51 protein-coding genes and 2 pseudogenes (1 of these 53 only partly in view) are annotated in these 56,357 nt (G+C 69.1%); 23 read left to right on the top strand and 30 right to left on the bottom strand.

Translation table 11 applies throughout. The features are described from left to right. Positions 1-169 precede the first annotated feature (169 nt). The 4 genes from OG884_RS00425 (at position 170) to OG884_RS00410 (ending at position 3,588) form a co-directional block, all read left to right on the top strand. On the top strand, positions 170-451 hold the full coding sequence (locus OG884_RS00425; RefSeq protein ID WP_326640975.1) for a hypothetical protein: 282 nt from the start codon (positions 170-172) through the stop codon (positions 449-451). Between the two features lie 84 nt (positions 452-535). Further along, the gene (locus tag OG884_RS00420; RefSeq protein ID WP_326640973.1) at positions 536-1,258 is read left to right on the top strand and encodes an MgtC/SapB family protein; all 723 of its coding nucleotides are present in this window, start codon (positions 536-538) and stop codon (positions 1,256-1,258) included. A 267-nt stretch (positions 1,259-1,525) separates the two neighbouring features. After that, positions 1,526-2,953 carry an AAA family ATPase gene (locus tag OG884_RS00415; RefSeq protein WP_326640971.1) on the top strand — a complete coding sequence of 476 codons (1,428 nt, stop codon included), beginning with the start codon at positions 1,526-1,528 and terminating at the stop codon, positions 2,951-2,953. Next, positions 2,950-3,588 carry a hypothetical protein gene (locus OG884_RS00410; protein WP_326640969.1) on the top strand — a complete coding sequence of 213 codons (639 nt, stop codon included), beginning with the start codon at positions 2,950-2,952 and terminating at the stop codon, positions 3,586-3,588. The genes OG884_RS00415 and OG884_RS00410 overlap by 4 nt, the downstream gene beginning before the upstream one ends. 18 nt (positions 3,589-3,606) lie before the next feature. On the opposite strand, the gene OG884_RS00405 is transcribed toward OG884_RS00410, so the two are convergent. The 3 genes and pseudogenes from OG884_RS00405 to OG884_RS00395 form a co-directional block, all read right to left on the bottom strand. Next, complete coding sequence (locus OG884_RS00405; protein ID WP_326640967.1) at positions 3,607-4,185, bottom strand: alpha-amylase family glycosyl hydrolase; 579 nt, start codon at positions 4,183-4,185, stop codon at positions 3,607-3,609. A gap of 92 nt (positions 4,186-4,277) precedes the next feature. After that, positions 4,278-6,980, bottom strand: coding sequence for a pullulanase-type alpha-1,6-glucosidase (pulA, locus tag OG884_RS00400; RefSeq protein ID WP_326647112.1), 2,703 nt, complete (start codon positions 6,978-6,980; stop codon positions 4,278-4,280). 33 nt (positions 6,981-7,013) lie between these two features. Then, positions 7,014-7,655, bottom strand: a pseudogene (locus OG884_RS00395) (pullulanase-associated domain-containing protein); the annotation flags it as partial. Positions 7,656-8,322: 667 nt separating this feature from the next. On the opposite strand from OG884_RS00395, the gene OG884_RS00390 reads away from it, so the two are divergent. From OG884_RS00390 to OG884_RS00370, 5 genes are all read left to right on the top strand, one after another. Then, on the top strand, positions 8,323-9,939 hold the full coding sequence (locus tag OG884_RS00390; RefSeq protein WP_326640966.1) for a glycoside hydrolase family 13 protein: 1,617 nt from the start codon (positions 8,323-8,325) through the stop codon (positions 9,937-9,939). Further along, positions 9,929-10,981, top strand: a complete 1,053-nt coding sequence (locus tag OG884_RS00385; RefSeq protein ID WP_326640964.1) for a LacI family DNA-binding transcriptional regulator — start codon at positions 9,929-9,931, stop codon at positions 10,979-10,981. The genes OG884_RS00390 and OG884_RS00385 overlap by 11 nt, the downstream gene beginning before the upstream one ends. Before the next feature lie 328 nt (positions 10,982-11,309). After that, on the top strand, positions 11,310-12,548 hold the full coding sequence (locus tag OG884_RS00380) for a right-handed parallel beta-helix repeat-containing protein (RefSeq protein ID WP_326640962.1): 1,239 nt from the start codon (positions 11,310-11,312) through the stop codon (positions 12,546-12,548). A gap of 95 nt (positions 12,549-12,643) precedes the next feature. Then, positions 12,644-13,288, top strand: coding sequence for an amino acid-binding protein (locus OG884_RS00375; RefSeq protein WP_326640960.1), 645 nt, complete (start codon positions 12,644-12,646; stop codon positions 13,286-13,288). A gap of 225 nt (positions 13,289-13,513) precedes the next feature. Then, complete coding sequence (locus OG884_RS00370) at positions 13,514-14,287, top strand: hypothetical protein (RefSeq protein ID WP_326640958.1); 774 nt, start codon at positions 13,514-13,516, stop codon at positions 14,285-14,287. Between the two features lie 279 nt (positions 14,288-14,566). Here the strand turns inward: OG884_RS00370 and OG884_RS00365 are convergent, their stop codons facing one another. After that, the gene (locus OG884_RS00365) at positions 14,567-15,073 is read right to left on the bottom strand and encodes an ABC transporter ATP-binding protein (protein ID WP_326640956.1); all 507 of its coding nucleotides are present in this window, start codon (positions 15,071-15,073) and stop codon (positions 14,567-14,569) included. A 297-nt stretch (positions 15,074-15,370) separates the two neighbouring features. Here OG884_RS00365 and OG884_RS00360 point away from each other — a divergent pair, with 297 nt between their 5' ends. After that, entirely contained in the window at positions 15,371-16,435 is a 1,065-nt protein-coding gene (locus OG884_RS00360; protein WP_326640954.1) for a LacI family DNA-binding transcriptional regulator, read from the top strand. Positions 16,436-16,667: 232 nt separating this feature from the next. On the opposite strand, the gene OG884_RS00355 is transcribed toward OG884_RS00360, so the two are convergent. The 6 genes and pseudogenes from OG884_RS00355 to OG884_RS00330 form a co-directional block, all read right to left on the bottom strand. Beyond that, the gene (locus OG884_RS00355) at positions 16,668-16,994 is read right to left on the bottom strand and encodes a cupin (RefSeq protein WP_326640952.1); all 327 of its coding nucleotides are present in this window, start codon (positions 16,992-16,994) and stop codon (positions 16,668-16,670) included. Between the two features lie 66 nt (positions 16,995-17,060). Beyond that, a complete protein-coding gene (locus tag OG884_RS00350) occupies positions 17,061-17,681 on the bottom strand; it encodes an AAA family ATPase (RefSeq protein WP_326640951.1) in 621 nt (206 codons plus the stop codon). Between the two features lie 375 nt (positions 17,682-18,056). Beyond that, complete coding sequence (gene eda, locus OG884_RS00345) at positions 18,057-18,674, bottom strand: bifunctional 4-hydroxy-2-oxoglutarate aldolase/2-dehydro-3-deoxy-phosphogluconate aldolase (RefSeq protein WP_326640948.1); 618 nt, start codon at positions 18,672-18,674, stop codon at positions 18,057-18,059. Continuing rightward, a complete protein-coding gene (locus OG884_RS00340; RefSeq protein ID WP_326640946.1) occupies positions 18,671-19,627 on the bottom strand; it encodes a glucokinase in 957 nt (318 codons plus the stop codon). Before OG884_RS00340 ends, eda begins: the two co-directional genes overlap by 4 nt. A gap of 43 nt (positions 19,628-19,670) precedes the next feature. Next, the gene (edd, locus tag OG884_RS00335) at positions 19,671-21,539 is read right to left on the bottom strand and encodes a phosphogluconate dehydratase (RefSeq protein ID WP_326640944.1); all 1,869 of its coding nucleotides are present in this window, start codon (positions 21,537-21,539) and stop codon (positions 19,671-19,673) included. Between the two features lie 50 nt (positions 21,540-21,589). After that, positions 21,590-21,811 (bottom strand): annotated as a pseudogene (locus OG884_RS00330) (glucose-6-phosphate dehydrogenase); the annotation flags it as partial. Positions 21,812-22,111: 300 nt separating this feature from the next. On the opposite strand from OG884_RS00330, the gene OG884_RS00325 reads away from it, so the two are divergent. Next, positions 22,112-23,314: an ROK family transcriptional regulator gene (locus OG884_RS00325; protein WP_326640942.1), complete on the top strand. Its 1,203-nt coding sequence runs from the start codon at positions 22,112-22,114 to the stop codon at positions 23,312-23,314. A 49-nt stretch (positions 23,315-23,363) separates the two neighbouring features. Here OG884_RS00325 and egtD read toward each other — a convergent pair whose 3' ends face one another. The 5 genes from egtD to OG884_RS00300 all read right to left on the bottom strand — a co-directional run bounded on the left by egtD (position 23,364) and on the right by OG884_RS00300 (position 30,046). Then, complete coding sequence (gene egtD, locus OG884_RS00320; protein ID WP_326640940.1) at positions 23,364-24,344, bottom strand: L-histidine N(alpha)-methyltransferase; 981 nt, start codon at positions 24,342-24,344, stop codon at positions 23,364-23,366. A gap of 89 nt (positions 24,345-24,433) precedes the next feature. Further along, positions 24,434-25,150, bottom strand: a complete 717-nt coding sequence (gene egtC, locus OG884_RS00315; RefSeq protein ID WP_326640938.1) for an ergothioneine biosynthesis protein EgtC — start codon at positions 25,148-25,150, stop codon at positions 24,434-24,436. Further along, positions 25,151-26,488: an ergothioneine biosynthesis protein EgtB gene (gene egtB, locus OG884_RS00310; RefSeq protein WP_326640937.1), complete on the bottom strand. Its 1,338-nt coding sequence runs from the start codon at positions 26,486-26,488 to the stop codon at positions 25,151-25,153. It abuts the gene before it with no gap. 70 nt (positions 26,489-26,558) lie between these two features. Then, positions 26,559-27,845, bottom strand: a complete 1,287-nt coding sequence (gene egtA, locus OG884_RS00305) for an ergothioneine biosynthesis glutamate--cysteine ligase EgtA (protein WP_326640936.1) — start codon at positions 27,843-27,845, stop codon at positions 26,559-26,561. A 668-nt stretch (positions 27,846-28,513) separates the two neighbouring features. Then, on the bottom strand, positions 28,514-30,046 hold the full coding sequence (locus OG884_RS00300; RefSeq protein WP_326640934.1) for a S1 family peptidase: 1,533 nt from the start codon (positions 30,044-30,046) through the stop codon (positions 28,514-28,516). A 629-nt stretch (positions 30,047-30,675) separates the two neighbouring features. Here OG884_RS00300 and OG884_RS00295 point away from each other — a divergent pair. Next, on the top strand, positions 30,676-31,254 hold the full coding sequence (locus OG884_RS00295; protein WP_326640932.1) for a ClpP family protease: 579 nt from the start codon (positions 30,676-30,678) through the stop codon (positions 31,252-31,254). 222 nt (positions 31,255-31,476) lie between these two features. Here OG884_RS00295 and OG884_RS00290 read toward each other — a convergent pair whose 3' ends face one another. Further along, positions 31,477-32,202, bottom strand: a complete 726-nt coding sequence (locus OG884_RS00290; RefSeq protein ID WP_326640930.1) for a DUF2470 domain-containing protein — start codon at positions 32,200-32,202, stop codon at positions 31,477-31,479. An 88-nt stretch (positions 32,203-32,290) separates the two neighbouring features. Here OG884_RS00290 and rpsD point away from each other — a divergent pair, with 88 nt between their 5' ends. Continuing rightward, positions 32,291-32,905, top strand: coding sequence for a 30S ribosomal protein S4 (rpsD, locus tag OG884_RS00285; RefSeq protein WP_326640928.1), 615 nt, complete (start codon positions 32,291-32,293; stop codon positions 32,903-32,905). A 97-nt stretch (positions 32,906-33,002) separates the two neighbouring features. On the opposite strand, the gene OG884_RS00280 is transcribed toward rpsD, so the two are convergent. Genes OG884_RS00280 through OG884_RS00270 form a run of 3 tightly spaced genes read right to left on the bottom strand, consistent with a single transcriptional unit; the run spans position 33,003 to position 33,800 of the window. Then, a complete protein-coding gene (locus tag OG884_RS00280) occupies positions 33,003-33,137 on the bottom strand; it encodes a hypothetical protein (protein ID WP_326640926.1) in 135 nt (44 codons plus the stop codon). Between the two features lie 26 nt (positions 33,138-33,163). After that, positions 33,164-33,472, bottom strand: a complete 309-nt coding sequence (locus tag OG884_RS00275; protein ID WP_326640924.1) for an acyl-CoA-like ligand-binding transcription factor — start codon at positions 33,470-33,472, stop codon at positions 33,164-33,166. Between the two features lie 13 nt (positions 33,473-33,485). Next, complete coding sequence (locus OG884_RS00270) at positions 33,486-33,800, bottom strand: TetR/AcrR family transcriptional regulator (RefSeq protein ID WP_326640923.1); 315 nt, start codon at positions 33,798-33,800, stop codon at positions 33,486-33,488. Positions 33,801-33,963: 163 nt separating this feature from the next. Between OG884_RS00270 and OG884_RS00265 the strand changes: the two genes are divergently transcribed. Further along, positions 33,964-34,455, top strand: a complete 492-nt coding sequence (locus OG884_RS00265; protein ID WP_326640922.1) for a TetR/AcrR family transcriptional regulator — start codon at positions 33,964-33,966, stop codon at positions 34,453-34,455. A gap of 261 nt (positions 34,456-34,716) precedes the next feature. Here the strand turns inward: OG884_RS00265 and OG884_RS00260 are convergent, their stop codons facing one another. Both OG884_RS00260 and OG884_RS00255 read right to left on the bottom strand, forming a co-directional pair. Beyond that, a complete protein-coding gene (locus tag OG884_RS00260; protein ID WP_326640920.1) occupies positions 34,717-34,950 on the bottom strand; it encodes a hypothetical protein in 234 nt (77 codons plus the stop codon). A 4-nt stretch (positions 34,951-34,954) separates the two neighbouring features. After that, positions 34,955-35,512, bottom strand: a complete 558-nt coding sequence (locus OG884_RS00255) for a S8 family serine peptidase (RefSeq protein ID WP_326640919.1) — start codon at positions 35,510-35,512, stop codon at positions 34,955-34,957. 71 nt (positions 35,513-35,583) lie between these two features. On the opposite strand from OG884_RS00255, the gene OG884_RS00250 reads away from it, so the two are divergent. Continuing rightward, positions 35,584-36,111 carry a hypothetical protein gene (locus OG884_RS00250; RefSeq protein WP_326640917.1) on the top strand — a complete coding sequence of 176 codons (528 nt, stop codon included), beginning with the start codon at positions 35,584-35,586 and terminating at the stop codon, positions 36,109-36,111. A gap of 188 nt (positions 36,112-36,299) precedes the next feature. After that, the gene (locus OG884_RS00245; protein ID WP_326635019.1) at positions 36,300-37,706 is read left to right on the top strand and encodes an IS1380 family transposase; all 1,407 of its coding nucleotides are present in this window, start codon (positions 36,300-36,302) and stop codon (positions 37,704-37,706) included. Positions 37,707-39,119: 1,413 nt separating this feature from the next. Here OG884_RS00245 and OG884_RS00240 read toward each other — a convergent pair. Together OG884_RS00240 and OG884_RS00235 are read right to left on the bottom strand one after the other, a co-directional pair. Beyond that, complete coding sequence (locus OG884_RS00240) at positions 39,120-40,532, bottom strand: recombinase family protein (RefSeq protein ID WP_326640915.1); 1,413 nt, start codon at positions 40,530-40,532, stop codon at positions 39,120-39,122. Beyond that, positions 40,522-41,517 (bottom strand): hypothetical protein, encoded by a 996-nt coding sequence (locus OG884_RS00235; protein ID WP_326640913.1) that lies wholly within the window; start codon positions 41,515-41,517, stop codon positions 40,522-40,524. The genes OG884_RS00240 and OG884_RS00235 overlap by 11 nt, the downstream gene beginning before the upstream one ends. 171 nt (positions 41,518-41,688) lie before the next feature. On the opposite strand from OG884_RS00235, the gene OG884_RS00230 reads away from it, so the two are divergent. Then, entirely contained in the window at positions 41,689-43,743 is a 2,055-nt protein-coding gene (locus OG884_RS00230; protein WP_326640912.1) for a spermidine synthase, read from the top strand. A 104-nt stretch (positions 43,744-43,847) separates the two neighbouring features. Here the strand turns inward: OG884_RS00230 and OG884_RS00225 are convergent, their stop codons facing one another. Continuing rightward, a complete protein-coding gene (locus tag OG884_RS00225; protein ID WP_326640911.1) occupies positions 43,848-45,464 on the bottom strand; it encodes an LCP family protein in 1,617 nt (538 codons plus the stop codon). A gap of 757 nt (positions 45,465-46,221) precedes the next feature. On the opposite strand from OG884_RS00225, the gene OG884_RS00220 reads away from it, so the two are divergent. Next, the gene (locus OG884_RS00220; RefSeq protein ID WP_326640910.1) at positions 46,222-47,091 is read left to right on the top strand and encodes a LysR family transcriptional regulator; all 870 of its coding nucleotides are present in this window, start codon (positions 46,222-46,224) and stop codon (positions 47,089-47,091) included. A 97-nt stretch (positions 47,092-47,188) separates the two neighbouring features. Continuing rightward, a complete protein-coding gene (folP, locus tag OG884_RS00215) occupies positions 47,189-48,022 on the top strand; it encodes a dihydropteroate synthase (protein WP_326640909.1) in 834 nt (277 codons plus the stop codon). A gap of 10 nt (positions 48,023-48,032) precedes the next feature. Here the strand turns inward: folP and OG884_RS00210 are convergent, their stop codons facing one another. Genes OG884_RS00210 through OG884_RS00200 form a run of 3 tightly spaced genes read right to left on the bottom strand, consistent with a single transcriptional unit; the run spans position 48,033 to position 50,531 of the window. Then, positions 48,033-48,347 carry a TetR family transcriptional regulator gene (locus tag OG884_RS00210; protein WP_326640907.1) on the bottom strand — a complete coding sequence of 105 codons (315 nt, stop codon included), beginning with the start codon at positions 48,345-48,347 and terminating at the stop codon, positions 48,033-48,035. A 59-nt stretch (positions 48,348-48,406) separates the two neighbouring features. After that, complete coding sequence (locus OG884_RS00205) at positions 48,407-49,843, bottom strand: sensor histidine kinase (protein ID WP_326640905.1); 1,437 nt, start codon at positions 49,841-49,843, stop codon at positions 48,407-48,409. A 13-nt stretch (positions 49,844-49,856) separates the two neighbouring features. Continuing rightward, complete coding sequence (locus OG884_RS00200) at positions 49,857-50,531, bottom strand: response regulator transcription factor (protein WP_326640903.1); 675 nt, start codon at positions 50,529-50,531, stop codon at positions 49,857-49,859. A gap of 193 nt (positions 50,532-50,724) precedes the next feature. Here OG884_RS00200 and OG884_RS00195 point away from each other — a divergent pair, with 193 nt between their 5' ends. From OG884_RS00195 to OG884_RS00185, 3 genes are read left to right on the top strand one after another with little or no spacing between them, the layout of a single operon-like run. Continuing rightward, entirely contained in the window at positions 50,725-51,885 is a 1,161-nt protein-coding gene (locus OG884_RS00195; protein ID WP_326640902.1) for a LolA family protein, read from the top strand. Then, a complete protein-coding gene (locus tag OG884_RS00190) occupies positions 51,882-52,910 on the top strand; it encodes an ABC transporter ATP-binding protein (RefSeq protein ID WP_326640900.1) in 1,029 nt (342 codons plus the stop codon). The genes OG884_RS00195 and OG884_RS00190 overlap by 4 nt, the downstream gene beginning before the upstream one ends. After that, positions 52,897-53,904, top strand: coding sequence for an ABC transporter permease (locus OG884_RS00185; RefSeq protein WP_326640898.1), 1,008 nt, complete (start codon positions 52,897-52,899; stop codon positions 53,902-53,904). The genes OG884_RS00190 and OG884_RS00185 overlap by 14 nt, the downstream gene beginning before the upstream one ends. Before the next feature lie 91 nt (positions 53,905-53,995). Here the strand turns inward: OG884_RS00185 and OG884_RS00180 are convergent, their stop codons facing one another. Then, positions 53,996-54,736: a YcnI family copper-binding membrane protein gene (locus OG884_RS00180; protein ID WP_326640896.1), complete on the bottom strand. Its 741-nt coding sequence runs from the start codon at positions 54,734-54,736 to the stop codon at positions 53,996-53,998. A gap of 43 nt (positions 54,737-54,779) precedes the next feature. Continuing rightward, the gene (locus OG884_RS00175; protein ID WP_326640894.1) at positions 54,780-55,334 is read right to left on the bottom strand and encodes an MFS transporter; all 555 of its coding nucleotides are present in this window, start codon (positions 55,332-55,334) and stop codon (positions 54,780-54,782) included. A 140-nt stretch (positions 55,335-55,474) separates the two neighbouring features. On the opposite strand from OG884_RS00175, the gene OG884_RS00170 reads away from it, so the two are divergent. After that, on the top strand, positions 55,475-55,882 hold the full coding sequence (locus OG884_RS00170; protein ID WP_326640892.1) for a hypothetical protein: 408 nt from the start codon (positions 55,475-55,477) through the stop codon (positions 55,880-55,882). Positions 55,883-55,961: 79 nt separating this feature from the next. Here the strand turns inward: OG884_RS00170 and OG884_RS00165 are convergent, their stop codons facing one another. Next, positions 55,962-56,357, bottom strand: partial view of an ABC transporter ATP-binding protein gene (locus OG884_RS00165; protein ID WP_326640890.1) — the 3' portion only. The gene runs 354 nt beyond the window's last position; the window shows 396 of its 750 coding nt (coding positions 355-750); its start codon lies off the right edge, out of view — the gene reads right to left on this strand; its stop codon occupies positions 55,962-55,964.

The raw sequence follows: 56,357 nt of genomic DNA, 5'->3' as shown, positions 1-56,357 counted from the left end.
CAAAGTTCCCGCCGCACCGTCACACTGCCCGCCGACGGCCCGGCCTTCCACATCCGGCGCCTGGCCCGGAGCTGAGGATCCGGGACGGGGCAAAGTTCTCACCAAACGGCGTTACAGGCCTCGTGGGCCGGGGATTTGCGACAGTACGTCGTGATTCACGGAGGCTGTCATGGTCAAGGGAACCGTCGCCGCACTGGATGGCAGAGCGGGTGACCAGGCGGGCGGGACGGTGGACGGGACAGAGAGACCGCACATCAGCCTGCCGCTGATCGGCACGTTGACCGTGCCGCCACCGGATCGACTGGTCTTCTACGGCGTGCTGGGCGCGCTGGGCGCGTTGGGAGTCGTCGAATGGCCCCTCGTGCTCGTCGTCGGGATCGGTCACTATCTGACCGAACAGCGGTTCTCGCCCCTTTTACGGGAAGCCGGACAGGCTGCGGAGACGGCGTAGCGAGGAAAGAGATGCCGAGCGGCGGCCCGGCCCTTCCCGGCGGACAGGGGCCGGGAGCGGACCTGCCGGTCCGACCTGGGGGTGGTGGCGCTGGCACCTCTCGGTGACCTGGCAGGACAGGGCTGGACGCAGATCGGTGAGCTGGTCCTGGCCTTCGTGCTTTCGGCCGCGATCGGCCTTGAGCGGGAGATCCGCCAGAAGAGCGCGGGACTGCGCACCCACACCCTGGTCGGCTTCGCCGCCGCCCTGATCATGCTGGTGTCGAAATACGGCTTCGCCGACGTGCTGGGAGCGAACGTCTCTTTGGACCCGTCCCGGGTGGCCGCCCAGATCGTGTCCGGCATCGGCTTCATCGGGGCCGGCCTGATATTCGTCCGCGGTGACGCGGTCCGCGGTCTCACCACCGCCGCGGCGATCTGGCTCACCGCGGCGGTGGGCATGGCGGCGGGGGCGGGACTGTGGCTGCTGGCGGTAGCCGTGACCGTGGGACATTTCATGACGGTTTTCGTTCTCACCCCGTTGGCGGACCGGCTTCCCCGGTCCAGGTACGCACCCTCGCGGCTCCATCTGACCTACCTCGACCGGCGGGGCGTGCTCCGGCTGGCGCTGGCCGAATGCACGCGCAGGGGATTCGGCGTGGACGAGCTCTCCATTGACCAGCGCAGCGAGCACCGCGCCCCGGCGACCGTCTCACTTTGGCTCACCGTGCACGGCACCGGCCTGATAACCGAGCTGACCACGGCACTCTCCGAGATCGACGGAGTGCTCGCCGTGGTGAGCCAGGACGCCAACGCGCCCACGCTCTGACGGTCGCCGCCCGTGACATCACGGTCGATCTCCTATGACCCGACTCCAGGGCCCGGCTGCTTTCGATACTGGCCGAGACCGTCTCCGTACCGGACTTCGATCAGCACCTCTGAGTTCGGTGAAGGAACGCTACTGTGAAGCAGCGGCAAGCCGAGACGCGTTCGGCTCGGCTCGGATGTGCGTCGCTGCGGCTTGTGAAGACGCGAAGCCGAGGATGATGCAGATGAGTGGCCGTAACGGTGCGGTACTGATCGGTGGTGATGTCACGTGTTGACCCGGCTTGAGGTGCGGGGATTCAAGAACCTGCTGGACGTTCAGGTGGATTTCGGCCCGTTCACCTGTATCGCTGGTGCGAACGGCATAGGCAAGTCGAATGTGTTCGACGCTGTCGAATTCCTGTCCTATTTGGCCACGGACACTCTGATCGAGGCCTCACAAAGGGTTCGTGGAGCGTCGGGGATCCGTGGCGGGGATCCGAGGGACCTCTTCTGGGACGGATACAGGGACCATCCGCGACACATCTCGCTGGCTGCGGAGATGATCGTCCCCGCAGAGGTGGAGGACGACCTCGGGGCATCGGCCAAACCGACGACGACGTTTCTGCGCTATGAGCTTGAGCTGGAATACGCGTCTCCTGAGGGGGAGAGCAGCGTAGGCCGGCTGGTTCTGGCCCGGGAGGAACTTCGCCACATCAACAGGGGAGAGGCGGCCAGGCATCTTCGCTTCGCACACAGCGCGAAGAACTTCAGGAACGCCGTGGTCATGGGCCAGCGCCGAGGCGGGGCTTTTCTCTCCACAGAGAAACGGGAGAGTGGCACCGTTATCAATGTCCACGGCGATGGCGGAAGCTTCGGCAAGCCGCAGCCGCGAGCCGCGGTTCGAGCCGGTCGGACAGTTCTCAGTACGGTGACCACGAACGACTACCCGACGATTCTGGCGGCACGCCGTGAAATGCAGAGCTGGCGTCGGCTGGCCCTGGAACCGTCAGCGCTGCGTGCCCCGGACAGTTTCGGAGACCCAAGATCACTCGGCGCGGACGGCCGCCACCTGGCCGCCACTCTTTTCCGCATCGCCACTGAGAGCCGACGCCCGGACGGAACCTCGGATGCCGAAGCCGTCTACGCGCAGGTCGCCGATCGCCTGTCCGACCTCGCCGCCGTCGGGGTGGAAAGCCTCCGCGTCCAACCCGACCCGGTCCGCGAGGTCTTCACGCTCTTCCTGCAAGAGAGAGGCGGTCTCCAACTGCCGGCGAGGGCGCTCTCCGAAGGAACTCTGCGCTTCCTGGCGCTCTGTGTGCTGCTTGAGGATCCGACGGTTACCGGGCTTATTTGCATGGAGGAGCCCGAGAACGGCATTCACCCCGCTAATCTTCCGGCCATGGTGGATCTGGTGCGGGATCTGGCGGTGGATCCGAGGGAAACTCCCGACGCTGCGAATCCCTTCCGACAAGTGATCATCAACACGCACGCTCCAGGCGTCGTGCAGCTGTGTGATCCGGCGGACCTGCTCCTTGCCGAAGGGCGTTTGCTGCGCAATCCGGACGGGGTGGTCACCTCTGCGCTCTCCCTCACCCCCTTCAGCGGGTCATGGAGAGCGGTAGCGGGCGAACCATCCTTCTCCGAGGCCGATGTGGTCGCCTATCTTGTCGCGCCTCCCGGGGCTCAACTGCGCCTGCCACTGGACATCGCCGGATGAACGCGCGGTCCTTCGCCGGCCTTTTCATAGCTGAGGGAAGCTCCGATCTGCCACTGGCCGACCTTGTGGAGGCACTGTTCGTTGACAGAGGCGTGACGCTCAGGTTGAGCAAACCGGACTTCTCGCTTCTCGGCAAGATTCCCAAAGATGTCAGGTCACGGGTCACCGCAGGTATGAAGCTGCTGCGAGATCCCGTTGATCTTGTTGTCGTGCATCGTGATTCCGACAACGTCGGACATGAGATCCGCCGGACCGAGATCGAAAAGGCGGTTCGGGAAGCGGGGGTGGTCTCCTCGGTTGTTCCGGTGATACCGGTGCGTATGACCGAGGCATGGTTGCTTCTGGATGAGGATGGGATACGCCAGGTGGCGGGTAACCCGCGAGGACGGCATGATCTCCGGCTTCCCCGGGTTCATGAGGTTGAAGGAGTGGCCGACCCCAAGCAGATGCTCCAACAGTGCCTCATCACGGCAGCAGATGTGGTGGGGCGGCGCCATGACCGTGTCACGAAGCGGTTCTTCCAGCACCGCCGTCAACTCCTGGAGCGGTTGGACTGCGCGGGACCGGTCTCCAGGTTGCCGAGCTGGAAGCGGTTGGTGGCGGATGTCGACGCGGTTGTCGAGCAGTGGAAGTGAAGCCGCCCGGTACGGGTCTCATGGCATGATCCCGCGAAGAGAGCACCCCGGGATCACCCGGCTCCCAGCAGGGCGATGACGGACAGGGGCACCAGGGGTGTAGTCGGAGTTGTTGATCCCGCAGACGGGGGAGTGGAAGTCGGCGGAGGAGTAGAGCCCCGGGTAGTCGTACGTGCCGAAGCCGTAGCCGCCGTAGCTGCTGCTGCCCTGGCCGGTCATGTGGTTGACGACGGCGTCGGCGTGGACCTTGACGCCCGCCGCGTGACAGGCGTTCACCATGTTCCTGAACGCGTTCTCGTCACCGAACTTGCTGGTGAGGGTGTGGCGGGCGGGCTGGTAGATGTCCCACCAGACCGAGCAGCCCTTGGACGTCGAGTCGCTCGGCGGGGAGACCTGCACGGCGGCGTATCCGGCGGGGCCGAGGACGTCGGTGCACTCCCTGGCGACGGAGTTCCAGTTCCAGTTCCACAGCTTGACGATCGGGCCGGGGGTGGGCGGTGCCGCCTGGGCGGGGGTGCTCAGCGCGACGGGCACCACGACCGCGGCGCCTGCCAGCGCGCTTAACGTGGTGGCAACGACGGCTCTGTAGGGTTTCATGGGTGGGGGCCTCCAGGATCGATGGACGGGTTCCTTGGCCGGGCCGGGTGCTGCAACACCTGGCCCGGCCGTCTTTCCGGGGTATGCGGGGGTCAGGGCTGGACGAAGACGGCGACGGTGCGTGCCGGGACCGTCAGCGTGCCCGTGGCGGGATCGAACGTCGACTGCTTCACGACGGCGTCGTCGCCGGCCGTCTGGACGGGGTGGAGCGTCACCTGGGTGCCCTTCAGCGCGGCGACGGTCTGCGGCCGAGCCTCGGGGGTCGCGTTGAAGACGACGGTGATCGACTTCCAACGCGGGTCGATCCCCGAGGCGTCCAGGTGCATGGTCACGACACCCGGGGTCTCCGAGGTGCCGCTGGTCGGGAAGGTCAGGCGCTTCTGCACCTCGGCCAGGCTGCCCAGGCCGAACACCGGTGAGGACGATCGGATCTTCAGCAGCTCGCCGTAGCGGGCGCGGGCCGCGCCGATCGCCGCGCAGTCCGGCTTCAACGCCGGGTCGGCGAGCAGCGGCCTCGCGTACTGCCACTTGTCCTCGTTGTCGGCCTTCGGGGGGAGCCCGGCGCCGAAGCCGTTACCCGCGGAGCAGTCCCACAGCAGCCGGTTGAACCAGTCGCCGGAGTCGTAGGAGTTGCGATCCAGCGACTTGGAGCGGAGCCGCTCGCTGCCGGCGTGCACGAACGAGGTGCCCTGCCCGAGCACGGCCGTGGCCAGCGAGAGCGACTGCATGCGCACCCGGTCGGCCATGGTCGTGGCCTGTGGCAGCTTGTAGGCCAGCGCGTCGAACAGTGTCTCGTTGTCGTGGGCGTCGATGTAGGTGACGACCTCACCCGGCGAGGCGGTGTATCCGGCGGGGGAGCCGTTGTAGCCGACCTGTGAGCCCTTGACCTCCTTGCCGCTGGAGGCGGTGAAGGTGTAGTCGCGGAGGTTGCCGGCCAGCCCGACCTTGATCAGATCCTGGTAGCAGAGCAGCCGGGCCCGCTGCTGGGCCTCGTCGCCGTTGGCCGGTGACCCGTTGGGCGCCCCGGCCAGCCCGGAACCGAAGCCCTGGACCCGCGGGTCGGGGTCGAACGGGCTGCCGCCGCGCACCGCGTCACGGAGCCGGTCGCTGAAGGTGCCTATCCCGGTGCCCGCCATGTTGGCCTGGGTGGCCTGCTCGAAGCGGGCGTCGTCGGCGACCTCGCCGAAGTTCCAGCCCTCCCCGTACAGGATGATCGACTTCCCGTCCACGCCGTCGCGGGCCACGGTCAGCCTGTCCAGTGCGGCGCGGACCGCGAGCATGTTCGCCTTGGGGTGGTGGCCCATCAGGTCGAACCTGAAGCCGTCCACCTTGTACTCGCGGGCCCAGGTGACGACGGAGTCGACGACGAGTTTGCCCATCATGGCGTGCTCGGGCGCGGTGTTGGCGCAGCAGGTGGAGCTGGCCACGGTGCCGTCGTCGAGCAGCCGGTGGTAGTAGCCGGGCACGATCCGGTCGAGCACCGAGGTCGGATCCTGGCCGGCGGCGTGGGTGTGGTTGTAGACCACGTCCATCACCACCCGCAGCCCCGCCCCGTTCAGCCCGCCGACCATGCTCCGGAACTCCCTGATCCGCGACGACCCCTCGGGGTCGGTGGCGTAGGAGCCCTCGGGCACCGTGTAGTGCAGCGGGTCGTATCCCCAGTTGAAGGAGTCCCCTGCCGCGGTGCGCGCGACGCAGGCCTGCTGCTCCTCGGAGTCGGGGGGCATCGAGGCCAGGTCGCAGCCGGGTTCGGTCCGCTCCGCCCTGCGCTCGGGGACCGTCGCGATGTCGAAGACGGGCAGCAGGTGCACGTGGGTCAGGCCGTCCTTGGCCAGCCCGCGCAGCTCCTTCATTCCCGCCGAGTCGCCGGTGAACGCGGAGTAGGTACCGCGCCTGGAAGCGGGGACCGTCGTGTCGGAGGCGGAGAAGTCGCGTACGTGCAGCTCGTAGATCGACGACTTCTCCTGCGGCACCGCCTTGGGCTTGGCCAGTGACGACCAGCCGTCGGGCCGCAGGGAGCGGTCGGACAGGTCGACCAGCTGGCTGCGGCCCGAGCCGGCGGCCAGCGACAGGCTGTAGGGGTCGGTCACCTCGTTGGTGACGACCTTGCCCTCGGCGGGCACGTAGACCGTGACCAGGAAGGTGTAGTAGCGGTCCTTCCAGCCCTGCTGCCCGCTGACCGACCAGACGCCGGTGCCGTTGTCGCGCCGCATGGCGTGGACGGTGCGGGTCCCGCCGGAGGGGGCGCGGTGGAGCGCCAGCTCGACCTTGCACGCCGTCGGCGCCCAGACCGACAGCCTGGGCGTGCCGCCGCTCCACGAGGGGCCGAGGTCGGCGGTCACCGCCTTGGCGTGCAGGTCGTCGAGCACGCCGGGCAGCTGCACGCCGGTGGCGGCCAGCAGCGCGCCCGAGGCGTCGCGCTCGACGGCCACGACCTGGCCGCGCGACGCCTTCCCGGCGAGGTCGGCGTCGCGCGGGTCGATCGTGAACGCGGCGTGCCCGGCCAGGTGCGGCCACTTCGCCTTCTGCGCCTCGGTGAGCGCTCCCGGAAGGAGGCGAATGATCCGGATGTCGCCGGTTAGGTCGCCCTTGGCGTAGGTGATGTCACCCTTCTTGGAGAAGGCCAGGGAGTGACGGAGCGAGGAGGACGGCTCGACCTTCCAGGCGACGGTGCCACGGTCGATCCAGTGCGCCGAGGACTTCGACAGGTCGGCGTCCGCGCCGCGTGCCGCCGGCTGTGGCAGCAGGTGGCCCTCGGTGGCCGCGGTCCGCCAGGCCTCGTGGCCGGTCGCCACCAGGTCCAGCGCCTGGTTGTCGGGCAGGTCCTTCTCGTCGCCCTTGTGGATGATGTAGCTCACGTTCTTGGCCCCCTCGGTCAGGGGGACGCGGAAGTGAACGCCGAAGGCGTCTTCGCCCGCGGGCTGGAGCGGGGTGGCCCACTCGGTGGGCTGGGCCACGTCACCCCAAAGGTGCAGTCCCCAGCCTTCATATTTCCCGTCGGGACGGTTGTAGTGCAGGATCGCCACATTCTCGGCTGAGGCCCGGCTCGGGTGGACCTTCGCCACACCCGAGACGACGGCGGCCTCCGGCTGGAGCGCCGGGGTGAACGACTGGTCGGGACCGAGGTCCTTGGTGTCGCCCTTGTGGGCGATGATCCCGACGTTGGACGCTCCGGGCTTGAGCTTGATCCAGGCGAACCGGCCGTAGGCGTCCTCGCCGGTGAGCTTGAGCGGCTCGGCTCACTCGGTGGGGTTCTCGACATCGCCCCAGACGTGCAGGCCCCAGCCGTCGTAGTCCTCGCGCTGGTAGTGCACGACCAGCCAGTCGCGCCTGACCGCGCCCGGCTCCTCGGGGGCCGGCTCGGCGCCGACGGTCGCCGCCGCGCCCGCCGTGCCGCCGCTGAAGGAGCGGGCGGCCTCCTGGAACTCGCGCGCCGTGGGGGGAGTGGCCAGACCACGGGGGGCCTCCACGGGATTTGTTTCGAGGGTGTTGCCCGGAAGTTACTCACTGGGAATGCTCTATGCAATCCCTTGCGACAATTTTCTGAATCCAGGCAATCCGAGATGGGGCAGCAGGGGGTCGACGAAAGGATAAAAGCATACAAATAGTATTTTTCGCCCTCCGAGAGACAGTGGCGCCCCTGCCGCGACTTCTGATCGAAGGTCCTTTGGTTCTCGGTTTTGGGCTGATTTGTAACAAGTTTGCAGACTCTTGCAGAAAGTTCTTCCAATGGGGTTCACGTCGGCGTAACGTCCGGCGTACTCCAGACCCGGCCGGACGGCTCCCCGACGCCGGCCGCCCCCCTTGAACCTGAGGAGAAACACATGCGGGAAAGTCGATCCTGCTGCACGCGACCCTGCTGGCCGCGGTCGCCGTCTCGCTGTTCCCGATCGTCTGGCTGGTCCTGACCTCGCTCAAGCCGCGCGACGGCTGGCTCTCCAGCGAGCTGGAGATCTTCAGCCAGCCGTCGCTGGACAACTACATCCGGGTGCTGACCGAGACGCAGTTCCCGACCTGGCTGCTCAACTCGGTGATCGTCGCCGGGCTGACCGTTGCCGGGCTTACCGCCGGTGCCACAAAGTCGTAACACCGCCGTGCTATTACATCCTGACATGTCACCTGATCGGGGGATTTAACATGACCGAGCTTGTCTATGCGGACCGTGCTGCCGGGACCGCCACCCGATGGTGGCGCGACGCGGTGATCTACCAGGTCTACGTGCGCAGCTTCGCCGACGGCAACGGCGACGGTGTGGGCGATCTGCTCGGCGCGCGCGGCAGGCTCCCGTACCTGGCGGACCTCGGGGTCGACGCGATCTGGCTCACCCCGTTCTTCACCTCACCGATGGCCGACTTCGGCTACGACGTGGCCGACTACCGGGACGTGGACCCGATCTTCGGCTCGCTGGACGACGCCAGGGCGCTGATCGACGACGCGCACGGGCATGGCCTGCGGATCATCATGGACGTGGTGCCCAACCACACCTCCGACCAGCACGCCTGGTTCGCGGAGGCGGTGGCGGCGGGTCCGGGAGCCCCCGCGCGCGAGCGTTACATCTTCCGCCAGGGCCGGGGCGCGGCCGGAGAGCTGCCGCCCAACGACTGGGAGTCGATCTTCGGCGGCTCCGCGTGGACCCGGCTGCCGGACGGCGAGTGGTACCTGCACCTGTTCGCACCCGAGCAGCCCGACCTGAACTGGGAGAACCCCGAGGTTCACGCGGAGTTCGAGTCGATCCTGCGGTTCTGGCTCGACCTGGGGGTAGACGGCTTCCGCATCGACGTCGCCCACGGCATGGTCAAGGCCGAAGGACTGCCCGATGTCGGGCACAGCGACCATATCCGGATGATCGGCACCGACGTGGTGCCGTTCTTCGACCAGGACGGCGTGCACGAGATCCACCGCGCCTGGCGCAGGCTGCTCGACTCCTACCTCGGAGAGCGGATCGGCGTCGCCGAGGCGTGGGCACCGTCCCCGCAGCGGCTGGCCAACTACGTCCGTCCCGACGAGCTGCACCAGGCGTTCAACTTCCACTTCCTCAACACCCCCTGGGCGGCGGAGGGGTTCCGTGCGGTCATCGAGGAGTCGCTGGCGACCGCCGGGCTGGTCGGCGCGCCCAGCACCTGGGTGCTCTCCAACCACGACGTCAAGCGCCACCTCACCCGGTACGGCGGCGGCGAGGTCGGTCTGCGCCGCTCCCGCGCCGCGGCCCTGCTGATGCTCTCCCTGCCCGGCTCGACCTACGTCTACCAGGGTGAGGAGCTCGGCCTGCCCGAGGTTCTCGACCTTCCCGAGGAGTTCCTGCGCGACCCGCAGCGGCTCCGCAGCCCCGACGACGGCCGTGACGGCTGCCGGGTGCCGCTCCCCTGGTCCGACGGCGAGCCGCACTTCGGCTTCAGCCTGCCGGGCGTCAACGGGACATGGCTTCCCATGCCGTCCTCCTGGGGCCCGCTCAGCGTCGAGTCCCAGCTGGAGGATCCGGCCTCCACGCTGAACCTGTACCGGGACGCGCTCCGGATCAGGCGCGAGTGGACGGCCTTCGGCGACACCCCGCTGGCCTGGCTCGACTCCCCGGAGGGAACGCTGACCTTCACCCGCGACGCCGGCTTCACCTGCACCGTCAACCTCACCGGCGACCCCGTGGAGCTGCCCGCCCCCGGACGGGTTCTGCTGGCCAGCGCCGAGCCGGTCGTCCAGGGCGGTGTCGCGTGCCTCGCCCCCGACTCCGCCGTCTGGTGGCAACGCGATGACGCCTAGTGTCGTCGGCCCGCTCGGCAACGGCACCGCCCGGCTGACCGACATCGCCGCGCAGGCCGGGGTCAGCGAGGCCACGGTCAGCCGGGTGCTCAACGGCAAACCCAGCGTGTCGCAGGCGACCAGGCAGGCGGTGCTGACCGCGCTCGACCTGATGGGGTACGAGCGCCCGCAGCGGTTGCGTCAGCGCAGCAACGGGCTGATCGGCCTGGTCACCCCGGAACTGGACAACCCGATCTTCCCGGCGTTCGCCCAGGCGTTTGAGAAGACGTTGACCCAGCACGGCTACACCCCGGTGCTCTGCACCCAGCTGCCCGGCGGCGCGGTCGAGGACGAGTTCACCGAGCTGCTCGTGGAGCGCGGGGTCAGCGGCATCGTCTTCGTCTCCGGGCTGCACGCCGACGTCACCGCGCGTTCGGACCGCTACACCCAGCTGATCGGGCAGGGCGTGCCCATCGTCCTGCTCAACGGGCACGCCGCCGACGTCCCCGCCCCCTTCATCTCTCCTGACGACCGGGCCGCGGCACGGCTGGCGGTTCAGCACCTGGTCGACCTGGGGCACGAGCGGATCGGCCTGGCCGTGGGGCCACGCCGGTTCGTGCCGGTGATCAGGAAGATCGAGGGGTACCGGCGGGCGATGGCGCAGCTGCTGGGGGCGACGGACGTCGACGAGCTGATCTCGCATTCGCTGTTCTCCGTGGAGGGAGGTCAGGCGGCGGCGGCGCAGCTGCTTGAGCGCGGCTGCACGGGGATCGTGTGCGCGTCGGACCTGATGGCGCTGGGCGCGATCCGGGCCTGTCGTGACCGGGGTCTTTCGGTGCCGGGGGAGGTGTCGGTGGTGGGGTTCGACGACTCGCCGTTGATCGCGTTCACCGACCCGCCGCTGACCACCGTGCGCCAGCCGGTCCAGTCGATGGTGACCTCCGCGGTCCACACCCTCCTGGAGGCCATCGCCGGCACCCCGGGACAGCACTCCGAACTGATCTTCCAGCCCGAGTTCATCGTCAGGGGATCGACGGGATCCGGCCCCAAGGTACTTCGCTGACGACCTTTCTCCCCTGACCCTCCTCCCGCCGGTCCTCCGGCACCTCCCTCGGGAGAACACGCCTACTCCGAGCTGCTCGACCGGGTCAGAGAGGTGCCGGTGGGGGCGGTGACGCACCGGTTCCACTGTGCGGCTGGAGCCGCCATGGGATCCACGCCGTCGAACCGCCCCGGAGCGCGCGGGTGAAGCGGAGGTAACGACCGGCTGTGGGTCCGCCCTTGCAGATCGCTGAGTAAACCCCGGATGTGCGAAGATCTGCGCCTGACACACCCGTGGTGAGGCGATGGAGAGTACCAGAATGAACTCGACGAGACGGTGGGCCACTCCGGTGGCAGTGGCTTTCGTGGTGGGAGGCATGCTCGTCGCGCTCCCAGAGGCCACCGTGGCCGCGGCAGGCACCGTTTACTACGTCGACTCCAGGGCGGGTGACGACTCCGCGGCGGGCACCTCGGCCACGGCGCCCTGGCGCAGCCTGGAGAACGTCAACGCCGCCACCCTGCGCCCCGGTGACATCGTGCGTCTCAAGCGTGGCAGTGGCTGGCCGGGCGCGTTGACGCTGTCCGGCCGGGGCACCGCCGCCAGTCCCATCTCGGTCGAGCCGTACGGCAAGGGCGCGGCCCCGAAGATCAGCGGCAGGGACGAGGCGTGCGTGGTGATCTCAGGCTCCTACGTGCGGGTGGTGGGGGTGCGGGCCACCAACTGCCGGTGGGCCGGCTTCGAGGTCGGCGGCAGCCGTAACGAACTCGACCGCGTCATCGCCGACCGTAGCGTCACCGGGGTCCACTTCTTCGGCGCGTACAACGTCGTCAAGAACAGTGTCCTGACCGACAACAACCGTATGAGCGTCAACGACGAGGGTGGCGACGACGACTCCGGCGCCTTCGGCGTGCTGCTCAACGGTGACGACAACCTCGTCACCGGGAACCTGATCACCGGCAGCTACGCGAGCAGCAAGGACTACGGCACCGACGGCGCCGCCGTCGAGGTGTTCAACGGTGACCGCAACCGGATCACCCACAACGTGGCCAGGGAGAACAAGACCTTCGTCGAGCTGGGCGCGCAGAAGGGCAAGACCGCCGAGGGTAACGTCTTCGCCCACAACGTGGTGACCGCCTCGCGCAAGAGCACGTCCTTCCTCGTCACGCGCGGTGCCCGCCACGCGGTCGGGCCGGTGAAGGGCACCATCGCGGTGCACAACTCGGTTTACCTGTCCGCTCGCAGCACCCTCGGCTGGGCCTGCCACGACGGTTGCTCGCCGAGCATCCTGAAGCTGCGCAACAACGTCATCGTGGTCGGCGGGCAGGTGGGTTTCGAGGACGGCAAGGGAGCCGATGAGGACGCCGGCGTCTACAAGGGCCGTTCCCTCAAGTTCAAGCTCGGTCCCAGGTCGATCGTGGCCGATCCCCGCTTCAAAAGCCGGAAGGACCTGCGGCTGAGCCCCGGCTCTCCGGCGTTCGGCCGCGGTGTGAAGCTCGATCCCGCCTGGTACGGAGGCGCGCCCCTGGCCCGTGACCTGTCCGGCGCCGCACTGCCCGGAATCCCCGCCGCCGGAGCTTATCAATCCTGATTTTTACGCATTCTAGGTCTTATTCTGGACATCTTTCCGGAACCTTCGTGAAACCTGGCTAGGACAGTGTGGTGCGCAGAGCGAGGTGATCGGCAATGATGTTGCGGCTACGTATTTCCTTCCCCGACAGGCCGGGGGCCCTGGGGCAGGCGGCTCGGGCGCTCGGCGCGCTGGGCGCGGACATCCTTCAGGTGACGGTCCTGGAACGTGAGGTCGGCCGGGCGGTGGACGACTTCACGGTCTCCTGGCCCGGCACTGTGGACGCCGAGACGGTCAGGGACCGTCTCTCGGGCGTCCCGGGGATGAAGGTCGAGGGTGTCTGGCCCACCCGTGAGATCCCCGGCGCCGCGCCGGACTACGACCTGCTCAAGTACGTCGCCGCCGATCCGGGCAGGGCGCTGGCCACCCTCGTGGACGCCCTGCCCGACCTGGTGAGCGCCGAGTGGGCGGTGACCATGTCGTCGGAGAGCGGCGAGTTCGTCCACCGCAGCTGGCAGGCGCCGTCCGCCCTCGACGGGGCGGGTGGTCTCGTCGACGTCAAGGCGGCGGACCTCGCCACGTTACGACCCGCAGTCCTCGGGTCGGGCGATCACCAGCTGATGAGCATTCCGATGCCCGGGATGAGCATGCACCTGGTTCTTGCCCGCACCGACGGCCCGCCCTTCCACCGCGTCGAGCTGGATCGTGCCATCCGCGTCTTGGAGATCGTCTCCATCGTGGGGCGTACCTCCCAAGCGTGAGTGTTTCCGATATGTCGGATATTGGGTAGAAGGTGGGAAGTGGTGTGGTGCCACTTCCCGTGACCGTGCCACGTCGCCCGTCGTGACCGGCTCCGTCGAAGTCGTCCGGCTACGGCCCGGCAGGCGGGTAACCAGCGCGCACGTCCGCGTCAGCTCTCCCCCCGATGGACAGCAGCAGGTCATATCGGTACCGGGCCCTCGCGGGTCCGCGAGGAGGGCAGCCTGATGCCTAAGCACCACCACATCGTGGCCACGAGCCTGCTGGGGCTCTGCCTGGGCACGAGCACGGCCTGCGGGAGCGGGAACTGGACGGCCAGGGTCGGGGTTCCCGCCGATCCGGCGCGAAACTCCAGCCCCGGGCGGAGCGCCGAACCCACCACGAGCCCAGGTGCCACGAGCCCAGGTGCCACGAGCCCGGGTTCCGTGAGCCCCGCTCCGGGGCAGAGCACCGGTGCTGCACCCGTGCCCAAGGGTTTCAAACCGATCGGCGGCCCCGCCAACGGGGTCAGCGTCGCGGTTCCGAAGGAATGGGTCGCGATCGACCTGACCAAGGACGATCTCAACAAGGGGCTGAAGAACAGCGGACTGTCCGGCCCCACTCTGGAGCAGGCCAAGAAGAGCCTGCAGCCCCTGGTCGACAACAGGGGAATCTGGGCGGCGGACCCCGAGTCGGCCAAGACCTCCCCGAACGGGTTCCCGACCAACCTCAACGGCTTCTGCCAGGCCGGCCGGCAGACCTCGACGGACCAGCTGATCAAGGAGACCAGAGCCCAGTTGGAGCAGCTCAAGGCCAAGGTCATCGCGGCGGGGAAGGTGACCATCGGCTCCAGGGAGGCGGCACGGATCGTCTACTCCTTCCCGACCAACGGCGTCGACGTCAAGGGCACCCAGTACTACGTGCCGACCGAGAACAAGACCTGCATCGTCACGCTCAGTACCGACGTCGAAGGCAAACAGGAGCTTTTCGACCGGATCGGTCAGACGATCCGGCCGGTCTGACGGCCGCCTCGAATCCTCGGAGACCGCCGCAGCCCCGCCGCGCACCCGCCCGGCCCATGGCCGCTCCGGGTCAGCGCTGCGGAGGGTCGATGCGGGCGCCGTCCATGGTGAAGAGCATCAGGCGGGTGACGTCGACACCCACCTTGGCGGACTCGCCGGCCCGCCAGACCGGGCGGGAGCCGAGGCGGACGATGAGGTCGGCGCGGCGGTGGTGGCCGCCGCTGACGTGCTCCTGCTCCTCGTGCGGCTCGGCGTCCTCGTCGAATAGGTTGCCGGGGATCAGCCGGCGCAGGACCGACGATGATCTGGTGGCCGACGTACTGGGAGATGACGTACGCCCTGGGGTCGGTCCAGGGGATCACGATCTGGTGCGGGCCGAAGTCCAGCAGGATGAACTGGTTCTGCGGGGTGCGGACGGTGGCCGCGAGCAGGCAGTTCCGTCACGCGTTCCCTGACCAGCGTGGGATCGGTCTTGGCGATCTCCAGCGGGAAGGCGATGTTGCCGCGTACGGTCCGGTGCGGGTAGAGCGCGCCGTTCTGGAAGACCATCGCCACGTCGCGGTCGCGGGGAGCCAGGTCGTTGGCGAGCGTGCCACCCAGCCACAGGTCCCCTTCGCTGACCTCCTCCAGGCCCGCGATCATCCGGAGCAACGTGGACTTACCGCAGCCGGAGGGGCCCAGCAGAACGAGCAACTCCCCGTTTTCCGCGCGCAGGCTCAGGCGATCGACCGCGAGGTATCCACCTGGGTATACCTTGCTCACATTGTCGAGGACGACGGTACTCATGCTCGCTCGTTCCTCCCGGGCGCCCCCGCCCGGATCCCATGCCGTGTGATTGATGAGGTAGTACATCGCGGCACTTGCCCGTGTGTCCATAGATGTCATTAGAAATTGCTCATCCGAAGGTTACTTCTCCATTTCCTGCACGTGACGGTTAGTCGCGACCGAAGAGCTTTACCGAAATGCCAGTGCGAGGGATGGGATGTTACAGTTTGCGAAAAGTTGCAGAAACGAATTTCACTGCGGGTGTCGGATGCCGATCGGTTTGCGCCTGGTTCGGCCACATGGTGGGGTGACTCCTTGATGGACGGTGAGCTCGCGCAGACCTCACGCTCCCGCTCCGACGGGACGGCGATCCGGCTGGCCGACATCGCCGCGCAGGCCGGGGTCAGCGAGGCCACGGTCAGCCGGGTGCTCAACGGCAAACCCAGCGTGTCGCAGGCGACCAGGCAGGCGGTGCTGGCCGCGCTCGACCTGATGGGGTACGAGCGCCCGCAGCGGTTGCGTCAGCGCAGCAACGGGCTGATCGGCCTGGTCACCCCGGAACTGGACAACCCGATCTTCCCGGCGTTCGCCCAGGCGTTTGAGAAGACGTTGACCCAGCACGGCTACACCCCGGTGCTCTGCACCCAGCTGCCCGGCGGCGCGGTCGAGGACGAGTTCACCGAGCTGCTCGTGGAGCGCGGGGTCAGCGGCATCGTCTTCGTCTCCGGGCTGCACGCCGACACCACGGCCAAGATGGACCGTTACACCCGCCTGGCCGAGCGCGGGCTGCCGATCGTCCTGCTCGACGGCTACAGCGAGCGGATCGATGCCCCCTTCATCTCTCCTGACGACCGGGCCGCGGCACGGCTGGCGGTTCAGCACCTGGTCGACCTGGGGCACGAGCGGATCGGCCTGGCCGTCGGCCCCGGCCGGTTCGTGCCGGTGATCAGGAAGATCGAGGGGTACCGGCGGGCGATGGCGCAGCTGCTGGGGGCGACGGACGTCGACGAACTGATCTCGCATTCGCTGTTCTCCGTGGAGGGAGGTCAGGCGGCGGCGGCGCAGCTGCTTGAGCGCGGCTGCACGGGGATCGTGTGCGCGTCGGACCTGATGGCGCTGGGCGTGATCCGGGCCTGCCGTGACCGGGGTCTTTCGGTGCCGGGGGAGGTGTCGGTGGTGGGGTTCGACGACTCGCCGTTGATCGCGTTCACCGACCCGCCGCTGACCACCGTGCGCAAGCCCATCGGCGCCATGGCCTCGGCGGCGGTGGTCACCCTCCTGGAGGAGATCAACGGAGTCCGCGCCAAGCACGTAGAGCTGATGTTCCAGCCCGAGCTCGTCGTACGCCGCTCGACCGGCTCGGGTCCGCTGGTCAACCGTTAGACATGCTCGCCGGTGAAAGGTCTGACCCCTACGACCACCTGGCCGACGAGGTGATCGACGATCCCATCGGTGTCGCGGTCCCCCGTCTCTGCCGGTCCCTCGCCTGACGGAGGGCGGGGCGGCCCGGTCACCGGCGACCTCCACGGGTGGGTCGCCGCGTCCCGCGAACGGGGGCCGCCGGGATCGAACGGGTGAGGACGACGGCTACCCGCTGGATGTCACCCGGCCGATCTCACTCGGAGATGTTGACGACACTGGTGAGGATGACCGCGGAATCCTCGTCGGCCTTCAGAGAGTGCCGTCGCTGTGGGATCGGGGCGGCCTGCCCCGTGCCGAGTTCGATGCTCTGCCCCTCCTCGACGATCTGTACCCGCCCCGACAGGACGTGCAGGCTCGCGGCCGGCGGGGCGTCGTGGTCACCGAGGACCGTCCCCGCGGTCAGCACGATGACCGCCTGGCGTAGCGTGCCCTCGTTGAGGTAGGTGTGGGCGCTACGGCCGTGCGCGCTCTCCCTGGCGAGGGCGAGATGTTCCTCGGCGAGAGCCAGTACGTCGATCATGTGTTCCTCCCGGTTGTTCTGAACCTGCCCTGGGAGGGGAATGCGCAGAGCCAGGCGGAGGTAAAGTCATCCGTCTCGCCGGGTGGGGGGCCGCTCGTCGAAGCGGATGGCCCGGAGCAGGTCCGCGGCGGGACGATCGAGGATCGTGACGCCCGTGGCCGGAGGGAGCACGCCGCTGCGGGCACGCTCGATGAGCACCCGCCAGCGGCGGCAGTGCCGGGCGAAGGTGGTGTCCGTGACGACCCGGCCGCGCGAGAACTGTCCGTCGCGTGCCGTGCCCGGCTCCACGTCGAGCAGGATCAGGTGGATCTCGCTGCCGACCCTGCGCGCCAGCCATGCGAAGCCGTAGAGGATGTGCGGCCATGTGCCGCGGGTGTGCGCGACGACGCCGTGCCCCTTCAGCAGGGCGCGGGCGATCCGCACCACGTGGGTGGTGTGCACCAGCGGGATGCGGGCTCGCGGCGGGATCGGGCCGAGGTAGCGGGCCCACCAGTTGCGGGACTGGCGCGAGTCGACGACGCGGACCTCACCGGCGTGGACCGGTTCCCTCTCGTCGCCGCGCAGTCCGTACAGCCGGTCGAGCAGGGTGCTCTTGCCCGCGCCGGGGAGCCCCGCGAGGAGCACCAGCGATCCCGCCGGATAGTGCAGATCCTCGACAAAGGACCGGCTGGCCGGTGTGGTGGCCATCACGTGCACCTCGCAGGAAAGGGGACTCACCCCATAATGCGTCTCGCGGGCCTCCCACGGCGGAATCGAGTTCGCCGCCGATCCGGCGGGCGCCGGAGGGGACGGCGTCCGTGCGGAGGAAAGCCGGGAAGGCGGTACCTGCCGGGGCGGGAGACCGTCGGTGGGCATGCTCACTCCTCGAATGCGCTCGGTCATTCGAGGTCTCCTTCACCCGCACCTCGCGGGCAACCGTCCGGGGACGCCGCAGAGCGTCCGTATTGACCGGGGCGGTTCTTGGGAAGTACTCCCCTCGTTTGTTCAAGGTTAAGGGAATCCGGCCGGTGGCGTGGTCACCGAGAGGAGACTCTCCGGTGACCACGCGGCGCCGGCCCCCTGCTAGCGGCGGAGGGCGGCCGCCTCGGTGGCCAGTTTCTCGATCCGCGCGTAGTCACCGGTGGCGAGCGCGTCGGCGGGGGTGAGCCAGGTCCCGCCCACGCAGCCGACGTTCGGCAGTGCGAGGTATTCGGGGGCGGTCGCGGGCCTGATGCCGCCCGTGGGGCAGAACCTGATCTGCGGCAGCGGGCCGCCGAGCGCCTTCAGGTAGGGCAGGCCGCCGGCGGCCTCGGCCGGGAAGAACTTCATCTCGGTCACCCCGCGCTCGGCCAGTGCCATGACCTCGGACGCGGTCGCCGCGCCGGGCAGGAACGGCACCCCGCCGGCCTCCAGGGCGTCGACCAGCTTCGGGGTGGTTCCCGGGCTGACCAGGAACGCGGAACCGGCCGCCACCGAGGCGGCCACGTCGGCCGGGGTGCGGACGGTGCCCGCGCCGATCACCGCCTCGGGGACCTCGGCGGCGATGCGCGCGATGGCGTCCAGGGCGGCGGGGGTGCGGAGGGTGACCTCGATGACCGGCAGGCCGCCCGCGACCAGGGCGCGGGCCAGGGGGACCGCGGTCTCCGGGTCGTCGATCACGACGACCGGGATGACGGGGGCGATGTCGAGCAGGCTACTCACACGTACTCCAGGTTGGACAGGCGCTGGTTCAGCCACGCCGCCGCGCCGGCCAGGGCGGGCTGTGGGGCCACGATCAGCGTGGTGGCGATGCCGGAAAGGTAGTCGTTCAGGGTGGGGGTGGCTTCGAAGCGGCGGCGGAAGTCGCTGGAGCGGACCCGGTCCACGATACGCGGCAGCACGCCGCCGCCCAGGTAGATCCCGCCCCGGGCGCCGAGGGTCAGGGCGACGTTGCCGGCGAAGGTGCCGAGCATGGCGCAGAAGACCTCGACGGTCTGCGCGCACAGCGAGTCGTCCATCCGGGCCACGATGTCGGAGGCCGACAGTCTTGGCGCGTTCATCCCGCGGACGAGGGCGAGCCCCCGGTGCAGGCGTGACAGCCCCGGCCCGGAGAGCAGGTGCTCGGCCACCACGTGCTCCAGGCCGTCCGCGCGCAGCGCCCGGACGATCTCGTGGTCGCGCTCGTCGAGGAGCGGCATGGTGACGTGGCCGCCCTCCCCGGGGATCGGCACCCAGCCCTCGGCGGCGGGTACCAGGCCGCCCACGCCGAGGCCGGTTCCGGGGCCGAGTACGGCCTTGACGCCGCGTGAGGGCTCCGGGCCGCCCAGACAGACCAGGTCCTCGCCCCGCAGGTACGGCAGGGACGCGGCCAGGGCCTCGAAGTCGTTGAGCAACCAGGCGTTCGGGATGCCCAGCTCGCGCACCGACCCTGTCCATCCGGCGTTGGTGAGCCGGTAGCGGTCGCCCTCCACGGGCCCCGCGATCGCGACGCACGCGGCTCCCGGCCGAACTCCGCTCGCATGGTCTGCGAGATAGGCGGCTACGGCTTCGGGGAGGCCGTCGTGTTCCGCGCCCGCGAGCACGGCCACTGTATCGGGCTGACCGCCGGGCTCGGTGACCAGCCCGAACCGGGCGTTGGTGCCGCCGACGTCCGCGACGAGCCAGGGAAGGCTCACATGATCTCCTTCGCGGGTCGTATCGGAGGGAGGGTGCGCGCGATCATGCCCGGCCGCCGTCCGCGACGGCCTCGGCGTAGCCGTTCAGGGCGAAGATGCCCGCGCCGCGCTCGGCCGGGCCCACCGTGTGGCGGAAGGCGCCGAACAGTTCGCGGCCGGTGCCCACCCACTGGGCGTCGGTGAGCGGCGCGCCATGAGGGGACCGGGCGGTCAGCTCGTCGGCGGGGACCAGCAGCTCCAGGGTGCCGGCGGCGGCGTCGAGGCGGATCGGGTCGCCGTCCAGCACCAGCGCGATGGGGCCGCCGTCGGCGGCCTCCGGCGACAGGTGGATGGCGGCGGGAACCTTGCCCGACGCGCCGGACATGCGGCCGTCGGTGACGATCGCCACCCGCTGTCCCCGGTCCAGCAGCACCGCCATCGGCGGGGTGAGCTTGTGCAGCTCGGGCATGCCGTTCGCGCTCGGCCCCTGGTAGCGGATGACCGCCACGAAGTCCTGCCCGTCGAGCTCGCCCGCGTCGAAGGCGCGCAGCAGCTCCAGCTGGTCGTCGAAGACCTTGGCGGGGGCCTCGATGACCAGGTGTTCGTCCTTGACCGCGGAGACCTTGCTGACCGCGCGCCCCAGATTGCCGTTGAGCATGTGGATGCCGCCGTCGGCGGAGAACGCGTCGGAGACCGGGCGCAGCACGTCCAGGTCGGTGCTGCCCTCGGTGCGCTCCTGCCAGACCAGCTCGCCGTCCTTGAGCTCGACGGCCGAGCGATAGTGGTCCAGCCCGCGCCCGGCGACGGTCAGCACGTCGCCGTGGAGCAGCCCGGAGTCCAGTAGGTCGCCGATGAGCACCTGCATGCCGCCCGCGGCCTGGAAGTGGTTCACGTCCGCCTGGCCGTTGGGGTACATGCGGGTCAGCAGCGGCACGACCTTCGACAGCGCGGCCAGGTCGTCCCAGAGGAGCTCGATGCCCGCCGCCGCGGCGATGGCGACGATGTGCATCGTGTGGTTGGTCGAGCCGCCGGTCGCCAGCAGCGCCACGCAGGCGTTGACTATCGCCTTCTCGTCGACGACCTCGCCCACCGGGGTGTATTCGTCGCCGTGCGCGGTCAGCGCCACCGCCCGCCTGCCCGCCTCCTTCGTCAGGGCCTCGCGCAGCTCGGTGTGCGGGTTGACGAAGGTCGAGCCCGGCAGGTGCAGGCCCATGACCTCGATCATGACCTGGTTGGAGTTGGCGGTGCCGTAGAAGGTGCAGGTGCCGGGGGAGTGGTAGGACTTCGCCTCGGCGTCGAGCAGCTCGCCCCTGCCGACCTTGCCCTCGGCGAACAGCTGCCGGGTGCGGGCCTTGACCTTGTTGGGCAGGCCGGAGGTCATCGGCCCGGCGGGGACGAACACCGCGGGCAGGTGGCCGAAGTGCAGCGCCCCGATCAGCAGGCCGGGAACGATCTTGTCGCAGACGCCGAGCATGAGGGAGGCGTCGAACATGTCGTGCGAGAGCGCGATCGCGGTGGCCATCGCGATGACCTCGCGGCTGTAGAGCGACAGCTCCATGCCCGCCCGGCCCTGGGTGATGCCGTCGCACATCGCGGGCACGCCGCCGGCGAACTGCGCGACGCCGCCGGCCTTCCTGACGGCCGCCTTGAGGATCGCCGGGTAGGTCTCGTAGGGCTGGTGCGCCGAGAGCATGTCGTTGTAGCTCGACACGATCGCCACGCCGGACTTGACGCCGGCCCGCAGGTCGCGCTTGTCGCTTTCTCCCACGCCGGCGAAGCCGTGGGCCAGGTTGGCGCAGCCCAGGCTCGCCCTGGCGGGACCGCGCCGGCGGGCCGCCTCTGCCTCGGCGCGCAGCCGGGCCAGGTACGCGGTGCGGCTGGGGCGGCTCCGCTCGGCCAGCCGGTCTGTCACTTCTTGGATCACGGGATGCATCCGGTCTCCTGCGTCGCGGTCGGTTCGGTCTGTGCGCTGTTCCCGGCCGCTCACGCCAGTCCCTCCCCGTGCAGGCCGCGGCCGCTGCGGCCGACGAGTTCGTGGGCCGAGGCGGGGCCCGCGCTGCCCGCGGGGTAGGGCTCGGGCGCCGTGCCCCGTGACTCCCACTCGCTGATGATCGGATCGATCCACCGCCAGGCGGCCTCGACCTCGTCGCGCCGCATGAACAGGGTCGGGTTTCCGGCCAGGACGTCCATGAGGAGCCGCTCGTGAGGCGGGGTGACCAGGCCCGCGCGGTGTGCCTCCCGGCAGAACGGGCCGAACGTCATGGGCGGGCCGGCCAGGTAGGGGAGGAGCTTCCGGATGGAGAGGTCACCTGTGCCACCGAAGACGATGAGGTCGGCGGGTTGCGGGGTCTCGGCCATGGGGGGAGCGCTCCGTGATGATCTACCGAACTTGGGGATAGATCGGACAGTAGCCATATCTTGCGCTCCACACAACCCGAGTTTTGTAATTTGAGATGAGAAAGTACGTAGTTTTCATTCCCTAAGCAGGTGTGGTTCACTTGGCCGATGCCTCGACGTCCCGCTGCCGCGCTGGCCACCAGTGGTGAGGTGCTACGCCTCATCCGCTCCGGTGAGGCGGTCACGCGCGCCGACATAGGGCGCGTCACCGGTCTGTCCAGGCCCGCGGTGTCCCTGCGCGTCACCGAACTGCTGGAGCGGCGCCTCGTCGTGGAGGACACCGAGGGCCCCTCCACCGGAGGTCGTCCGCCCACCCGCCTGGTCCTGAACGCCTCCGGGGGCCTCGTCCTGGTCGGCTCGCTGGGCGCGAGCCGCGCGCAGGTCGCCGTCTGCGACCTGACGGGCGAGGTGGTGGCCCGCGCGGAACTGTCCGTGGACGTGGAGGAGGGCCCTGACGTCGTCCTCCCCCTGGTCATGCAGACCTGGAGCGAGCTGCTCGGCGACCGCCCGGCCTCCCTGGTCCGCGGCGTCGGCCTGGGCGTCCCGGCCACCGTCGAGTTCGCGGCCGGACGCACGGAGAGCACCCGGATCATGGCCGGCTGGACGGGCGTGGCCATCCCGCCGATCATCGCCGAGCGCTTCCCCGTTCCGGTCCTCCTCGACAACGACGTGAACGTCATCGCCATCGGCGAGCACCGCGCGATCTACGCGGGCGAGGCCGATGACCTGCTGTTCATCAAGGTCTCCACCCGGATCGGCTCCGGGGTCATCGCCGGCGGCGAGATCCTGCGGGGGGCACTGGGCGCCGCGGGGGAGATCGGGCACATCCCGGTCCGCGACGGCGGGGGAGTGCTCTGCCGCTGCGGCAACATCGACTGCGTCGACTCGGTCGCCAGCGGTACCGCGATCCTGCGCGAGCTCCGCGCCCGGGGGCACGAGGTCAAGACCATGGCCGACGTGGTGAGCCTGGTCCGCTCAGGCGACGCGGAGACCATGACCGTGGTCCGCAACGCCGCCCGGATGCTCGGCGAGGTCGTCGCCAGCGCGGTCAACCTGCTCAACCCCGCGGTGGTCGTGCTCGGCGGCGATGTGGCGGAGACCTTCCAGCCGATGGTCTCAGGGGTCCGCGAGGTGATCCACCGCCGCTCGACGGCCCTGGCGACCCGTAACCTGCGCATCGAGCGCAGCCGCCTCGGCCCGGGCGCCGGGATCGTCGGCTGCGCCCACATGGTCCTGGATCACATCCTCTCCCCGGAGGCCGTCGACTCCGCCGTCTGGCAGACGGTCCGTCCCGTCCGCTCCCTCGTCTGACACCCGTCCCCTCGTCGGCGTCACCGCCCGGCGCTCAGGTCATCAGTGATCACGTGCCGGCCAGGACGAGGCTGAAGTCGCCGGTCGGGTCGGTGTAATGGTGGATCACCCCGAATCCGGCCGTTACCAGCTCTCGCCGCAGGCCCTCGGGGCGGAACTTGGCGCTGATCTCGGTACGCATCTCCTCCCCGGAGGCGAAGGAGACCCGCAGGCCGAGGCCGGCGATCCGCACGCGCATGGCGCGGCTCGCGCGCAGCCGCATCTCGATCCACTCGTGCCGCGCGTCGTACAGCGCGACGTGCTCGAAGGCGTCCGGGGCGAAATCTGCGCCCAGCTCCCTGTTGATCACGTGCAGGACGTTCCGGTTGAAGGCCGCGGTCACCCCGCTCACGTCGTCGTAGGCCGCGACCAGCCGGTCGGTGTCCTTGACCAGGTCCGCGCCGAGCAGGAAGGTGTCGCCGGGACGTAGCGTGGCACGCAGCTCCTTCAGGAAGACCTCGCGTGCCGCCGGGGCGAGGTTGCCGACGGTGCCGCCGAGGAAGGCCACCAACCGCTGTCCCGTACGGGGCAGCAGTGCCAGGTGCGCCTCGAAGTCGGCGCAGATCGCGTGCACGGTCAGGCCGCGGTAGCGCCAGGTGAGCCACCGCGCGGCGTCGCCCAGGGTCGCTGCGTCGACGTCCACCGGAGTGTAGGCGCGCAGCGTCCCCGTCGCGGAGAGGGCGTCGAGCAGCAGCACGGTCTTCTCGCTGGTCCCCGAGCCGAGCTCGACCAGGGTGTCGGCGCCGGCGCGCGTGGCGATGTCGAGGGCGTGCCGGCGCAGGATGGCCAGCTCACGGCGGGTGGGGTAGTACTCGGGCAACCGGGTGATCCGGGAGAACAGCTCGCTGCCGGCCTCGTCGTAGAACCACTTGGGCGGCAGCCATTTGGGAGTCGACGTCAGCCCGGTGCGGACGTCGTGTTCGAGTGCCTGGCGAAGGTGGTCGCGGCCGAGATGGTCGACCAGGTGTACGGCTGACTGGCTGACTGACACGGGGGCCTCCTGGGTCCGTGGGTCACGGGTCCCGGCTCGCCGGTCCCTGACCGGGGTGCTGTGCTTTCCTGTGGTCCGGCTCCGCTCTGTCACAGTGGCTGGACGCGCACGCCGTCCGCGGAGGCGAGGACCAGGGTCCGATCCGGTACGGCCTGCCAGCCGGGCCGATCGTCCAGTGGTTCGCTCGCCACGAGCACGCCGTCGCGCGGATGGTCTCCGAGGTGGAGGAAGAACGTGTCGCCCCAGACGGTCGCGGCGATCGACCCGCCGTCGCAGGCGAGCAGGTTCAGCCGGGCGTCGGGATCCTTCACCCCGGCATGGGTGACGACCTCGACCAGGGCCTCGCCGAGCGGGGCGCCCGCTCGTCGCCGGGCGAACACCGCGGCGGCGAGCCACGCGGAGTCGCAGGAGCTCTCCGCGTCGTCGGTGAGTTCCCTGATCGCCTCCCGTGCGACCCGGCCGTTGTGGCTGAGCAGCCACGGCCCGTCGGCGAAGGGCGCGGTCGCGCTCTCCTCGATCGGCATCCCCGCCGTGGCCGACCGTACGGTGGCCAGCAGGCAGCCGGAGCGGGCGACCCGGGCGAGGCCGGTCAGGTTGGCGTCCGCCCAGATGGGGATCGTACGGCGGTAGCGGACCGGTTCGGCGCGGGAGGCGTCGTACCAGCCCATGCCGAAGCCGTCGGCGTTGACGGTGCCGTAGCGCTGCAGGCGCGGGGCGTGGGACTGCCGGAGCAGGCCGTGGCCGGGTTCGTGGATCAACGAGGCCAGCAGTCGGGGAGCGCCCAGCCAGGCCGCGTGGCGGCACATCTACCCTCGCTCCGGCGGGGGTACGGGGAAGCGCGCGGGGCACTGATCCGGGGAGGCCGAGCGGGCACATCGGAAGCCGGAGAAGATCTGCCTGCGGGCCGGGCGGTCCCAGTTCCTGAACGTGGTGCGGACCACGGCCGGGTCGGACGCCCAGGATCCGCCGCGCAGCACCCGGTGGCGAGAGTCGAAGAACACCTCGCTGTACTCGCGGTAGGGGAAGCTGTGGAAGCCGGGGTGGGGCAGGAACCACGAACCGGTCCACTCCCACACGTCCCCGATCATCTGCTCGGTGCCGTAGGCGCCCGCCCCCGCCGGGAAGGCGCCGAGCGGTGCGGGCCGTGCCGCCCGGTGCCCGAGGTTCGCCGTGGCGGGCCCGGGGTCGTCGTCCCCCCACGGATATCTCCGCGCCCGCCCGGCCTCGGGGTCCCAGCCACAGGCCTTCTCCCACTCGGCCTCGGTGGGCAGCCGCCTGCCGGCCCATCGGGCGTAGGCGTCGGCCTCGTACCAGCACACGTGCTGGACGGGCTCGTCCATGGGGACGGGCTCGGTCCGGCCGAAGCGGGTACGCCACCAGGTGCCGCCGTCGGAGATCCAGAACAGCGGGGCGAAGGCGCGGCTCCGCTGCCGCCAGAGCCGGCCCTGCGGAGACCACCAGCGGGGATCGTCGTAGCCGCCGTCGGCGATGAAGTCCGCGTAGGCGCGGTTGCCGACGGGGAACCTGTCGATCCAGTAGCCGGGCAGGTCGAGCCGGTGGGCGGGGCGCTCGTTGTCGTAGGCCCACGGCAGGATGTCGGTGCCCATCGTGAAGGGACCCGCGGGGACGAACACCTCGTCGGCACCCGAGGGCCGGCCGGGCGGCAGGTCGCCGTCGCGGACCAGGCCCGGTTCACCGGACAGCTGCAGGGTGGCGAGCATCGTCTCGTCGTGCTGGTGCTCGTGCTGGATCACCAGGCCGAAGACGAAGCCGTCCCGGTGCAGGGGGTCGGGGTCGTGCGGGTCGATCGCGTCCAGGACGTCCAGCACCCGGCCGCGCACGCCCTCGATGTAGCGGCGCGCCTGGTCCGGTCCCAGGATGGGCAGGGCCGTGCGGCCCGCGCGCGGATGCCTGAACGCGTCGTACAGGTCGTCGATCTCCGGGCGGAGCGGGGTGATCCCGCCGACCTGCCGCAGCACCCACAGCTCCTCGTAGTTGCCGACGTGCGCCAGATCCCACACCAGCGGCGACATCAGCGGCGAGTGCTGCCTGACCAGCAGGTCGTCCTCGGCGTCGGTGTAGGCGGTGGACCGGCTCCGCGCGGCGGTCAGCCCGGCGGCGATCCGTTCCTTGAAGTCGCTCATCAGATACCTCCGTGGTGGAGATTCCGGGTCCCGGCTCCGGTCAGGTCCTGAGCCGGCCTTGAGGAGGACGTCAGATCCGTCCTTCCCGGGCCAGCCAGTCGGGCAGGCGCCGTCCCGGCCCTCCGGCCAGATCCAGCAGATCGGCGGCCGGGGAGCGGCCGGGGCTCACGTGGCGGTTGGCGAACGAGGCGACCTCGCAGACCAGGGCCGGTGCCGCTCCCAGCCTGGGCAGCGCCGCGAGGGCGGCGCGGAAACAGGCGTCGGCGGCCCTTCGCAGCATCGGGTCGGCCAGGCCGCGGCGTGCCGCCCGTAGCCACATCCCCGCGCACGGCTCGGCCGCGGCCAGCGCCGAGTCGGCCGCGCGGTCGTCCGTCACCAGGGCGTGGGTCACCGCCGCGCACACCGGCCAGCTCGCCGGGTGCTGGGCGTCGAGGTAGCGGATCTCCAGCCAGCCGCGCGGCCGTACGGGTGGGAAGAGCGTCGTGGCGTGGTAGGTCAGGTCCGCCAGGGTCGGCGGCCGCGCGGCCGCGGCCAGCAGGTCGCGGAAGGTCGAGCCGTCGCGGACCGGGTGGTACCGCGTGCCCTCGGCGTCCCCGGCGTCCCCGGCGTCCCCGGCGTTCTCCGGGTTCTCAGGGCTCTGCGGGGCCTCGCGCACGGCCATGAGGCGGGCGTCGAGCAGGTACTCGGCCCAGTCGGCGGCGGGGTCGCCGGTGGCGGGGACGGCGGCCGTCCGAGTGCGGTCGAGCCGCTCCCACACCGCCTGGCGGCCCGACATCCACCCACATGGCCGGCTCTCGCTGAGCGGCGAGTTGGCGAAGGCCGCCACCAGGACGGGACCCAGCAGGTGGGCGCGCTCCCACCGCGTCGCGGGTCTCTCGCCCAGGTCCAGGTTGACCTGGATCGACGCCGTCGAGCACATCATCAGCGCCCCGTACGGCATGCCGAGAAACTCCGCCATCGCCTCGTACCGGGGCAGGCGCAGCTGCCGCCGGGCCGGCCGCAGCGGGTCGAGTCCCACTCCGACCGGCACCAGGCCGGCGTCCCGCAGCGCTTCGCGCACGGCGTCCACATCGGCGGTGAGGCGGGTGATCGCGTCGGGCAGCGAGCCCGGTGGTCCGGAGAGCTCCAGCTGGCCGCCAGGCTCGAAGGTCACCAGGCTCCCGCCGGGTAGCCGTGGCAGGGCTTCGGCGATCCTGCCCCACGGAACCTGGCGGGCGGGAGCCGTACGGTCGAAGACCAGGAACTCCAGCTCGACTCCCACCTGCTCGCCGGGGGAGGCGAGAAAGCACTGTCGTGCGAAGGCCTCCACGTCCGAGGCGTTCCGGATCAGCGTGTTCTCGGTCGCCAGACCGGTCATCCCCGTCCCCTTTCGACATTTATCTGTGGATTTACAGACTCGTGCGGTGGTGCAGGGGGCGGACGGTTTCATTGAGTAACGGTGGTGTGGCGCCCTGTTTCGACTCCCGGGCATCGCGGCGCCATGTCCGTCGGGGTGCTCCCGGAAGCGATGATGTGCCTAGGGGGAAAGTTCCCATTATGAGTGATTTCGACACATTTGCCGGTTCGGCTGAACGGTCGCCTCCCCGGCGCCCCGTGACCGGGCTGGAGACCGCGTGCCGTCGGTCACGCCGTTGTCAGCCACGCCGTTGTCGGCTGCGCCGTTGTCGGTCACGCCGTTGTGCCGTGCGGATTCGTCAGCGGTCCCCGAAGGGGTGATCGCAGGAAAGGGGCGCCGAGACACCTTTGACTCTCCTGATCGTCTCTTCCTCCTTCCGGGGGGCAGCGGAAGATAATATAAGATGTGAAAAAAGTTCGGTCCCCTTGAGAAACGCTTTGGTAACACGGAGGAGAGGTAGGTGCGGGTCACCCGTGAGGTGGGGTTCCCGACAGGAGCGGGATGCCGGACACCGGGTGGGTGCCCATAGCGATGGGGCACCCACGGCCGGGCTCCGCTACGCGGGAATCCTCAAGGGGCCGCGAGGACGGTGTGGCGGGAATCTCCGGCGGTTCGCGCCGGGAAGGACGTCACGGCGTCTTGTACTTCAGGGTGTAGGGGCCGGAGCCGCTCGCGGAGGTCACGCGGTAGCGGTAGTAGCCGCGCGTACCGGTGTAGCTGGTCTGCTCGTCGGGCCCAGGGCTGTCGGAGGTGGCGACGGTGACCCAGGTCATGCCATTCCATTTCTGCAGGAAGAGGTCGAAGTCGACGCTGCCGTCGCTGTCCAGGCAGGCGGAGTGCTGGCCGGTGACCGTCGTCTGGTAGTAGCTGTTGTTCGGCTGGTAGGCGGACTGGCCGTTACCGAGCCTGCCGGTGACCGTCTTCGGATAGCCGCTGCAGGAGGATGCGCTCGGCGGGGTGGTGCCCGGTGGGGTGGTGCCCGGTGGGGTGGTGCCCGCGCCCACGGTCGTCAGGGTCAGGCCGTAGGTGGTGAGGATCTCGTCGACCGGCTGGAAGTAGGTGACGCCCCCGGAGGTGCAGTTGCCGGAGCCGCCGGAGGTGACCCCCTGGGCCTGGTCCACGGAGATGAACGAGCCGCCCGAGTCGCCGGGCTCGGCGCAGGCGCTGGTGCGTACCAGTTGGGAGACGGTTCCCTGGGGGTAGGTGACGCTGGTGTCGCGTTGCTGGATGGTGCCGCAGTGCCAGCCGGTGGTGGAGCCGGACCGGCAGACCGAGGCGCCCTCGATGGCCGCCCTGGAGCCGGTGACGGGCACGGTGCCTCCGGCGCCGTTGTTCACCGTTGGAGTGGGCGTCCAGTTGGCGTTCACCGAGATCCAGGCGTAGTCACTGCCGGGGAAGGCCGACCCCTGGAAGACACCCTGAGGGAGCCGGTTGGAGCCGCTCGTGGTGTCGCCCTGCTTGCCGCAGTGACCGGCGCTGACGAAACCGTTCTGGGACTGGCGGACCACGGAGAAGCCGATGGAGCAGCGCTCCGTCGTGCCGATGTAGTAGGCGTTGCCGCCCACGAGGTCGTCGAGGAGTCTGGGGGTCTCGTCGGAGGGCTCCACCTTCACCGCGACCGGGTCCGCACCGGAGGCCTCCAGAGCGTTCGAGGCTATCGCGACATCCTTGGAGAGGACGACCACCTTGTTGGTCCGCACGTCGATGTAGCGTACGGCTCCGGTGTCCTTGTGGGCAGCCGGAGTGTTGTCCACCTGATTCTTGATGGCGGCGAGGTCCGCCAGGGAGCGTGTGACGATCTCGGCCCGGGCGCCTGTGGCGACGATCTGGGGGATGTCGGCCTCGGAGGTGGTGGCGACCACGAGTCGCTGCGCGACGATTCCGACGAACCAGGAACCGGCGAAGCGCTCACCGAGCTTCCCGCGCAGGTCCGCCTCGACCCCTGCCAGGCGGGCCTCGTTGACCAGGCGGGTCTGGGCCTGCTCCTTGGTGAGGTGCAGGTCGCGCTGGAGTGCCTCGATCATGCCCGCCGGCGGCTTCCAGGCGCCCGGGGCGGCAGGAGCGTTCGCGGCCCTGGGCTGGGCGGTGGCCGGGACGGGCACCAGGGCGAGCGCGGTGATGGCCAGGGCGCACCCCGTGGTGATGGCGTGTCTGCGGGACATGGGTCTCTCCTCGACCTCAGCTTTCCGGGCATGAGGGGGGAGAACGCCACATATCACAGGGTGATCATGCGATGTGGGCGACGCCATGCTAATCCAGCCGTTGCCGGTCAAGGCCTCAACGCCGCGCGCCACGCGGAGGGTGATTTCGACTGAGGTCCGCCGCTGTGTTCCGCTCTCGCGGCGCTGTGAAACGCCGGGGCGCGTTTCCCGGTCGATCGTCGGCCACGCCGCGGTGACGGCCGCCCGCCGTCACCGGGATGCGGGCGGTGGATCAGAATCCCCCGAGGGCGCCGCGCCGGACGCCGTGACGCGGGCTGGACGGAAGGGGGCGGACACGGCGTGGCGAGCATCACGTATGGTGAGATCGCTTCGCCGCCGTGCTCCCCGGGCAGGAGGTCGCCTCCGCTCTCGGGCATCGCGCGACGAGGGTGAAACACTCATGCCTCGCGAGTGAAACTGTTGTCCCTCGCGAGTGAAACCGTCGTCTCCGGCGTGAAATCGAAATGACCGATGCTGCGCTTTCAGCGGAAAGCGCTCACAGCGAACGAACGGAAATCACGCTCCCGTACCGGGCTATGGTCACGGGTATTCGTTATTCGCAAATCCTGGGTTCGGAGTAGGTGGAGAACATGAGCGGTCCCCAGATCGTCCCCGAAGATCAGTTGTACCAGCGGCTGCTGCGCAAGCGGATCGTCGTGCTCGGCAGCGAGGTGAACGACGAGGTCGCCAACCGGATCTGCGGGGAGTTGCTCCTGCTCTCCGCCGACGACGAACGGCGCGACGTCTGGCTCTACATCAACTCGCCCGGCGGCTCGGTGTCGGCGGGCATGGCCATCTACGACGTGATGCAGTACATCCCCAACGACGTCGCCACCGTGGCCATGGGCATCGCCGGGTCGATGGGGCAGTTCCTGCTCTGCTCGGGCGCGCCCGGCAAGCGTTACGTCCTGCCGCACGCCAGGGTGATCATGCACCAGCCCTCGGGGGGACTCGGCGGCACGGCCACCGACATCGCCATCCAGGCCGAGCAGATGCTCTACACCAAGCAGATGATGCGCGAGCGGATCGCCTTCCACACCGGCCAGCCGCTGGAGCGGATCGAGGAGGACTGGGACCGCGACCGCTGGTTCACCGCCACCGAGGCCAGAGACTACGGTTTTGTCGATCAGGTCATCACGAACACCAGCGAGGTGGCGTCCGAGAACTGATATTCCGTTCCCGAGAAGATTCCCCTTGGCCGGTTTCCCGGTGAGCGATCCTGCTCTCGGGGCGGTTTCGTATGGAACAGCCTGGCGCCCATTTCCGGCCGTCGCCGGAAATGGAGCCGCGCGGTAATGCGCCGTCGGTCGTACTCCGGTTCTTTCTCCGCGCTTTCCCGGCCGATTGGCCGACCTTTTCCAGCCGTCGCCCGGGCGCACCCGGCCGCTGGGTCAGCGGTGGCAGAGCAGGCAGCGTACGGCCTGTTCGAGAGACTCGGCGTCGGTCATGGGTGAGGGCCAGGGGAGCCGGATCAGGGTCGGGTCCTCGACGCCGCAGCGGACCGTCGCCCCGAAGCGGTCGAGCTCCCAGAGCCAGGCCCCCGGCAGCGGCTCGGCGAGCAGGGAGCCCAGGGCGGCCTCCAACTGCCTGCGATGGGCGCCGTTGACGTGGTTGAGCATGCGCTCGGCCTCGCCCATCAGCGGGTCGGGAGCGGCGCCGAGATACTCCTCGGCCTCCAGCACGCCCGACTCGGGGCCGGTCATATAGATCACCCTGCCGACGTCGACGCGTAGCAGCCTGGGGCCGTCCGTCCCCTCCAGCACCTCGAACAGCGCCTCGTCGGGGCAGCGCTCGGCGATCGCCACAGCGGTCTGCCTCACCTCGGCCACGGGCACGACCTGCGCCCATCCCTGCACCTTGAGCAGGCCGCGCGAGAGCTCGTGCTCTCCCAGCGAGCGGTTCGATGTCAGGTCCACGGTCACCACGGGCTCGTCCCGCACGTCGTGGAGCGGGTCGCCCGGCAGGACGAGCAGCACCGGCCGGCCGACGCCGTCCACGCCGCCTCTGGCGGGCGTCGCGGGGCTGGTGCCTCCGGCGACGGACACGTGGGTGAGAGTGGCGCCGGCGGCGAGGGTGCGGACCCGCTCGGGGATCGGCGGAGCGGTGACTGGCTGCATGGACCGGCTCTCCTTGAGGTCGGGGAGAAACTGCTGTATAAGATTAGCCTTGCCTAACTAAGGTAAACCTAACCATAGAGGAGCGAGCGTGCGCTACACCGGACCGAAGGTGCGCCTGTCCCGCCGGGCGGGCGTGCCGCTGACCCGCAAGGCCGTCCGATACTTCGAGGAGCGCCCCTACCCGCCGGGTGAGCACGGTCGCAAGACCAATCGGCGGCAGACCGGTGACTACGGGCTGCGACTGATGGAGAAGCAGAAGTTGCGCTGGTATTACGACGTCTCCGAGCGCCAGATGCGTCGATACTGGGACCTGGCGTTGCGCGGCGGTGGCCGCGCGGGAGCCGAGCTGGTGGTGCTGCTGGAGACGCGGCTGGCCTCCCTGGTGCTACGTTCCGGCCTCGCCCCGTCCATCTACGCGGCCCGCCAGTACGTCGCCCACGGTCACATCGCCGTGGACGGCCGCAAGGTCGACATTCCCAGCTACCTGGTCAGGCCGGGCCAGGTCGTCGCGGTGCGCGAGAAGTCGCGCCGGATGCAACCCTTCGTCGCCGCCTCCGAGGGCGTGTACGCGGACGACAGGGTCGCCGCCTATCTCGGCGTCGACCACGCCGAGCTTCGGTTCACCCTGCTGAGCCGCCCGCTGCGCGAGCAGGTCGTGGTCCCGGTGGACGAGCAGCTCGTGGTGGAGTTCTACTCGCGCTGACCTGACGCCTATCCTCGGCGCCGGCCCGCCGCCCTCCGGGCGGCGGGCTTTCTCACGCCGTTGCCTCTCACGCCGTTGCCTCTCACGCCGTTGCCTCTCACGCCGTTGCCTCCCACGCGGTTTCCCGCACCACGAACGTGCACACCAGCATGAACGCCACGAAGAACACCCACGCCTCCGGGTGCTTGGCCATCACCTCGCGGGTGATGTCGGACCAAGCGTCCCCGGTCATCTTCCGCCGGGGTGAGTCGGGTCAGGTCACCGTGGGACGCTCGGTGACCTGACGCAGTAGTCGCCGATGCCCGACTCCAGGAGTTCGAAGGCGCGCTCGGCCTGTCGCCGCAGGTCAGGGGCGATGGTGTCGAGCGTCTCGCCCGCGAGCATGCGCTGGACGGCGTGGCCCATCAGCCCGCGCAGCACCGCGCAGATCTGGGCGGCGGCGAACGCGGGAGTGAGGTCGTCGGGGTCGGCGTCGGCCTCGTCGGCGAGCGTTCTGGCCAGGGCCTGCTCGCGCGCCTCGTTCATCTCTCTGATCCGGGCGTTGAGTGAAGGGCTCTCGGCGACCATGCGGGTGAAGGCGTCACTCCCCTCGTGGAAACCGTAGCGGTGGTGCCGGGTGTCGAGCGCGTCCAGGAAGTCGCAGCGCGCTATCCTGCCGCCCCCGCTCCCGTACGACCCTGCTCGGCAGGTCCTCCACCTCCTCCTGCCGGTCGAAGAGCAGGTCCTCCTTGGTGCCGAAGTAGTTGAAGACCGTGTTGACCGACACGTCGGCGGCCCTGGCGACCTCGGCCACCGTCACGTTGTCGAAGCCCCGCATCATGAACAGCCCGGTGGCGATGTTGGAGATGCGCTCCCTGGTCTCCCGTTTCTTGCGCTCTCGCAGGCCCTCGCTCATGAGGTCATTCTGAGGTCCTCCCGCCAAGGGAGCACGGCAGTTACGGCTCACAACATGTGGGAAGGTCGTTGACATCTGACGATAGTGAGTGAACACTATCTTCATGCCGGAACAAGCACCCCGACGGCGTCCTCGGATCGCGGCGTCACAGCGACGACAGGAGGTGCTGGCTGCTGCGCTCCGCGAGTTCAGCCAGAAAGGACTGCACGGCGGATCGACGACGACGATCGCTGCCGCGGCAGGAATCTCCCAGCCGAATCTGTTCCGGCTCTTCGCGACCAAGAAGGAACTGTTCATCGCCGTGCTCACCCACGTGTTCGAGGCAATCGAGCGCGAGATGATCCAGCGCGGCGCCTCCGCCCCGGACCCGTTGACCGCGATGGAGTCAGCATGGGGCAGGCTGCTCGTCGCCGACGACCTGATGGCGATGTACCTGCAGGGATTCGCCGCGTGCCACGACCCTGACATCCGCGTGGAAATGCAGCGCGCGACGCGCGCGATCTTCGAGAGGGTCGAACGGATGCCCGGGCTCGATGCCGCTCAAGCCCACCGCTTCTTCGCCGAAGGCCTGCTCTTCATGGCCGGAGCAGTGATGAACCTGGAGGACGAAGCCACCGAAGACGGCTGGGGGCGCCGCTTCCTGTACTCCGGCTGAATCCAGCCGGAGCAGGATCCCGATCAATCCCGACGTGGCCACGCACTATCTGTCCATCGTGCTGCACGGCCTGCCTGCCAGCCTTGCCCTCTTCCTCGGCCCACTGCAGTTCATCACCCCGCTGCGCGTCCGCCGACCGCGCCTGCATCGGGTGATCGGTGCGGTCGGCGACGGCTCCCAGCATGAAGAGGATGTTTGTGCACACTGGTGGCACGCGCCACGACCCCGGCCGGCTCTGACACACGATGACCTCCGGGGATCTCAGGCCGGGGGGCCGTACGGCTCGATCCTCGGGTCGGCGTAGGGGCCCCCGCCCGCCGCGGGATCGACGCGGCGGGCCGCGGCCTCGGTCACCCGCAGGCCGTACAGGTTCTGATCGGGGTCGATGAGCACCAGGCCGTAGCCGGTGTCGACGTCCTCTTCCGGCAGCCCCAGGTGCCGCATGGCCTGCGCGAGCGTCGCGTCGGACGGGAGCCGTACGGTGATCAGGAGCATGACCTCACGGTACGCGCTTGGCGCGGCGCCGCAACGAGGCGAGGATCCCGGGGGCGTCGATGACGCCGTAGCCGTGGTCGTGGTCGAAGCCGACGTCGCTCCGGTCGTCCGCGGTGCGCCGGAGCAGGGTGCGCAGCTGGCCGGGGGGCAGGAGCGAGGAGGGCCAGCGGGTGCGCACGGCCGCGATCAGGCCTGCGGTGACGGGGCACGCGGCCGAGGTGCCGGAGTCGGCCTCGTCGTCGCCGAAGGCCCGGGAGCCGGAGAAGTGGGTGTAGGCGCACAGGTCCGGCTTGCGGGCGACGAGGCGGCCCGGACCCTGTGAGGAGTAGCCGACCCGCTCGCCACGGGTGTCGACGCCGCCGATCGACAGAACGCGCGGATGGGAGTTGGCGCCCGTGATGGGCCGATCCGGGTAAGCGCACCGGCCGTCAGGGCAGTCACGCCCGCAGTTTCCCGCGGCGAACAGCACGTCGGCGCCCGCACGCTCCAGGCTGGAGACGATCAGGTTGAACGGGTGGGCCGGGTTGTCGGAGTAGTTGCCGGGGTGACCGGGCAACACCATTTAACCTCACACATCAGTGCAGGTCAGGAGCCTAGTGGACACGTGGGCACGCTGTCCCAGATCATCCCACCATGGAGACGGAGATCAGCACCCCGGTAGAGCTTGAGGCGCGCCTGGGCCGGGGCCTGCTGACTCTGGCCGACCTTGACGGCCTACCTCCAGGGGAGCGCGTAGCAACCGCGCACCGGATCATGAACGCCCTTCAGAGAATGGTGGATCAGACCCACTCTGAAATGAGAGCGGTCATCGCCGAGGCTGCGATGTCGGCACCTGAAGAGGTCTCCAAATCGCTTGGCGTGTCCGCCAGCATGGTTGAACGAATGTCTGCCGACCCTCGATGCCCTGATTTCCCATTGCTGCGCTCCGCTCTGCGTACCGCGATGTTCCTGCGACCACTGCCCGTCGAGGCGGTCCGGAATGTCGGTAAGGCGCTCCAGATTCAGGGAAGCACGGATGAGGACGTAACGGCGCTATGTCGCCTACTCCTGTCCGTCGAGGAAGAGGCCCCTTTCGATGGTCCGGCGTGGGCCGGAATCAGCCTGAAGGATCAGGAGTCGTTCCGACAGGCCGTGATCTACGCTCGAAGCCTGCTCGGCTAACCTGCGCACCTCCTGACCGACCTCACTGCCTGCGCGGCCTATCGACGTCCTCGCGCTGTTCACCTGAGCCTGGATCCACCGAGCCGATTCTGAACTGAAGATCCTGAAATGAGAGGAGGTGCCCTCCGACCTGGGATGATGGGAGTTCTTCAGGCTTCCGTCACCTTGATCGAGAGGACACCTCTCAAGTGCAATTGTTCCACGACTCTGCCAAGACCCATGCGATCTTCGATGAGGAGCGTGTAGTCGCGTACGGCGGGCTGGGGCCGGTGATGCGGTTGGCCGAGCGGTGCGGCCTGAGCGACCTGGCGGGCGAGCACGTCACTCCCACCGGCCGGGACGGCGTGAACCCGGCGGCGAAGATCGGCTCGATCGTAGCCGGGATGGCCTGCGGGGCCGACAGCATCGATGATCTGGACGCACTGCGCCACGGCGGCATGGACACGTTGTTTACCGGTATCCGCGCACCGTCCACGCTGGGATCGTTCCTGCGGTGCCTGGCCTGGGGCAACGTCCGGCAGATCGAGAAAGTGGCCCGCCTGCTGCTGGCCCGGCTGGCCGCCCATACGCCGTTGCTGCCCGGCGCGGACGTGCTCGCCTTCCTCGATGTGGACTCGATGCAGCGACGTACCTACGGCTACAAGAAGCAAGGATCGGGGTTCGGCCACACCAAGATCGGCGGCAAGGGCGTGCTGGTGCGCGGGCTGAACGTGCTGGCCTCCACACTGTCCACACCGCTGGCCGCCCCGGTGGTGACCGGCACCCGGCTGCGCGGCGGAAGCGCGAACTCCGCCCGCGGCGCGGCCTGGTTCGTGCGTGAGTCGATCGGCGCGGCACGATCAGCGGGCGCGAGCGCCACCCTGATGATGCGCGGGGACTCGGCGTTCTACACCGCAGGCGTGATCAACGCCTGCCACACGAACGACGTGCGCTTCTCCGTCACCGCCAAAATGGACCCCAAGATCAAAGCCGCGATCGCGGCGATCGACGAAACCGCCTGGACAGCGATCAAATACCCCAACGCCATCTTCGACGAACAAGCAGGGGGCTGGATCTCCGACGCCGAGATCGCGGAGGTCGCCTACACGGCGTTCGCCGCGAAGAAGGGCCAGGCCATCACCGCCCGGCTGATCGTGCGCCGGGTCAAACGGCTCAACTCGCAGACCGGGCTCCGGCCAGAGGAACCGTTCCCGCTCTACCGCTATCACGCGATCTTCACCGACAGTCCGTACGCCCTCGGGCAGGCCGAGGAACAACACCGTGATCACGCGGTCATCGAGCAGGTCAACGCGGACTTGATCGACGGGCCATTAGCGCACCTGCCCTCGGGCGTGTTCACCGCCAACGCCGCCTGGCTGACCTTGGCGGCGATCTGCCACAACCTGCTGCGCGCGGCCGGCTGCCTGGCCGGAACCTTTCACGCCAAGGCGCGCGGCGCCACCCTGCGCCGCCATCTCATCGGCGTGCCCGCCCGCATCGCCCGGCACGGCCGGGGCCACCTCACCCTGCATCTTCCCCGGTATTGGCACTGGCGGCACGCATGGATGAACCTCTTCCAAGCCGTCCACCGGCTGCCACCGATCCGCGCGGCTTGACCCGTCCCCGCCCTGCCACCACTCTTCCCTCGACCTCCACGGTCACCCGCGCCCTCGCGCACGAACCCCGCCCCCGAGCCCGTGAACGCCTGGACAATCCGTGACCCGCGCACGGCGGGTTCTCCACACCCCAAATCAGACCCCCGTCAGGCAAAACGGTCCTGGTGAAGGAATCGAACCGAAGAATGATCACCAGAATTCACGCCGTGGATCCAGGCTCAGGCATGCTGGCCATTGGAATAATCCTGGCTTCTCAATAACGTCCATCCCCGGATTAGGTGCCGATTGAGCCGCTTCGGGTCGTTGTATATCCCGATCTTGATCGCCTTCAGCTCGGGATTGATGAGCAGATAGACAGTGCCGGGAAGGTCGGTTTTGTAGCCGCGCTTAGCGCAGAAATAGCAAGGTCCTTGCCCAGCGATAAGATTCCCAAGGCGCGGAGTGCATGGATGCCCTTTTTTTGTGCAGGTGCCGGACCAACTTGTCCCTGTATTGATGTATCGTGCGTCTGGGTCTGGCCTGAATCCACATCTATTCGCTATGGCGCGCGCCTCGAACTCCGTATATGGAGAATTTTTGGCGCAGCGCTCGCAGGTGCTACGGCCTCCCGCAACATTGCTATACGTCGGGTAGGTAACATGTCCCAAGCGTAAACAGATACATTCCCAAGGCTCGTTTGCCCCTGGAAAGGGCTCGAGAGGTATCACGCTAGCCCGTCGGATCATTAGGAGTCGCGCAGCATGTGGATGCACAGCTTTGCCGGCGCAGTATTTGCAGGCAGTTCCTTTGCTCCGGCGAGCATCAACTAAGCGTGGAGAGATTTCCGCTGGTTTTCCGAACCATATGCCTGGACACTCAGGGTTCATGCAGATTGAGGGCCAAGGCTCACTAACACCTGGGCATATTTTTTCAATGGGGTCAACCTTGGCGGCCCGCATCTCTGTCACTGCGGCTTCATTGGGAAACCTCCTCTTTTGTGCTTGAGCCTTACGTGCACACGGGTCGCAACCGCCTTGCCCTTGGTTAACGACGCTGTTGTATCGCGGTTTGATGAATTCTCCGCATTCCATGCACACGCACAGCCACGGCGAATTTGTTGGCCTGCTCTCGGGCATGTATGATACGGGCCAACAATCGCGTTCTTTCATTCGCTGTTTGGCGACTTCCGGATCTATCCTAGGGCGTCCCATGGCCGTTCTTCCTTAACGGCGCGGAGCGCAATTAGGCATTGGCAGCATCAACACGCTGGCCATTATGTAGGAACATGGGATTGTTGGCGCCATGCATGCGGAAATGCAATCAAATAGTGATCATCATGGTAGGCTGGATGTGACCAGGTGTCCGATGGGACATCCGGACTGCTCTCAGGAGGGCGCTCTCATGGCCCTGTGGGGCTTTTCTGTGTCTCTAGGGCTATGCCTCAATGCCCAGCGCTAGCCGCTCGACCCGCTCAAGATCGCCCCAATTGGCGTGGATGGTCGGGGTCTTCGCGCCGGGCTCCATGTGGACCTTGAGGACAGCCCCTTGCTCTCGCAGCCACACGTTCCGTTCCCCGATGTCCATGGCGTTCCAGATATCGCCGTACCGCTTGCCTGTCTCTACGTACCGCACGCCTGACGGGCGTTGCGGGAGGGAGGCCAGGTGGTCTCTCTGGGATTCCAGATTTGCCATGATCCGGTCAAACTGCGCTACCTGGGCGTCTGACTGGAACTTGCCCCTGAGGTATCGGTCGTCATACAGCTCTGTGATTGCTTCCACGACACGTTCCAGCTCTTCTGAGTGATCCTCTCCGGGGTCTTCGATTTTCTCCCGGACGTTGAAGTCGCCGACGTGGTCGAGAATCCTGTCATCCACCCACGAATGCATGAAGTCAGCGCGGACCACGGGCGCGTCGCACTCCTTCGACAGGAGGCCCGAGCACCTGTAGTAGTCGGTCAGGCTACGGCCCGACTTCTTTTTCAGGTTGAACGGACGGCCGCAGAGGCCACAGTAGGCGACCCTCAGGAGGAGGCTCGCGTTCTTCCGGTACTTGTCCTTGGGCGCCGGTGCGATCGCCTTTTGAAGCTTATTCCAGAGGAACAGAGGGGTGATCGGCTCGGCGTGCCTAACGGGCATGCCATCCTTCCCACGTACTACCTCACCACCGTGGTTAACCTCGCCTAGCAGGATGCGAGAACGGAAGATGTTAGAGATTGTGGTAGTGGTCCACTTGGACCCCTTCGAGGCCTTCCCTGCCCGTCCTCGGGCAATATCCATTGACGTGGGAACCTTTGCTTCGTTCAGTTCCAGCATGATCTGGCGGAGTGACTTACCGGCAATGCAATCTTCTATTGCCTGTCGGAGAATCGGGGCATACTCCGGATCGTGTTCAAGGACTGTTCCCCATTCCGGATGGGGGACTAGCTGGAAACCGAACGGGACGTTACCGCCACGGTAACGGCCGTTCTCCCGCAAATGTTGTTGCTTGGCTTTCTGCCGTTCGCTGATCGCGTTAGCTTCCATCTGGGCGAAGATCGCTACCAGATAGAAGAAGATCTCCCCATAGGCATCTTCGGAGTCGATCATCTCCGTGCTCGACTTGAGCCGGATTCCCCGATCACGGGACCACGTCAACATCTTGTCTACGTGGGAGACCTTACGGACGAACCTGTCCAGCCGGTAGAACACGATCACGTCGTATTCGTCGGAGCGGTTGTTCAGCCAACCGCCCAACTCCGGGCGCTGGAATGGATCAAACGTCGTAGCGGAGACATCGAGATCCTGGGCTATTCCCACTACCTCGAATCCTGATTTTTCGCATTCAGCTCGGCACTCTTTAAGCTGCACCTCGGGCGAGGTTGTCCCATCCGACACCTCGGACAGGCGGATAGCGATCAATGCGCGGGGCTTGCGACCGGCGGCTATGGCGGCGGTGCAGCGTGTGGTCTGACGTGGGGGCACGAACCGAGACGCTACGCCCATCATGGCGAGTAGGGCAAATAGTCTTCCTTGGTTGACCGGCGGGGAAGTCCCAGCTGGGAGAGAAGGAGCCCCAGCTGTTGCTGACGACCAGTGATCGCGAAGCGGCGGGCTGGGCTTCGAGGACGGTGCGCAGGTGGGCGAAGGCCGCCACCGCGTCCGACAGCAGGCCGTCCAGGGCCGAGCCGCCGGGCCTCCGGGAGAGTAGCACGGGCACGTCGATCAGCGACGCCCTCGGGGCGGCGATGAGCGCGTCGAAGGCGCACATCGTGCCGTGGTCGACAGGGAACTCACCCGCCCTGCCCTCCACCCCCGACGGTTTCCAGCTGCGCCGTTCGTCGACGGTGACGTCGCGGCCGAGGTGCCGGGCGACGTGCGCCGAGTTGATTCCGGTGTCGAGCACCGCGAGCGCGACGCCCGAGCCGTCGAGGCCGTCGCGAGCCAGCTCGGTGACGTGGAGCAACCGCTCCACGTCCCGCCAGTCGCCCATCGGGGGCGTGCCGCCGCAGGTGAGGCCCCGCTCGATCACCGGGTCGGCGAAGACCCCCACGACGTCTGGGCGGAGCGTGGGCAGCAGGGTGATCCGGGTGGATATCTCGTCGTCGGAGATCTCCCCGCGGACCAGGACAGAGGCCTCGTCGTCGGCGAAGGAGAACGTCAGCGGCTGGTTGAGCGAGAGGGGATCGCCTCCGGCGCCGGGTATCGGACGGGGGGCGACGACAGGCGAGAAGGAGGGGTCCACGACGACCCCCGGTAGCGTGTCGGCGACGTCGACCGCCGCCGTGCTCACCGAGGGGTCGGCCACGGCCGCGACGACGTCGGGGGAGGGGCGGAGCTGGAGCAGGACTCGCATGTGCACCACCGGGACTCGGGGGAATCGGGTTCCACCACATTCCTGCATCCACCTCGATCGCGTCCAGCCGTTGAAACCAGCCCCTATCAGGCTCCACATCACCTAACCGGCGCAAACAGCGAGCATGGATTTCCTTCCCTGAGCGAGTACCGGTCACTAGCGTTGGACGGCATGACCGCAGCGGCGGAGACGACGCCACCCCCTCATCCCGATGTCCGGCACACGCACTGGCTGGGCACCCGGCCCAGGCTGATCGTGGCCAGTGGTTTCATGCTCTTCCTGGAGCTGGCTTTGATCCGGTGGACCGGGTCGAACATCGTTCATCTGAGTTACTTCACCAACTTCGTCCTGCTGGGATCCTTCCTCGGTATCGGGCTCGGCTTCCTGCGGGTGGGGCGCAGTACCCGACAGCCCTACTACTCGCCGATCGTGCTGGCGGTCCTGGTCCTGGTCGTGCTGATCTTCCCGGTGACCGTGGACCGCCAGACCGAGGGCGTCCTGTACTGGACGAGCCTGAGCGCCAGCGGGCCGCCGGCCTGGCTGATCCTGCCGGTGATCTTCGCCGCGGCGGCGATCGTGCTGATGGGCCCGGCCGAGCTGGTCGGCCGGTGCTTCCCCGAGCTCGACCGGCTGGAGGCCTACCGCTACGACCTGATCGGCAGCCTCAGCGGCATCGGGCTGTTCACCGCGCTGTCGTTCCTCAGCGCGCCCCCGGTGGTGTGGGGGACGATCGCCGCGATCGCCTACGCGGTGCTGCTCTGGCCCCGCAGGGTCTGGGCCCGGGTGGCGCTGCTGGTGCCGTCGCTGGTCATCGTCGGTGCCCTCGCGATGGAGACGCTGACGGCGGGGGCGCTGTGGTCGCCCTACTACAAGGTGACCTACGAGCGTGGCTACTGGAACGACGTGCCGCTGATGGACATCAAGGTCAACGGCATCCCGCACCAGCAGGCCACCCCGGCGAAAAGCCGCCTGGAGTGGGAGCGCCAGTACGCCCTGCCGTACGAGCGGGCCGCCTCGGGCAGGCTGGACGACGTGCTGATCGTGGGCGCGGGCAGCGGCACCGACGTGTCGATCGCGCTGTCCAAGGGGGCCAAGCGCGTTGACGCCGTGGAGATCGACCCCAAGCTGCTTGAGCTCGGCCGCTCCTACCACCCGGACAGGCCCTACGACGATCCCCGGGTCACCACCCACGTCACCGACGGCCGCGCCTTCCTGGAGAGAACCTCCGACAAGTACGACCTGATCCTCTTCGCGCTGCCCGACTCGCTCACCCTGGTCTCCGGGGCGAGTTCGCTGCGGCTGGAGAGCTACCTGTTCACCCAGCAGGCGATGGAGGCGGCCAGGGACCACCTCAAGCCCGGCGGTACCTTCTCGATGTACAACTACTACCGCGAGACCTGGCTGGTCGACCGGCTCGGCGCGACCATGCAGGCCGCCTTCGGCCACAAGCCCTGCGTCGACATCGTCAGCGAGGCCGGCCAGCAGGCGGTGATCACCGCAGGTCTCACCACCGAGGCGCAGACGTGCGGCGCCGAGTGGGCGGGGGCGACCGCCGACACCCCGCCGCCGAGCGGTGACGACCGGCCCTTCCTCTACCTGAAGGACCGGACGATCCCGCAGATCTACATCATCACCCTCGGCCTGATCCTCATCGTCAGCCTGCTCGCCGTCCGGGCCGTCGCCGGCCCGTACCGGCGCATGCGCCCGTACGCCGACCTCTTCCTGCTCGGCGTGGCGTTCCTGCTGCTGGAGACCAAGAGCGTCACCGGGTTCGCGCTGCTGTTCGGCACCACCTGGGTGGTGAACGCGATCGTGTTCGGCGGAGTGCTGGTCGCCGTGCTCGCCGCGGTGGAGGTGACCCGACGCTTCAGGGTGCCGTCCCTGCCGGTGATGTACGGTGTGCTGCTCGCCGGGCTGGTCCTGGCCTGGTTGGTGCCCAACTCCTGGCTGCTGGGCCTGCCGCTGCCGCTGCGCGCGGTGGTCGCCGTGGTCGTGGCGTTCCTGCCGATCTTCGCGGCCAACGTGGTGTTCGCCAAGCGCTTTGCCGACTCCGCCGACGCCACCGTGTCCTTCGGCGCCAATCTGCTGGGCGCGATGGTCGGCGGCTGCCTGGAGTATCTGGCACTGGTCATCGGCTACCAGGCGCTGCTGATCGTGGCGGGCCTCGTCTATCTCGGCGCCTTCGCCCTGCTGCCCAGGACCACCAGGACCGTCGGGGCGGGCTGAGCCGGGGACACGGCGGCCCCGGCGGGCGCGGGTTCGAGGAAAAGCGTGGCCCGTCCTCCTCCGGGAGGACGGGCCGGCTGCGCGCGGGGTGGTCGTTGGACCGGTCAGAACCCGCAGGCATCGTCCAGCGACTGGGCGTTGCCGTTCTGGGTGGGGGTCTGGCTCGGCTGGACCGTCGTGCTCCTGGAGGGCTTGGGCGTGGCGGCGGGCGTCGCGCCGCTCGTGCCGGGGGAGGCGGTCACCCCCGCGGCCTGGGGGCGGCGGGCGGGCCTCAGCGACTGGCGCAGCGTCCTGGCGGTCGCGGCCCGGATCTTTTGCCAGTCCGGCGAGCCGGTGTAGAACTCCGGCGGCACGAACTGGAGGCTGACGATCCTGGCGTCCTTGACCTTCAGCCCCAGTTCGGTGATGTGCTCAAGCAACTCGCGGGGAATGTCGGTCTTGGCGGACTTCTTGGCCGCATTTGCGATCTTGGCGAAGTTGGTGAGCACCACCGAGGGAGTGGCCTGCTGGGCGAAGGCGCCGATGACGCAGCGCTGGCGGGCCATCCGGGAGAAGTCGTCGCTGCCGACGCGGGAGCGCCCGTACCAGAGTGCCTCCTCGCCGGAGAGCTTCTGGTATCCGGTCTTGATGGTCCCGGCGGTGCCGTAGAGGCCGCCCCACGGGACGTCGCGCTCCACCTTGATCCTCAGACCGCCGATGGCGTCGACCAGGTGGGCGAAGCCGTACATGTTCACCAGGGCGTAGTAGTCGATCTTCAGATTGAGCGTGTAGCCGATGGCGTCCATGAGCGCCGCGGGGCCTCGCTGCCCCGTCTTCTTGCCGGGCATGACCTCGGGGTGGTCCTCGGCGTACTGCCAGACCTCGTTGAGCAGGCCGCCGTTGGGCAACTCGCGCATGAAGCCGTTGGGGAACTGCTTGGCGAGCGTGGTGCCCGGTGTGAAGCGGACGTGCTGAAGGTTACGGGGAAGGCTGAACATGGCGGTGTTGCCGGTCGCGACGTGCACGCTGGCCACGTTTATGCTGTCGGTCCGCACGCCTTCCCGGTTCCCGGCCCCGTCACCGCCGATGAGCAGGAAGTTCACCCGATCGCGCCCGCCCCACGGGTCCTCGTGCTTGATAGGTACGGCCGACGCTTTGTCCGCGTTGCTCTCGAAGATGCTGTTGGCCGCGTCCTTGATGGTCAGCACGGTGCTCGCGGTCAGCGCGAACGGCGCCATCACCGACACGCACAGCAGGCCCACCGCGATGCCCGACACGATCTGCCCCCTGCCGCTGAGCCTTTCCGGCCCCAGGGAGATGTAGGAGAAGAGCACTAGCAGGAACCAGGCGATCGCGCCGACGATGGCCAGGGTCGCCCCGGTCGTCAGCGTGCTGTCACGGGCGAAGAATCCGGTGTTTCCCCCGCCGCTGAGGACGAGCCCGCCGACCAGGGCGGTGAGCAGCAGCACACCGAAGATCGTTAGCAGGATGTATCCGACACGGCGGCGTCCCGACCGCAGGTGCGCCGCACCGGGGAGAATCGCCGACAGTGCGGTCCAGCCGATGAGCGCGCCGACCGTCAGCGGCCTGGCGAAGCGGGGCCGTCCGCCGGGACCGGGTGGTGGTCCACCGGCCGGTCGGGGTGGTGGTCCGCCGGGACCGGGTGGTGGTCCACCGGCCGGTCGGGGTGGCGGGGGGAGCGTCCCCTGTCCATCGGGAGCGCCCTGGGCCCCGTCTGACACGTTGTGAACCTGGGGCGCGTCGGGCGTGCGAAGGGGAGCCTGTGTTTCGGCCGGACTCTGCGCGCCGCCGTGGCCTGTATCGGCGCCCGCACCGGGACCCCCGCTGCGGCTCCCGCCGCGACGCCGGGGGCGCCGTTTCCCGCTTTCGCCGGCGAGATCCCCCGAGTCTTCCCCAAGGTGCATCGTCACACCGCTTCCTACTACGTTTGCCCCGGTCCACCTGGCAAAACAGCCAAGGTTCCCCGATTGAACGGAATTTGCCAGGATTCTAGTCCCCATACCTGGACATGACAGACAGATGGCCAATCTACGGTGAATGGTCTCTTAACCTGCGGCGTCACCTATGAGGTCGGTGCCGGTCGGATGCCGCTCTTCTCGTGGCCCGGTGCGGGCACCGGTTGTCGGCTCACCGGCGAGCCAAGGTCACGGGGGTTCCGGGTGACGGAGACGGCTCCCCGGGCGAGGGCGGTGAGGGCCGAGAGCGGCCCTGAGCCGCCCGTACGGGTGGTGCCGGATGTGGTCCCCGGGGTGGTGGGGACGGCTGAGGGTGCTGTTCGCTGACTGTCAAGCTGTCTCCCCGGTTAATCCGAGGTCCGGTATGCACTACAAGTCCGGACCTTTGCCGAATTCGGGGCGTAAGCATACTGATTTATCATCCGTCACGGATGTCGCTGCATTCGATTACATTCCGAAATCATCCAAGGTGATCTCTGTGATGTGCCGGACCGATCCGGGGCACGTGTCCTAGCTTCAAACCATGAATCTGCAGCAGCTCCGCTATGTGGTCGCGACGGCGGAGCATCGCACCATGACCGACGCGGCCAGATCGCTGTACATCGCGCAACCCGCGCTCTCCCGTGCGATCAGGGATCTGGAACGAGAACTCGGGATGACGTTGTTCGCACGTTCCGGACGTGGCGTGGTCGTCACGGCGCAGGGACGCCGGGTGGTCAAGCTGGCCCGGGAGGCACTCGACGCCGTTCGCGAGATCGAGGCACTGTCCACGCACGGCCACGCATCCGAGGCGGAGCTCCGCATCGCCTCGATACCCAGCCTCGAACCGGGGCTGGCCGGTCGCCTTCTCCCCGCGTACACCGCGGAACATCCCGGGGTACGCATTCACATTGTCCGCTGTGACGGGCGGGACGGCGTGGTGAGCGCCATCAGGGACCAGCGGGCCGACCTCGGCCTGACGGATCTGCCCGTCCCCACCGATCTGGTCAGCCACCCGCTGGAGCGCCAGGAGATCGTGCTGATCTCCCCGCCCGGTGTGGACCTGCCCGACCCGGTGCCGATGAGGAGACTCAACGGCATGCGGCTGGTGCTGCCGGTTCCCGGCAGCTCCCGGCGCAGGGAGTTCGACGCGCTCTTCGCCAAACACGGTGTGGCCCCCGTGGTGGCGACGCAGCTCGACGAGCGCGGCAACTGGCTGGGCACCGTCCGTTCGGGTACGGCCTCGATGCTCTGGTACCGGGGGATGGCCGAGCAGGCCGCCCGCGCCGGACTCGTGGTCCGCACCCTCGATCCCTCGGTCCGCCGGGTGATCGCGATCGTTCACGCGCGACGGCGGCTGCCCGCCATCGCCCAGGAGTTCCTGTCCGTGGCCGAAAGTGGGTCGGCCGCGTAGGAGCCCCGAGGCTCGTCAGTTTTCCCCAAGTTTCCCCCAGAGGCGGCGCAGGTGGGAGCGCCGTCCTCTCCGAAGCCGGGCTATAGGCTCGGTCTCGATGACTATTCTGCAGCTGCGAGGCCGTGAGTTCCGGCCCGGCGAGTTCGCGATCATGGCGGTGGTCAACCGCACCCCCGACTCCTTCTTCGACCGGGGAAGGACGTACGGTTTCGAGGCGGCCCTGGAGGCGGTGGACGGCGCCGTCGCGGGAGGCGCGGACATCGTCGACATCGGCGGCGTCAAGGCGGGTCCCGGCGACGAGGTCGACCCCACCGAGGAGATCCGCCGGGTGGCCGACCTGGTCACCGCGGTCAGACGACGCCACCCCCGGCTCATCATCAGCGTCGACACCTGGCGCGCGGAGGTCGGCGAGGTCGTCGCCGAGGCGGGCGCCGACCTGCTCAACGACACCTGGGGCGGGGTCGACCCCAACCTGGCCGGTGTCGCGGCCAAGCACGGCATCGGCCTGGTCTGCGCGCACGCCGGACGGGTAGCCCCCCGCACCCGCCCGCACCGCATCGCCTACACCGACGTGGTCGCCGATGTCATCGGCTACACCGTCGACCTCGCCGAGCGCGCCGTCGCCGCGGGGGTGCCCAGGGAGTCGATCCTCATCGACCCGGCGCACGACTTCGGTAAGAACACCTGGCACTCCCTGGAGGTCAGCCGCCGGCTGAACGAGATGGTCGCCACCGGCTGGCCGGTGCTCGTCGCGGTCTCCAACAAGGACTTCGTCGGTGAGACCCTCGGCGGGCTCCCGGTGGACGAGCGTCACGCGGGAACCATGGCCACGCTGGCGGTCTCCGCCTGGCAGGGAGCCCGGGTCTTCCGGGTCCACGACGCCGCGTCCGCACGCGCCGCCCTGGGCACCGTCGCCGGGCTCCGGCGATGACGCCGGCGCGTCAAGAGTAGATGACCGACAGGAAGCGGATCAGGACCGCCTCCCGGCGGTCGGCGGGAAGGGCGTCCAGGACGGCGTTGACCACGGCCATCTCCGGCTGTCCCGAACCGCCTGGATCCACCCCGACCGCGGCCGCCAACTCGCCGAAGGCGGCGTCGTCCAACGCGTCCAGATCCAGGCCCGCGACCAGCTCCACGCTCAGCCCGGCGGCCTCGGCGATCTGGCTGATGGACGCGCTGTCATATCCCAGGGCGGCGAACAGGCTGGTCGCGACCCGGAGGATCGGCTCTCGCCGGCTGCCGTCACCGGAAGTCATGAATGTGACGTTAGGTGTTGATCGATCACCTGGCCAAGGAGGCCGGTGACAAGCCTTGGTCAAGATAGGGGAAGTCGTACGACAGCTCGGAGGCCCGGTGAGGCGTCCTCCAGGTGGACCGCGCCGCCGTGGGCGTGGACCGTCTCGCGCACGATCGCCAGACCGAGACCGGCTCCGCCCTCGTCGCGGCTGCGCGCGCTGTCCAGCCGGGTGAAGCGGTCGAAAACCCGCTCCCGGTCGAACTCGGGAATGCCGGGCCCGTCGTCGGTGACGGTCAGCACGGCGTCGGCTCCCTCGGCTCGCAGCTCGACCAGTACGGAGGTACGGGTGTGCCGGAGCGCGTTGTCGACCAGGTTGGCCGGCACCCGTCCCAGATCCAGCGCGTCCCCGGTCACCACGATCGGGTCGTTGCCGATCCTCACCGTGACGGCCTGGCCGTACCGCTCGACGGTCTGCTGGACCAGCTGGTCCAGCTCCACAGGCTCCCTGCGCGCCGGTGTACCGCCGCGCTCGTCCAGGCGGGCCAGCGCGAGCAGGTCCTCGGCCAGCCGGGACAGGCGCATGGTGTCCTCCAGCACGCCCTCGGCCGTCTCCCGCCAGTCCTGCCCCCCGGGATGGCCGAGCGCCACCTCCAGCTGGAGCCGGATGCTCGCCAGCGGGCTGCGCAGCTCGTGCGCCGCGTCCGAGACCAGGGCCCGCTGCCGGATGTCCGCCTTCTCCAGCCGGGCCAGCATCGCGTTCAGCGTCGTGGCCAGGCTGTGCACCTCGTCGCGCGCCTCGGGCACCGGCAGGCGGCGCGAGCGGGCGGTGTCGGTGATCTCCTCCGCGCCCCGGCGCAGCGCCGCGATCGGCCGCAGGGTCCCGCCGATGATCACCCAGCTGACCCCGGCGAGCAGGATCAGCAGCAGCGGCGTGCCGACGAGCAGCACGTGCCCGGCCGTGGAGATGCTGGTCTGCACCTCGCTGAAGGGGCGCGCCGCGATCACCGTCCTTCCCCCGTCGGCGCTGAGCACCCGGACTCGCAGCACGTGCGGGATGCCGTACGGCTTCCCGTTCAAGAAGCGCGCCTCGGCCGCGCCGATCGCCTTGGCTCGGCAGGCGGCGTTCAGCAGCGGCACCAGCCTGTCGGTGCCGGCGGTGGTGTGGGTGATCCGCCCCGCACCGTCGATCACCTGCAGGAGCGTGCCGTCCGGCGAGGTCATCTCGCCGGGCAGCCGCCCGGCGTCGGCCAGTGAGACAGTCTCCCTGGCCCGCTGGTAGATCGAGTCGTCGATGGTGCTCAGCAGCGCGTTGCGGAGCACGCCGATCATCACGTACGCCGAGACCACGAGTGCCACCGCCAGCACGGCCGAGGCGACCGCGGTCAGCCGGAAACGCAGGCTCCTGCGCCGCCACAGGCCGACCGCTCGACGTTTTCCCCCCGGTGCCGCGCCGGTCGCCGGGAGCGGGTCGGCCGGGGGAGCCCGGCGGGGCCGGGGCGCGGAATCAGCCGCCATGTCAGCCGCCATGTCAGCCGCCATCGCCGGCCAGCCGGTATCCCGCTCCCCGCACCGTCTGCAACGCGTTCCTGGAGAACGGCACGTCGATCTTGCGCCGCAGATAGCCGACGTAGACCTCGACCACGTTGGGGTCGGTGTCGAAGGTGTCCCAGACGTGCTCCAGGATCTCCGTCTTGGAGACCACCTCGTCGTGGTGGCGGATCAGGAACTCCAGCAGCGCGAACTCCCTGGGCGTCAGCTCCACCGGCGTCTCGCCCCTGGTGACGCGCCGCCGCGCCGGATCCAGTGCCAGGTCCCCGGCCCTCAGCACGGACGGGCGCCGGTGCGCGCCGCGCCGCAGCAGCGCCCTCAGCCTGGCCACCAGCACCACGTACGAGAACGGCTTGGTCAGGTAGTCGTCGGCGCCGAGGTCGAGCCCGTCGGCCATGTCGTACTCGCCGTCCTTGGCCGACAGCATCAGGATCGGCACCCAGTTCTCCTCCGCCCGCAGCTGCTTGCAGACGTTGTAGCCGGAGATCCTGGGCAACATGATGTCCAGCACCATCACGTCGTACTCGCCGTGCCTGGCCTGGTGGAGGCCGTCCTCCCCGTCGTGCGCGAGGTCGACCACGAACCCCTCGGCCTGCAACCCCCGCCGCAGGGCCGCGGCCATCCGCCGCTCGTCCTCCACGACGAGAACCCGCATGATCCACCTCTTCCCTCACCTCGAACGTCCCCATCCTCGACCACCCGGCCTGAGAGGCGGCTGAGAATCCTGTGAGTCCTCTCAGACTGTCTCAGCCTCGGCACAGGAGCCGTCCAGCAGGCTGCTGCTTACCGGGATCGACGGCATACCGTGGAGGAATGAGATGTCAGAACGAGCGAGACGCGGACGCACGGTGAGATGGGCCGTGCCGGTCGCCGCGGTCGCGGTGATCGCCGGAGCCATCGGAGCCGGGCCGGTCATCGCAGCTGTCCAGGGGGATCCCATCCTGCCCGAGCGTACCGCCGAGCAACTGCTCGCGAGTGCGGCCCAGGCAGGCCGGACCGGGTTGAAACCCATGTCGGGCACCGTCATGCAGACCGCCTCGCTCGGGATCCCCGGACTGCCGGAGGTCTCTGGCATGGGCGGATCCTCACCCGCCGCCCTGCTCGCGGGCTCGCACGAGCTCAAGGTCTGGTACGGAGGAGCGGGCAAGGTCCGCTTCGCCCTCCCCGGCCGGATGAGCGAGACCAACCTGATCACCAACGGCGACCAGGTCTGGCTGTGGCAGAGCGACGAGAACAAGGCCACCCGCGTCAAGGTCGAGGGCGGGGAGCAGGGTGAGGGGGCGGCCCGCGCCCACGAGGCGCTGCCCACGGCGACCACGCCGCAGCAGCTCGCCCAGCAGCTGCTGCAGCGGGTCGGCGCCGACACCGTGGTCAGCGTGAGCAACACCGAGAAGGTCGCCGACCGCGCTGCCTACCAGCTCGCGTTCGCGCCCAAGGACACCTCGTCCCTGATCAAGGAGGTCAAGCTGGCGCTGGACGGGGAGACCCTGGTCCCGCTGCGGGTCCAGGTCTACGCCAGGAGCGCGGCCGAGCCCGCCTTCGAGGTCGGCTTCACCTCGGTCACGTTCTCCCCGCCCGCCGCGGAGAACTTCACCTTCACCCCGCCCGCGGGCGCCAAGGTCGAGGAGACGTCGATCGGCGAGATCCTCAAGGAGCAGAAACCGGTGCAGGACGAGGGGCTCGAAGACGCGCAGAAGCTCAAGGGCGAGGTCAGCACCGTCGGCGACGGCTGGACCACGGTCGCGGTGCTCCCCGTCTCCGAGCGGGAGCTCACGGGCGGGGCACCGGGACAGGGCGGGGCGCCGGGCCAGGGCGGGGAAGCCGCGGGACAGGACATCGGCGCGATCGGCGACGCCCTGCTGAAGTCGGCCAAGCCGATCAGCGGGACGTGGGGCAGCGGCAAGGTCATCCAGACCAAGCTGCTCTCCGCGCTGCTGACCGACGACGGCCGCCTGCTGGTCGGCGCCGTCACCCCGGAGAAGCTGTCCGAGGCGGCCGGTCGAAAATGAGCCGGACGCCGACAGACGCCGGGCCGGCGATGGACGCCCCCGGATCCCACCTCGGGGATCCGGGGGGCGGTGCCCGGCGAGAGACGCCCGGTGCGGAGCTCTCCATCGTCACCAGTGGGCTGACCAAGCGGTTCGGGAGCGGGCAGGTGGCCGTGGACGCCCTCGACCTCGCCGTGCCCAGCGGGTCGGTGTTCGGCTTCCTGGGCCCCAACGGTTCGGGCAAGACCACCACCATCCGCATGCTGCTCGGCCTGGTGGTGCCGACGGCGGGCGAGTGGCGACTGCTCGGCACATCGATGCCGGGCGGGGTGGGCGGCGTGCTGTCGAGGGTGGGGGCACTGGTCGAGGGGCCGGCCTTCTACCCCTACCTGTCGGGTGAGGCGAACCTGCGCCGCTACGACGCCGCCGACCCGTCGGCCGACCCGCGCACCGTCTCGGCCAGGATCGGACTCGCCCTGGAACGGGTGGGCCTGGCCGCCGCGGCGGGCAAACGCTATCGGGCCTACTCGCTCGGCATGCGCCAGCGGCTGGCCATCGCCGCCACGCTGCTCGGCCCCAGAGAGCTGTTGATCCTCGACGAGCCGACCAACGGGCTGGACCCGCAGGGCACCCGCGAGGTACGCGGCCTGGTCAAGGAGATAGCCGCCGAGGGGACCACCGTTTTCGTCTCCTCCCACCTGCTGGCCGAGGTGGAGCAGATGTGCTCCCACGTCGCGGTCATGCGGACCGGGCGGCTGGTCGCGCAGGGACCCATCGCCGACCTGCGAGCCTCGGAGACGGTCAGGATCCGGGTGGAGACCCCCGACACCGCGACGGCGGCGGCCGTGCTCGCCGGGCTCGGCCTGCCGGAGGTCCGTCTCGGTGACGGCGGCGTCAGCGCGGCGCTGGGAGCCGTCCTGCCGGAGCGCGTATGCGCGGCCCTGGTCACAGGCGGGGTCGCCGTCCGCGGCCTGGCCGTCCAGCGGCCAAGTCTCGAGGACGTGTTCGTCGGCCTGACCGGGGAGGGATTCGATGTCGACGGTTAGCGGGAAGGAAGCCGTGTTCACCGAGAACGCCGTACACGCCAGCCCTGACCATGCTCCGTCCCCGGCGGCGGGCTCCGCACCGGGCTCCGCACCGGGCTCAGTGCCGGGCCCGGCCATGGCGGCGGGTGGGCACGCGGCCGGAGGCCCGATTCCTGCGCGGCGGGCGGTGAGCGCCCCCAGGGCGTGGCTGCGGCTGCTCGGCTCGGAGATCGGCATGACATTCCGGCGGCCCAGGAACCTCGCCATGCTCGCGGTGCTCACCGTGATCCCGGTACTGATCGGCATCGCACTGCGGATGTTCGCCGGAACCGGCGGAGGCGGCGGTCCGGCGATCTTCGAACAGATCACCGGGAACGGGCTGTTCCTCACCTTCGCCGCGCTCTCGCTCCTGGTGCAGCTCCTGCTGCCGGTCTCCGTCGCGGTCGTCGCCGGAGACTCGATCGCCGGGGAGGCGGGCATCGGCACGTTGCGCTACCTGCTCGTGGCCCCGGTGGGCCGGACCCGCCTGCTGGCTGTCAAGTACGCGGGTGTGGTCGTCTTCTGCCTGGCCGCCGTCACCGCGGTGGCGCTGTCCGCGCTCCTGACCGGCCTGGTGCTGTTCCCGGCGGGCCCGATCACGCTGTTGTCCGGAGGGACGATCCCGTTCCTCGACGGGCTGCTGCGGATCGGCGTCGTCGTGCTGTACGTCACCGCGGGCATGGCCGCCCTCGCCGCCGTCGCGCTGGCCATGTCGACCCTGACCGAGGTGTCCGTCGGAGCCATCGCCGCGACAGTGGTCGTCGTCATCGTGGCCCAGGTCCTGGGGGCCGTTCCGCAGCTGTCCGCGATCCAGCCGTACCTGCTCACCGAGTGGTGGAACGGCTTCGACGGCGTCCTGCGGGACCCGGTGGCCACCGGTGACATGGGGCAGGGCCTGCTGGTCTTCGCCGCCTACGCCGCCGTCTTCTGCTCCATCGCCTGGGCCCGCTTCACCGGCAAGGACATCACCGCCTGAGCTCCTGCCCCGACGGGCGCGCTCGAAGGCGCAGTGGTCTCACGGTGAGCCGGCCCCGGAAAGGTCCTTTCCGGGGCCGGCTCGCACAGGATCAGGAGGCGCGGCCGCCGCGGCGCAGGCCGAGGGCGCCGACCACGGTCCCGACCAGCCCGAGCACCAGGCCGGCCCCGCCGAGCAGGCGGGCGGTTCCGTCCGAGCCCTCGGAGGAGGAGGCGGGGGCCACCGACGGCGCGGCCGGTGCGGCGACGGCCGACGGCGTCGCGGAGGCGGAGGCGTCGTGACCGTCACCCTCGGCGGAGGCGGGGGTGAGCTTCAGCACCGGGGCCGGCCGTTCGACCTCGGAACCGTCGGCCTTGGGCTCGTCCGCCCACTTGACGACCTCACCACCGGTGTAGGTCTGGGTGGTGGGGAAGACGAGCTGGTCGGTGTCGGTGGGCAGCTTGCCCATGGACACCTCGAACTCCTGGAACTGGCCGGGCTCGATCCGCCCACCCGACCAGACGACCTTCGTGACCGCCTCGGTGAGCTCGCCGTACTCGGTGGTGACCGGTTTGGGCAGCTTGCCCTCCAGCACCTTGACCTTCCACCCGGGTACCGGCTTGACCGAGACGAACGCCAGCGGGTGGTCGACGGGGAAAGTCACCTCCAGCTTGGTCGTCGAGGCGTCGTCACGCTCGTTCGGGACCCGGAAGGCGACCTTGGTGAAGCCGCCCTGCTGGGCGCTGTTGGGATTGATGGTGACGTGCGCGAGAACGGGCAGGGCGAGACCGAGAGTGAGGGCGGTGACACCGGCGGCGACGGTGACCAGGCGGCGGGCATGGAAAAGCGGCATGGGAGTTCTCCACTTCGGGATTTCATGATTTCGGGGGGATGGGTCAGGCGGCGGGGAGTGGAGGACCGCGCCGGCTGACGGAGTGACGGAGGACGGCACGCGCGAAGACGGGCGTGACCGGGGTACGGGGGGAGCGCGGCGGAGCCGGGGCCTCAGCCGGGAGCGGCAGCAGCCGGAACATCGCGCCGAGGCGGTGCCGGGCCGAGCGGAGCAGCGCCCACAGGGCGGTCTCGCCGCGGGCCAGCCACCATCCGGTGACCAGCGTCGCGGTGAGGTGCGCGAGGAGCATGCCGAGACTCTCGCCCAGCCCCCTGACGTGCGGGTGCGGGGCCACTGGAATCCCCGCGGCGTCGCCCAGGAGGAACAACTCGTGCAGGGACAGTTGCAGGACCGACAGCCCGGTGCTGATCGCCACGGTGGACCGCTCGCGCCCGGCGAGTAGCACGCTGATCGCCATGACCGCGGCCCCGCCGCCCGCCACCGCCCACGGCTCCGGCCCGGAACCGCCCGCGACCACGTGGCCGAGGACGGCGAGCGTCACGCAGACGGCCGAGAAGGCGGCCGCGCGCATGAGGCGTAATGGGAGGCGGGCGCGCATGGTGCCCCATATGCTCTCACGCCTCTGCGATGTCTGCCGTTTTAAGATTTTTGTCGCTATGGTTGCCGCGATCCTGACAGATCCTTCAATCCGAGGTGGTAGGGATGCGGCACGTTTCTGGGGTGCTTGTCGGATTGGTTATGGCAGCGGTGCTGCTCTTCGGCGCCGGTTGGGCGGTGCAGGAGGCGGGGGCGAGCCTGGTGCCCCTTCCCGCGGAGAGCGACTCGAAGATCTGGATCGCACTCGGCGTGATGGCCGCCATCGGCCTCCTGGTCGGCCTGGTGGTCGCCGGCCGCGTCTCCCCGCTGGCCACCTTCGTCCCGTCGATGGTGCTGCTCGCCTGGACCGTGGTGTACGCCCTGGACGTCAGGCGCGCCATGGGCCTGATTCCCGACGACCCCGCCTTCCATCGGCTGCTCCTGCAGGCGGGGCGCGGCATGGGCCTGCTGCTGACCACCGGTGTCTATGCCCTCCTCGGCGTTCTGCTGTTCCTGCCGGTGCTGATGCCATCCCGCTGGGCGCCGCGGTTCCGGGACGAGGAGGAGTAGGAGGAGTCCGGAGAGCGGGACTATCGCTGAGCCCCCGGCCACCGGCCTGCTCGGGCCTTGAGGACTCGGGCCTTGAGGATCAGCCGGAGTACAGGCGGGCGACCACGTCCTCCATGGAGTTCTCCTCGGGGGCGGTGGCGCGCAGCTCGTCGAGGGTGCCGTCGAAGGCCAGGCTGCCGTGGTCGATCAGCATGACGCGGCGGCAGAGCTTCTCGATGTCGCCCAGATCGTGGGTGGTGAGCAGGACCGTGGTGCCGCGCTCGGCGTTGAGGCGGAGCAGGAAGTCGCGCATGGCGACCTTGCTGACCACGTCCAGGCCGATCGTGGGCTCGTCGAGCACCAGCACGGCTGGATCGTGCAGGAGCGCGGCGGTGATGTCGCCGCGCATGCGCTGGCCGAGGCTGAGCTGGCGGACCGGAGTGCCCATGAAGCCGTCGAGGCCGAGGAGTTCGGTCAACTCGGCCAGCCGCCGCCG

Source organism: Streptosporangium sp. NBC_01755, from assembly GCF_035917995.1.
Lineage (GTDB): Bacteria > Actinomycetota > Actinomycetes > Streptosporangiales > Streptosporangiaceae > Streptosporangium.
The sequence above is the reverse complement of the archived record's forward strand: the minus strand, read 5'-3'. Positions and strand labels throughout refer to the sequence as shown.

Coding starts and splice junctions, on each gene's coding strand:
- OG884_RS00425 (WP_326640975.1), top strand. CDS start 170: ATGGTCAAGGGAACCGTCGCCGCACTGGATGGCAGAGCGGGTGACCAG.
- OG884_RS00410 (WP_326640969.1), top strand. CDS start 2,950: ATGAACGCGCGGTCCTTCGCCGGCCTTTTCATAGCTGAGGGAAGCTCC.
- OG884_RS00405 (WP_326640967.1), bottom strand. CDS start 4,185: ATGAAACCCTACAGAGCCGTCGTTGCCACCACGTTAAGCGCGCTGGCA.
- OG884_RS00390 (WP_326640966.1), top strand. CDS start 8,323: ATGACCGAGCTTGTCTATGCGGACCGTGCTGCCGGGACCGCCACCCGA.
- OG884_RS00385 (WP_326640964.1), top strand. CDS start 9,929: ATGACGCCTAGTGTCGTCGGCCCGCTCGGCAACGGCACCGCCCGGCTG.
- OG884_RS00375 (WP_326640960.1), top strand. CDS start 12,644: ATGATGTTGCGGCTACGTATTTCCTTCCCCGACAGGCCGGGGGCCCTG.
- OG884_RS00370 (WP_326640958.1), top strand. CDS start 13,514: ATGCCTAAGCACCACCACATCGTGGCCACGAGCCTGCTGGGGCTCTGC.
- OG884_RS00365 (WP_326640956.1), bottom strand. CDS start 15,073: ATGAGTACCGTCGTCCTCGACAATGTGAGCAAGGTATACCCAGGTGGA.
- OG884_RS00360 (WP_326640954.1), top strand. CDS start 15,371: ATGGACGGTGAGCTCGCGCAGACCTCACGCTCCCGCTCCGACGGGACG.
- OG884_RS00355 (WP_326640952.1), bottom strand. CDS start 16,994: ATGATCGACGTACTGGCTCTCGCCGAGGAACATCTCGCCCTCGCCAGG.
- OG884_RS00350 (WP_326640951.1), bottom strand. CDS start 17,681: ATGGCCACCACACCGGCCAGCCGGTCCTTTGTCGAGGATCTGCACTAT.
- edd (WP_326640944.1), bottom strand. CDS start 21,539: ATGCATCCCGTGATCCAAGAAGTGACAGACCGGCTGGCCGAGCGGAGC.
- OG884_RS00325 (WP_326640942.1), top strand. CDS start 22,112: ATGCCTCGACGTCCCGCTGCCGCGCTGGCCACCAGTGGTGAGGTGCTA.
- egtC (WP_326640938.1), bottom strand. CDS start 25,150: ATGTGCCGCCACGCGGCCTGGCTGGGCGCTCCCCGACTGCTGGCCTCG.
- egtB (WP_326640937.1), bottom strand. CDS start 26,488: ATGAGCGACTTCAAGGAACGGATCGCCGCCGGGCTGACCGCCGCGCGG.
- egtA (WP_326640936.1), bottom strand. CDS start 27,845: ATGACCGGTCTGGCGACCGAGAACACGCTGATCCGGAACGCCTCGGAC.
- OG884_RS00300 (WP_326640934.1), bottom strand. CDS start 30,046: ATGTCCCGCAGACACGCCATCACCACGGGGTGCGCCCTGGCCATCACC.
- OG884_RS00295 (WP_326640932.1), top strand. CDS start 30,676: ATGAGCGGTCCCCAGATCGTCCCCGAAGATCAGTTGTACCAGCGGCTG.
- OG884_RS00290 (WP_326640930.1), bottom strand. CDS start 32,202: ATGCAGCCAGTCACCGCTCCGCCGATCCCCGAGCGGGTCCGCACCCTC.
- OG884_RS00280 (WP_326640926.1), bottom strand. CDS start 33,137: ATGACCGGGGACGCTTGGTCCGACATCACCCGCGAGGTGATGGCCAAG.
- OG884_RS00275 (WP_326640924.1), bottom strand. CDS start 33,472: ATGGTCGCCGAGAGCCCTTCACTCAACGCCCGGATCAGAGAGATGAAC.
- OG884_RS00270 (WP_326640923.1), bottom strand. CDS start 33,800: ATGAGCGAGGGCCTGCGAGAGCGCAAGAAACGGGAGACCAGGGAGCGC.
- OG884_RS00260 (WP_326640920.1), bottom strand. CDS start 34,950: ATGCTCCTGATCACCGTACGGCTCCCGTCCGACGCGACGCTCGCGCAG.
- OG884_RS00255 (WP_326640919.1), bottom strand. CDS start 35,512: ATGGTGTTGCCCGGTCACCCCGGCAACTACTCCGACAACCCGGCCCAC.
- OG884_RS00250 (WP_326640917.1), top strand. CDS start 35,584: ATGGAGACGGAGATCAGCACCCCGGTAGAGCTTGAGGCGCGCCTGGGC.
- OG884_RS00235 (WP_326640913.1), bottom strand. CDS start 41,517: ATGCGAGTCCTGCTCCAGCTCCGCCCCTCCCCCGACGTCGTCGCGGCC.
- OG884_RS00230 (WP_326640912.1), top strand. CDS start 41,689: ATGACCGCAGCGGCGGAGACGACGCCACCCCCTCATCCCGATGTCCGG.
- OG884_RS00220 (WP_326640910.1), top strand. CDS start 46,222: ATGAATCTGCAGCAGCTCCGCTATGTGGTCGCGACGGCGGAGCATCGC.
- folP (WP_326640909.1), top strand. CDS start 47,189: ATGACTATTCTGCAGCTGCGAGGCCGTGAGTTCCGGCCCGGCGAGTTC.
- OG884_RS00210 (WP_326640907.1), bottom strand. CDS start 48,347: ATGACTTCCGGTGACGGCAGCCGGCGAGAGCCGATCCTCCGGGTCGCG.
- OG884_RS00205 (WP_326640905.1), bottom strand. CDS start 49,843: ATGGCGGCTGATTCCGCGCCCCGGCCCCGCCGGGCTCCCCCGGCCGAC.
- OG884_RS00200 (WP_326640903.1), bottom strand. CDS start 50,531: ATGCGGGTTCTCGTCGTGGAGGACGAGCGGCGGATGGCCGCGGCCCTG.
- OG884_RS00190 (WP_326640900.1), top strand. CDS start 51,882: ATGAGCCGGACGCCGACAGACGCCGGGCCGGCGATGGACGCCCCCGGA.
- OG884_RS00185 (WP_326640898.1), top strand. CDS start 52,897: ATGTCGACGGTTAGCGGGAAGGAAGCCGTGTTCACCGAGAACGCCGTA.
- OG884_RS00180 (WP_326640896.1), bottom strand. CDS start 54,736: ATGCCGCTTTTCCATGCCCGCCGCCTGGTCACCGTCGCCGCCGGTGTC.
- OG884_RS00175 (WP_326640894.1), bottom strand. CDS start 55,334: ATGCGCGCCCGCCTCCCATTACGCCTCATGCGCGCGGCCGCCTTCTCG.
- OG884_RS00170 (WP_326640892.1), top strand. CDS start 55,475: ATGGCAGCGGTGCTGCTCTTCGGCGCCGGTTGGGCGGTGCAGGAGGCG.